Annotated in this window: 52 protein-coding genes and 1 riboswitch (1 of these 53 cut by a window edge); of the genes, 25 read left to right on the forward strand and 27 right to left on the reverse strand. The window is 70.2% G+C overall.

Annotated features, from left to right (window positions below; genetic code table 11):
• Positions 1-192: 192 nt before the first annotated feature.
• Together ABT130_RS16145 and ABT130_RS16150 are read right to left on the reverse strand one after the other, a co-directional pair.
• Positions 193-3,282: an AfsR/SARP family transcriptional regulator gene (locus tag ABT130_RS16145; RefSeq protein WP_350919874.1), complete on the reverse strand. Its 3,090-nt coding sequence runs from the start codon at positions 3,280-3,282 to the stop codon at positions 193-195.
• A gap of 359 nt (positions 3,283-3,641) precedes the next feature.
• Positions 3,642-3,794 carry a hypothetical protein gene (locus ABT130_RS16150; RefSeq protein ID WP_350919877.1) on the reverse strand — a complete coding sequence of 51 codons (153 nt, stop codon included), beginning with the start codon at positions 3,792-3,794 and terminating at the stop codon, positions 3,642-3,644.
• A gap of 254 nt (positions 3,795-4,048) precedes the next feature.
• On the opposite strand from ABT130_RS16150, the gene ABT130_RS16155 reads away from it, so the two are divergent.
• Genes ABT130_RS16155 through ABT130_RS16165 form a run of 3 tightly spaced genes read left to right on the forward strand, consistent with a single transcriptional unit; the run spans position 4,049 to position 5,972 of the window.
• Complete coding sequence (locus ABT130_RS16155) at positions 4,049-4,387, forward strand: hydroxyisourate hydrolase (protein ID WP_326641313.1); 339 nt, start codon at positions 4,049-4,051, stop codon at positions 4,385-4,387.
• A 41-nt stretch (positions 4,388-4,428) separates the two neighbouring features.
• A complete protein-coding gene (locus ABT130_RS16160; RefSeq protein ID WP_350919880.1) occupies positions 4,429-5,262 on the forward strand; it encodes an AfsR/SARP family transcriptional regulator in 834 nt (277 codons plus the stop codon).
• Between the two features lie 23 nt (positions 5,263-5,285).
• Positions 5,286-5,972 (forward strand): hypothetical protein, encoded by a 687-nt coding sequence (locus ABT130_RS16165; RefSeq protein ID WP_350956163.1) that lies wholly within the window; start codon positions 5,286-5,288, stop codon positions 5,970-5,972.
• Between the two features lie 52 nt (positions 5,973-6,024).
• Here ABT130_RS16165 and ABT130_RS16170 read toward each other — a convergent pair whose 3' ends face one another.
• The 13 genes from ABT130_RS16170 to ABT130_RS16230 all read right to left on the reverse strand — a co-directional run bounded on the left by ABT130_RS16170 (position 6,025) and on the right by ABT130_RS16230 (position 19,241).
• A complete protein-coding gene (locus ABT130_RS16170) occupies positions 6,025-7,071 on the reverse strand; it encodes an FAD-dependent oxidoreductase (protein WP_350919886.1) in 1,047 nt (348 codons plus the stop codon).
• Positions 7,072-7,084: 13 nt separating this feature from the next.
• Positions 7,085-8,389, reverse strand: coding sequence for an MFS transporter (locus ABT130_RS16175; protein WP_350956165.1), 1,305 nt, complete (start codon positions 8,387-8,389; stop codon positions 7,085-7,087).
• Entirely contained in the window at positions 8,386-9,624 is a 1,239-nt protein-coding gene (locus tag ABT130_RS16180; protein WP_350919892.1) for an ATP-grasp domain-containing protein, read from the reverse strand. Before ABT130_RS16180 ends, ABT130_RS16175 begins: the two co-directional genes overlap by 4 nt.
• 1 nt (position 9,625) lies before the next feature.
• A complete protein-coding gene (locus tag ABT130_RS16185; protein ID WP_350956167.1) occupies positions 9,626-10,987 on the reverse strand; it encodes a cation:proton antiporter in 1,362 nt (453 codons plus the stop codon).
• A complete protein-coding gene (locus tag ABT130_RS16190) occupies positions 10,980-12,785 on the reverse strand; it encodes an ABC transporter substrate-binding protein (RefSeq protein ID WP_350956169.1) in 1,806 nt (601 codons plus the stop codon). Before ABT130_RS16190 ends, ABT130_RS16185 begins: the two co-directional genes overlap by 8 nt.
• Positions 12,782-13,159 (reverse strand): avidin-fold protein, encoded by a 378-nt coding sequence (locus ABT130_RS16195; RefSeq protein WP_350919901.1) that lies wholly within the window; start codon positions 13,157-13,159, stop codon positions 12,782-12,784. Before ABT130_RS16195 ends, ABT130_RS16190 begins: the two co-directional genes overlap by 4 nt.
• A complete protein-coding gene (gene ddaH, locus ABT130_RS16200) occupies positions 13,156-14,004 on the reverse strand; it encodes a dimethylargininase (protein WP_350956171.1) in 849 nt (282 codons plus the stop codon). The genes ABT130_RS16195 and ddaH overlap by 4 nt, the downstream gene beginning before the upstream one ends.
• Positions 14,001-15,260: an ATP-grasp domain-containing protein gene (locus tag ABT130_RS16205; protein WP_350956173.1), complete on the reverse strand. Its 1,260-nt coding sequence runs from the start codon at positions 15,258-15,260 to the stop codon at positions 14,001-14,003. Before ABT130_RS16205 ends, ddaH begins: the two co-directional genes overlap by 4 nt.
• Positions 15,257-16,792 (reverse strand): class I tRNA ligase family protein, encoded by a 1,536-nt coding sequence (locus ABT130_RS16210; protein WP_350956175.1) that lies wholly within the window; start codon positions 16,790-16,792, stop codon positions 15,257-15,259. Before ABT130_RS16210 ends, ABT130_RS16205 begins: the two co-directional genes overlap by 4 nt.
• Positions 16,789-17,154, reverse strand: a complete 366-nt coding sequence (locus tag ABT130_RS16215; RefSeq protein WP_350919912.1) for a cupin domain-containing protein — start codon at positions 17,152-17,154, stop codon at positions 16,789-16,791. Before ABT130_RS16215 ends, ABT130_RS16210 begins: the two co-directional genes overlap by 4 nt.
• A 40-nt stretch (positions 17,155-17,194) precedes the next feature.
• Entirely contained in the window at positions 17,195-18,493 is a 1,299-nt protein-coding gene (locus ABT130_RS16220; protein ID WP_350956176.1) for a SidA/IucD/PvdA family monooxygenase, read from the reverse strand.
• A gap of 66 nt (positions 18,494-18,559) precedes the next feature.
• Positions 18,560-18,721 carry a hypothetical protein gene (locus ABT130_RS16225; RefSeq protein ID WP_350956178.1) on the reverse strand — a complete coding sequence of 54 codons (162 nt, stop codon included), beginning with the start codon at positions 18,719-18,721 and terminating at the stop codon, positions 18,560-18,562.
• A gap of 151 nt (positions 18,722-18,872) precedes the next feature.
• Positions 18,873-19,241, reverse strand: a complete 369-nt coding sequence (locus ABT130_RS16230) for a hypothetical protein (RefSeq protein WP_350956180.1) — start codon at positions 19,239-19,241, stop codon at positions 18,873-18,875.
• A gap of 256 nt (positions 19,242-19,497) precedes the next feature.
• On the opposite strand from ABT130_RS16230, the gene ABT130_RS16235 reads away from it, so the two are divergent.
• Positions 19,498-20,484 carry a LuxR C-terminal-related transcriptional regulator gene (locus ABT130_RS16235; RefSeq protein WP_350919923.1) on the forward strand — a complete coding sequence of 329 codons (987 nt, stop codon included), beginning with the start codon at positions 19,498-19,500 and terminating at the stop codon, positions 20,482-20,484.
• 30 nt (positions 20,485-20,514) lie between these two features.
• On the opposite strand, the gene ABT130_RS16240 is transcribed toward ABT130_RS16235, so the two are convergent.
• Positions 20,515-21,030, reverse strand: coding sequence for a methyltransferase family protein (locus ABT130_RS16240; RefSeq protein WP_350919924.1), 516 nt, complete (start codon positions 21,028-21,030; stop codon positions 20,515-20,517).
• Positions 21,031-21,401: 371 nt separating this feature from the next.
• On the opposite strand from ABT130_RS16240, the gene ABT130_RS16245 reads away from it, so the two are divergent.
• The 6 genes from ABT130_RS16245 to ABT130_RS16270 all read left to right on the forward strand — a co-directional run bounded on the left by ABT130_RS16245 (position 21,402) and on the right by ABT130_RS16270 (position 29,970).
• The gene (locus ABT130_RS16245) at positions 21,402-25,289 is read left to right on the forward strand and encodes a Pls/PosA family non-ribosomal peptide synthetase (RefSeq protein WP_350956182.1); all 3,888 of its coding nucleotides are present in this window, start codon (positions 21,402-21,404) and stop codon (positions 25,287-25,289) included.
• 32 nt (positions 25,290-25,321) lie between these two features.
• Positions 25,322-26,614 carry a M1 family metallopeptidase gene (locus ABT130_RS16250; protein WP_350919930.1) on the forward strand — a complete coding sequence of 431 codons (1,293 nt, stop codon included), beginning with the start codon at positions 25,322-25,324 and terminating at the stop codon, positions 26,612-26,614.
• Between the two features lie 54 nt (positions 26,615-26,668).
• Positions 26,669-26,983, forward strand: a complete 315-nt coding sequence (locus ABT130_RS16255) for an L-rhamnose mutarotase (RefSeq protein ID WP_350956184.1) — start codon at positions 26,669-26,671, stop codon at positions 26,981-26,983.
• Positions 26,984-27,044: 61 nt separating this feature from the next.
• Positions 27,045-27,446: a ribosomal maturation YjgA family protein gene (locus tag ABT130_RS16260; protein ID WP_350956186.1), complete on the forward strand. Its 402-nt coding sequence runs from the start codon at positions 27,045-27,047 to the stop codon at positions 27,444-27,446.
• Positions 27,447-27,479: 33 nt separating this feature from the next.
• On the forward strand, positions 27,480-28,289 hold the full coding sequence (locus ABT130_RS16265; RefSeq protein ID WP_350956188.1) for an Fpg/Nei family DNA glycosylase: 810 nt from the start codon (positions 27,480-27,482) through the stop codon (positions 28,287-28,289).
• Positions 28,290-28,533: 244 nt separating this feature from the next.
• The gene (locus tag ABT130_RS16270) at positions 28,534-29,970 is read left to right on the forward strand and encodes an FG-GAP-like repeat-containing protein (protein WP_350956190.1); all 1,437 of its coding nucleotides are present in this window, start codon (positions 28,534-28,536) and stop codon (positions 29,968-29,970) included.
• Positions 29,971-30,101: 131 nt separating this feature from the next.
• Here ABT130_RS16270 and ABT130_RS16275 read toward each other — a convergent pair whose 3' ends face one another.
• Entirely contained in the window at positions 30,102-30,956 is an 855-nt protein-coding gene (locus tag ABT130_RS16275; protein ID WP_350919945.1) for a tryptophan 2,3-dioxygenase, read from the reverse strand.
• A 149-nt stretch (positions 30,957-31,105) separates the two neighbouring features.
• Between ABT130_RS16275 and ABT130_RS16280 the strand changes: the two genes are divergently transcribed.
• Positions 31,106-31,531, forward strand: coding sequence for an Lrp/AsnC family transcriptional regulator (locus ABT130_RS16280; protein WP_211263939.1), 426 nt, complete (start codon positions 31,106-31,108; stop codon positions 31,529-31,531).
• Positions 31,532-31,545: 14 nt separating this feature from the next.
• Here ABT130_RS16280 and ABT130_RS16285 read toward each other — a convergent pair whose 3' ends face one another.
• Positions 31,546-32,658, reverse strand: a complete 1,113-nt coding sequence (locus ABT130_RS16285) for an alpha/beta hydrolase (protein ID WP_350956192.1) — start codon at positions 32,656-32,658, stop codon at positions 31,546-31,548.
• Positions 32,659-32,918: 260 nt separating this feature from the next.
• Here ABT130_RS16285 and ABT130_RS16290 point away from each other — a divergent pair, with 260 nt between their 5' ends.
• The 3 genes from ABT130_RS16290 (at position 32,919) to ABT130_RS16300 (ending at position 34,914) form a co-directional block, all read left to right on the forward strand.
• On the forward strand, positions 32,919-33,476 hold the full coding sequence (locus tag ABT130_RS16290; RefSeq protein WP_350919951.1) for a GNAT family N-acetyltransferase: 558 nt from the start codon (positions 32,919-32,921) through the stop codon (positions 33,474-33,476).
• 135 nt (positions 33,477-33,611) lie between these two features.
• Positions 33,612-34,439, forward strand: coding sequence for a sirohydrochlorin chelatase (locus ABT130_RS16295; RefSeq protein ID WP_350956194.1), 828 nt, complete (start codon positions 33,612-33,614; stop codon positions 34,437-34,439).
• A gap of 67 nt (positions 34,440-34,506) precedes the next feature.
• Positions 34,507-34,914, forward strand: a complete 408-nt coding sequence (locus ABT130_RS16300; RefSeq protein ID WP_350919957.1) for a nitroreductase family deazaflavin-dependent oxidoreductase — start codon at positions 34,507-34,509, stop codon at positions 34,912-34,914.
• 89 nt (positions 34,915-35,003) lie between these two features.
• Here the strand turns inward: ABT130_RS16300 and pgeF are convergent, their stop codons facing one another.
• Positions 35,004-35,690 carry a peptidoglycan editing factor PgeF gene (gene pgeF / locus ABT130_RS16305; protein WP_350956250.1) on the reverse strand — a complete coding sequence of 229 codons (687 nt, stop codon included), beginning with the start codon at positions 35,688-35,690 and terminating at the stop codon, positions 35,004-35,006.
• 96 nt (positions 35,691-35,786) lie between these two features.
• On the opposite strand from pgeF, the gene ABT130_RS16310 reads away from it, so the two are divergent.
• On the forward strand, positions 35,787-36,152 hold the full coding sequence (locus ABT130_RS16310; RefSeq protein ID WP_350919960.1) for a PH domain-containing protein: 366 nt from the start codon (positions 35,787-35,789) through the stop codon (positions 36,150-36,152).
• Between the two features lie 8 nt (positions 36,153-36,160).
• On the opposite strand, the gene glgA is transcribed toward ABT130_RS16310, so the two are convergent.
• Complete coding sequence (glgA, locus tag ABT130_RS16315; RefSeq protein ID WP_350956196.1) at positions 36,161-37,360, reverse strand: glycogen synthase; 1,200 nt, start codon at positions 37,358-37,360, stop codon at positions 36,161-36,163.
• 49 nt (positions 37,361-37,409) lie between these two features.
• On the opposite strand from glgA, the gene glgC reads away from it, so the two are divergent.
• The 9 genes from glgC to ABT130_RS16360 all read left to right on the forward strand — a co-directional run bounded on the left by glgC (position 37,410) and on the right by ABT130_RS16360 (position 47,047).
• Positions 37,410-38,636: a glucose-1-phosphate adenylyltransferase gene (glgC, locus tag ABT130_RS16320; RefSeq protein ID WP_350919965.1), complete on the forward strand. Its 1,227-nt coding sequence runs from the start codon at positions 37,410-37,412 to the stop codon at positions 38,634-38,636.
• 232 nt (positions 38,637-38,868) lie between these two features.
• Positions 38,869-39,333 (forward strand): signal peptidase I, encoded by a 465-nt coding sequence (gene lepB, locus ABT130_RS16325; protein ID WP_350956198.1) that lies wholly within the window; start codon positions 38,869-38,871, stop codon positions 39,331-39,333.
• Between the two features lie 50 nt (positions 39,334-39,383).
• Positions 39,384-42,302: an AfsR/SARP family transcriptional regulator gene (locus ABT130_RS16330; protein ID WP_350956200.1), complete on the forward strand. Its 2,919-nt coding sequence runs from the start codon at positions 39,384-39,386 to the stop codon at positions 42,300-42,302.
• A 78-nt stretch (positions 42,303-42,380) separates the two neighbouring features.
• Positions 42,381-42,569, forward strand: a complete 189-nt coding sequence (locus ABT130_RS16335) for a hypothetical protein (RefSeq protein WP_350919974.1) — start codon at positions 42,381-42,383, stop codon at positions 42,567-42,569.
• 96 nt (positions 42,570-42,665) lie between these two features.
• Entirely contained in the window at positions 42,666-43,208 is a 543-nt protein-coding gene (locus tag ABT130_RS16340) for a MauE/DoxX family redox-associated membrane protein (protein ID WP_350956252.1), read from the forward strand.
• Between the two features lie 37 nt (positions 43,209-43,245).
• Entirely contained in the window at positions 43,246-43,761 is a 516-nt protein-coding gene (locus ABT130_RS16345) for a hypothetical protein (protein ID WP_350919980.1), read from the forward strand.
• Positions 43,758-45,629, forward strand: a complete 1,872-nt coding sequence (locus ABT130_RS16350) for an ABC transporter ATP-binding protein (protein ID WP_350956202.1) — start codon at positions 43,758-43,760, stop codon at positions 45,627-45,629. Before ABT130_RS16345 ends, ABT130_RS16350 begins: the two co-directional genes overlap by 4 nt.
• Before the next feature lie 111 nt (positions 45,630-45,740).
• Positions 45,741-46,466: a TetR/AcrR family transcriptional regulator gene (locus ABT130_RS16355; RefSeq protein ID WP_350956204.1), complete on the forward strand. Its 726-nt coding sequence runs from the start codon at positions 45,741-45,743 to the stop codon at positions 46,464-46,466.
• Between the two features lie 209 nt (positions 46,467-46,675).
• A complete protein-coding gene (locus tag ABT130_RS16360; RefSeq protein ID WP_350956206.1) occupies positions 46,676-47,047 on the forward strand; it encodes a VOC family protein in 372 nt (123 codons plus the stop codon).
• On the opposite strand, the gene ABT130_RS16365 is transcribed toward ABT130_RS16360, so the two are convergent.
• The 7 genes from ABT130_RS16365 to ABT130_RS16395 all read right to left on the reverse strand — a co-directional run bounded on the left by ABT130_RS16365 (position 47,026) and on the right by ABT130_RS16395 (position 56,112).
• Positions 47,026-47,826, reverse strand: a complete 801-nt coding sequence (locus ABT130_RS16365) for an enoyl-CoA hydratase/isomerase family protein (RefSeq protein WP_350956208.1) — start codon at positions 47,824-47,826, stop codon at positions 47,026-47,028. The genes ABT130_RS16360 and ABT130_RS16365 overlap by 22 nt on opposite strands.
• A 255-nt stretch (positions 47,827-48,081) precedes the next feature.
• Positions 48,082-49,191 carry a mechanosensitive ion channel family protein gene (locus ABT130_RS16370; RefSeq protein WP_350956210.1) on the reverse strand — a complete coding sequence of 370 codons (1,110 nt, stop codon included), beginning with the start codon at positions 49,189-49,191 and terminating at the stop codon, positions 48,082-48,084.
• A gap of 45 nt (positions 49,192-49,236) precedes the next feature.
• Positions 49,237-50,232, reverse strand: a complete 996-nt coding sequence (locus tag ABT130_RS16375) for a ribonucleotide-diphosphate reductase subunit beta (RefSeq protein ID WP_350956212.1) — start codon at positions 50,230-50,232, stop codon at positions 49,237-49,239.
• Positions 50,233-50,298: 66 nt separating this feature from the next.
• A complete protein-coding gene (locus tag ABT130_RS16380) occupies positions 50,299-52,554 on the reverse strand; it encodes a ribonucleoside-diphosphate reductase subunit alpha (protein WP_350956214.1) in 2,256 nt (751 codons plus the stop codon).
• Between the two features lie 116 nt (positions 52,555-52,670).
• A riboswitch (cobalamin riboswitch) is annotated at positions 52,671-52,872 on the reverse strand.
• A gap of 4 nt (positions 52,873-52,876) precedes the next feature.
• Positions 52,877-53,899, reverse strand: coding sequence for a Bug family tripartite tricarboxylate transporter substrate binding protein (locus ABT130_RS16385; protein ID WP_350956216.1), 1,023 nt, complete (start codon positions 53,897-53,899; stop codon positions 52,877-52,879).
• Between the two features lie 105 nt (positions 53,900-54,004).
• Complete coding sequence (gene glmS / locus ABT130_RS16390) at positions 54,005-55,825, reverse strand: glutamine--fructose-6-phosphate transaminase (isomerizing) (RefSeq protein ID WP_350956217.1); 1,821 nt, start codon at positions 55,823-55,825, stop codon at positions 54,005-54,007.
• Positions 55,826-55,836: 11 nt separating this feature from the next.
• Positions 55,837-56,112 (reverse strand): hypothetical protein, encoded by a 276-nt coding sequence (locus ABT130_RS16395; RefSeq protein ID WP_350920009.1) that lies wholly within the window; start codon positions 56,110-56,112, stop codon positions 55,837-55,839.
• Positions 56,113-56,265: 153 nt separating this feature from the next.
• Here ABT130_RS16395 and ABT130_RS16400 point away from each other — a divergent pair, with 153 nt between their 5' ends.
• Positions 56,266-56,482, forward strand: the beginning of a protein-coding gene (locus ABT130_RS16400) for an N-acetylmuramoyl-L-alanine amidase (RefSeq protein ID WP_350956219.1). It continues 2,030 nt past the right edge of the window; the window shows 217 of its 2,247 coding nt (coding positions 1-217); it begins with the start codon at positions 56,266-56,268; the stop codon falls past the right edge of the window.

Genomic DNA, 56,482 nt, shown 5'->3' on the forward strand with positions numbered 1-56,482 from the left:
GTCCTGCCAGGGCAGACGACCGGCCGCCGGGCGACATCACATGAAGGCCACCGCTGACCGTCCGCACCAGCCCACAACGACAACGGCCACCCGACCGGGGCCGGCGACCGACCCGCCGCACCACACGTCCGCGCCCCGTTCAGGGAGCGCGGCCGCGCCGTCTCCGTCGCCTCTCGCCGGGCACGGCCGAGGTCAGGTGGCGGGAGGATCCGCCAGCTGGGTACGGATTTGGGCGGCGATCGCGGGTGGCATCGTGTCGGCCAGTTCGAGCGCCTCCTCCGAGACGCTCAGCGCCGCCTCGGTCTCGCCGACGGCCGAGTACGCCTCGCTGAGCATGACCAGGACGCGGACCACGTGGAACGGCGCGTCGATCTTGTGAAACAGGCCGAGGGCCTGGTGGAAGCGGCCGATGGCCTGTTCGGTCTGGTCGGTGGCCAGCGCCAGCTCGCCGAGGCCGAGCACGACCCGCGCCTCGGCCAGTTTCTCTCCCATGGTGCTCGCCAGTTCCAGAGCGCGCTGGAGCGTGAGGTCGGCCTCGGCGAAGTCGCCCTGGCGCAGCCGCGCGATGCCCAGGCCGTGCAGGGCGTAGGCCTCTCCGGTCGGGTCCCCGATGTTGCGTACCGTGGTGAGCGTCCGCTCGAAGACCTCGGCCGCCGACGGCAGCTCTCCCGAGCGGAGGTAGGTCTCGCCCAGCCGGTGCAGGACCTGTGCCTCCACGCGCCGGCTGCCGCCGACCCTGCTGAGTTCCAGCGCCTCGCTCAGCAGTCGCTTGGCCGCGTCGAGGTCCTCGCAGTCCAGTCTGATCTGGGCCACGCTGTGCAGCACGTAGGCGGAGGCGACCTGGTCATCGGTCCTGCGGAAGATCGTCAGCGCGCGTTCGTAGCGTTCCACGGCGTCGTCGAGTCGGCCGCTGATCCGGTCCAGGAAGGCGATGTTGCGGATGACGAGGGCCACGCCGAGGTCGTCGCCCGCCTCCTCGAACAGTTCCGCGGCCGCCTCGAAGTCGCGGCGCGCGTCTCCGAACCGCTGCTCGGCGATGTAGAGCGAGCCGATCGAGTAGAGCATCGCCGCCTGCCCCCTGCGGTCCCCCGCCCGCCGGGCGGCGGCCAGCGCGACCTCGTGGGTCTCCCGCCAGTCGTCGAAGTAGATCCTCGACTCGAACAGGGTCACGGCGCTGATCGCGAGATCCCAGCAGAGCTCGACGAACCCGGCCTGCGCCGCCTGGCGGATCCCCGCGACCAGCGTCAGCCGCTCGCGCTCGTACCAGGGCAGGGGGGCCATGACCAGCTTCTCGACCAGCCGGTCGGGCAGCGACCAGCGCGGGGCGTCGCTGTGCACCTGCACGTAGTCGCCGCCGTACTCGCGGCGGTGCGCCTCCCCGGTCAGGAAGAGCAGTCCGCCGAGCACCCTCTCCAGCGCGGCCTTGCGGTCGGCGACCGCCTCCTCGGTGGCGAGGCGCTCGCGGGCGAAGACGCGGATCAGGTCGTGGAAGCGGTACTGGCCGTGCACGCCGTACCCGGTGTCCGTCGCCTCGATCAGCTGGGTGTCGGCCAGGTCGTCGAGCAGGTCCTGGGCGTCCGCGGGGTCGCTGTCGAGCAGCGCGGCGGCGACCCAGCCGGAGAAGTGCCGGAACTCCAGGATGGCCAGGCGCCTGAACAGCCTCCGCGCGTCCTCGCTGACGCTTTCGTAGGTCAGGGAGATGCTCGCCCTGATGCCCAGGTCCCCGTGCTTGAGCTCGTCGAGCCTGCGGGTCTCGTCTTCGAGCCGGCCCACCAGCTGGTCGATCGTCCAGTGCGGGCGGGCCGCGAGCCTGGCGCCCGCGATGCGCAGCGCCAGCGGGAGGTGACCGCAGAGGTCCGCCAGCCGGGCCGCCGCCTCGTGCTCGGCCTGTACCCGTTCGACGCCCGCGATACGGGAGAGCAGGTCGACCGACTGCCGCGAGTCGAAGAGGTCCACGTCGAGGTGGGCGGCACCGGGCAGGCCGGCCAGCCGGGTCCTGCTGGTGATTATCACCGCGGCCTCGGGATTGCCGGGAAGCAGGGGCAGCACCTGGCTCTCGCTCCTGGCGTCGTCCAGGACGATCAGCATCCTGCGTCCGGCGAGCAGCGCGCGGTACATCTCCGCCCGCTCGTCCACCCCGTCGGGGATGGCGGTGCCCGGCACGCCCAGCGCCCGCAGGAAGCGTTCGAGCACCTGCCCGGAACCGAGCGGGCGTGACTCCCCTCCGTGCAGGTCGGCGAAGAGCTGGCCGTCCTCGTAGCGGCCGGCGACGCTGTGCGAGACGTGCACCGCGATCGTGGACTTGCCGATCCCCGGCTTGCCGACCACGGCGATGATGGGCACGGCGAGTCGCTGCCGGTCCTCCGCGGCGAACGTGAGCTGCCTGCGGATGGCCTCGACCAGTTTGATCCGGCCGGTGAAGTCCGCGATGTCGGTGGGAAGCAGCCGGGGCACGGTCCGGTGCGCGACCGGCACCTCGTTCGTCTCCCCGTGACGCTGGAGCTGCTGCGGTTGTTGCTGCTGCCGCTCCGGCGGGTCAAGGCTCTCGTCGGAGGTGAGGATCGCGTACTCGAGTTGCTGCAGGCTCTCGTTGGGCTCGATGCCCAACTCGTCGATCATCGTCTGGCGGGCGCGGCGGTAGACCGTCAACGCCTCCGCCTGGCGCCCGGAGCGGTAGAGCGCGAGCATCAACTGGCCGCGTAGCCGCTCCCTGAGCGGATGTTCCTCGACAAGCTCGCTGAGCTCGCCGACCAGCTCGTGGTGCCTGCCGAGTTCCAGCTCCAGATCGACGCAGTCCTCGTTGGCGTTGATCCGGCGCTCGGTCAGCCTGCTGACCGCCGCCTGCACGAGCCGGCTCTCCTGGCCGTCGAGGGCGGGGCCCCGCCAGAGGGCGAGCGCGTCCCGGTAGTGTCTGACCGCCTCCTCCGGGTTGCGGTTCTCGCGGGCCTGGCGGGCCTGGCTCAGCAGGTTCTCGAAGTTCTGGGAGTCGAGCTGCCCCTCGGTGACCCGCAGGGTGTATCCCTGGGAATGGGTCGCGATGACGTCGAGGTTGCCGTGGGCGGCGAATAATCGCCGGAGTGAGGAAATGCAGATCTGCACCTGCGCGCGCGAGGTACTGGGAAGGTCGTCGCCGTAGATCGCGTCGGTCAGTCGCCCGATGGTGACCATGCGATTGGCCTCCAGCAGAAGGCAGGCGAGAACCACCTGTTGCCGGGGTGCCCCCAGATCCAGGCGCTGGGAACCGGCCACGACTTCCAGAGGACCGAGGATCCGATACTCCACCCGAATCTCCTTACAGAGTCGCGGCCTGTCCAGGAAATCACCGCATGGTTTTGCGTAAGAGAGACGTCAGGCACCTGACCATTAACTTAAACCCAGGGAAAATATACCGAATCCCAACCGTCCATAACCCTGAACACATAACCCAGTGATCACGACGGGTGATTTTATGTGTATGAACCGCTGTCTGCCCGGGATCATACAACGTCGCCGGGTGGAGAACCAGGGGGGTTTGTTAAGGTCTGACCTGACTTGCGACTAACGGGTGGGTTTGAGACGCGAAGAAGCGGCCGGGCCTTGGACGGCTCCGACCGCTCCGGCGGATCCCCGCCGCCGGTGACCACCGGGCGGGGGGGTGCAGTTCAGCCCCAGGGGGTGTTGCTGGCGAGCACCACGGTCTCCGGGGACCCGCCGGCGGCGACCGCGGGGAGGACGGCGGTGAGGCCGAGGCACCCCAGGATGGCGGCGGCGGCGACGATGGACCGGAGAGCGTTGGAGCTAGCGAATTTCCGCATTTTCTGCACCTCTTGTCGTGTCTTTCTGGCTGCTGTTCGCCTGTCTGCTTCAAAACGTAGGCAGCCCCCCTATCCAGCCTTTATCCGATCTCTTCTGATCCGGCATCCGCCCCATTCGCCGGCGAAAGATAGGGAGCGGTAGCCGATGGATAGCGGGCCGAAAGCGGACGGATAACGCTCCGGTGGAACCTGATGGGACCGAGGTCGCGTGATACGGGTCACGCGGCCCCGACCAGAAGATGGGTATCCTCACCATGAGCATCGCCACGCAGGCACTTGACGGCGTCTACGGCCGATCCGCGGCCGGTGTCCGAGCTCGCCTGGAGCGAGCCGTGGGCGCGGACTGGCAGCAGGTCTCCGAGGGAGAGACCGACATCGAGGGAAACGTAAAAGAATGGATGGACGAATTCATGGAGCGCGGGCTCTATCGTCTCGTCCTCGCCACCGACCACTATTTCGCCGGGCTTGGCATGACCACCTCCTATCCGGAGGTCACGGTGATGTTCAGAATGCACGACGAGTGCATGCCCTATCACATCCAGGTCGTGCTGGCACCGCACTCGTACACGACGTATTTCGGCGTCCGCGGTTGACTCCGCGAGCGGCGGAGTCCGTTCTCCTGAGGGAAGCGAACATGCCTGTTCAACAATTGGCGGTACCTGGCCCCCACAACCCCGGAGCCGACGAGGGCACGCCCTCGGTCGTCGCCCGCTGCCTGAGCAACTTCCGTCTGGAGGTCGACGGGCAGGCCGTGTCACACTGGCGCGCCGGCAAGGCCCGGGCCCTGTTCCAGTACCTGCTGGTCAACCGTGATCGGTTCGTCCACCGGGACCGGCTGCACGAGGTGCTGTGGCCGGAAAGAGCGGACCACCACTCCAGTTCGCTCAAGGTGGCCGTGCACGGCGTACGCCGGGTGCTCAACGAGTTCGAGGACAGGGACGGTTTCACCCTGCTCCACCAGAACCACGGCTACCTGCTGCGGACGAACAGCGCGTGGGTGGACATCGAGGAGTTCCAGCGCGCCTTCGACCGGGGCCGGGACGCCTGGGTCGCCAAGGACCACGACACCGCGATCGCGTGGTTCCAGCGCACCGCCGACCTCTACATCGGTGACTTCCTCACCGGCGAGACCGGCGGCTGGATCAACGAGCAGCGGCAGTGGATGCGCGGGACCGCCCTGCGCGCGCTGTCCGCGCTGCGCAGCGAGTCGCTGGAACGAGAGGACTGGCCGGCCGCGATGCACTGGTGCCGCCGGACCCTCGACGTCGACCCCCACCACGAGGCCACCTACCAGACCCTGATGATGATGCACGGCGAGCTCGACGAGCTCGGCCGCGTCCTGAGCTGGTACGAGGTGTGCCGTCACCGGCTCCGCACCGACCTCGGGGTGGAGCCGAACGAGCGCACCGAGCGGCTGCTGGCCGCGCTGATGCGGGGCCGGAGCCGGCCGCCGTTGACCGGACGGTGACCATGACGACTCCGTCGTGGGAGATGGGATCGCGTTCCGCCGTTCCCGGCCCGGGAGGCTCCGTCACGGACGGGGGGCCCGACCTGGAGCGCCTGCGCGCGGCGGTCGGCGAGTTCGCCGGCTACACCGCGGCCGAGCGGTCCTGGGAACGGCTGCTGCTGGCGACCGGGCCGTGGGTCGATCCGGCGCTCGCGGCCCATCGCCGGGCACTGCTGACCTGGTTGAACGCCTGGGGGTGCCGGCTGCGCTACCCGCGCGAGGGCGAGCCGGACGTCTTCTGTGCGGAGACCGGCGCCTGGTGGGAGCGCTGGCGGGATCGCCTTCCCGGCCGGGACGTCGCACTCGCCCAGCTGGGCGACGCCGAGATCGACGCGGTGGGCGAGTGCTACGCGGACCTCGCGGCGATGCGGGCGGCCCCCGGGTCCAGACCCCGCTCGCTGGGGCCGACCGCGGCGACCAAGATGCTGCACGCCCTGCGCCCGCGAGCGCTGATGCCCTGGGACGCCGCCATCGCCGACGCCCTGCACGGTGCCCGTACGGCCGACGCCTACCGCGCGCACCTGCGGCTGGGCCGCCAGTGGGCGCGGCGCCTCCTTTCGGAGGCCGGTCTCGGCGAGGAGGCCTTGGCGGTGCGGCTGGGCCGCCCTGGCCGGCCGCTGGCGAAGATGCTGGACGACTACTGCTATCTGGTGTTCACCGCGACGACCTGACCGGGTGTCGCGGTGACGTTCACCGCGCCCCGGCCAGGCCCTCTTCCCATGGTCAGCGCAGTGACCTGACCAGGCTTCGCGCGGCCGTGCGGCTCGCGGCGAGCACCGTCTTGCCCGCGCCGCCGCTGCCCCCGGTGAAGGTGTAGACGCCCTTCGCCAGGGGGCGCAGCGACAGCCCGCCCGTGGGGTGGTAGCACTCGACCGCGGTGACGGCCCTGACCCCCCCACCTGGCGGGCGGTACCCGATCCTGGACTCGGCGACGTCCAGGATCCTGCTGGTGAGGGCGGGGTCGATCGGCACGGTTCCAGGGGTGATGTCCCATCTGTCGGTGGGCAGCCCGAGCAGGATCCTTCCCTCCGCGTACGTCCTGCCGTACAGGCCGGACGTGTCGTCGACGAACGCGCCGGGGTTCCTCCCGGCCGCGGGCCCGAGCACGTACTGGATCACCTTGGTGCGCAGTCCCGCGTCCGACAGGCCGGTGCGGGCGAGCAGGTCCTGAGTCCAGGCCCCCGCCGCCACCACAACGGCGTCGAACCTGGCCGGGCTGCCCTCTGCGGGGCGAACCTCGGCCTCCGCGGTGATCCCGTCGACCTGCCCGTCGGTGACGAACGCGCCCGACCGGGCGAGTTCGACCAGGAGCCGGTCGCGGAAGCCGTTCGGGGAGAGGTAGCCGGCGCGTTTCTCGACGACGGCCACGCTTCCCTCGGGCAGCTCGCGGAACGTGCCGCGGCTGCTGAGCTCCTCGCCGCCGATCAGGGAGATCGAGCCGGGCAGACGGCTGCGCACCAGTTCCACCAGGCCCTCGGTGCCCGGCCCCAGACCGGGGAGCAGGTACACCGAGCCGGTCTCCCGGTAGGAGGCCCACTGGCGCAGCTCCGGACTCGACTGGAGCTCGGCCAGGCTGTCGGCGGCCTCCAGGCAGAGTGCGGGATCCGGTTCGAACGCCCTGGTCAGGCCGCCTGAGGCGGAGCTGGCGTCGGCCCGCCTGTGCGGCTCTCCGGTGTACAGGTGGACGGCGCTGCCCCTGATGACCTCGCACAGCCGCCAGGCCAGCATGGCCCCCGCGATCCCACCGCCCACAACAGCGATTCTGAGCATCTCATCCCTCCGTTCATGTCGCCGAGGCGGTCGCGGGCCGCGACTCGTCGGCCTTGTGCGGGTCACGCATGCCGATCAGGCCCGCCACGGTCGCGATCGCGGAGACCAGGGCCGCCCACAGCCACACCGAGCGTCCGACCTGGAACCACACCAGGGTTCCGATCACCGGCCCGATCGCGGTGCCGAGCCCGAAGACGCTCTGCATGGCGCCGATGTAGCGGCCGCGGAGCCGTTCGGGGCCGGCCAGGGCGGGGTAGGCGAACGTGGTGGGCCCGCCGATGATCTCCGAGAGCGTCCAGACCAGGGTGCCGATCATGAACCAGATCGGGAGCGGGGATATCGCGTAGATCGCGTAGCCGACCGAGACCAGGCCGAGGCCGAGCAGCGCGGTCAGCCGGATCGGCCACTTCTGCACGACCTTCGTCATCGCCAGCTCGCAGGTGATGACGATGAAGCCGTTCAGCGAGACGGCCGCGCCGTACCACCACAGGCTGATCCCGGCGGCGGAGATGTCCAGCGGCAGGGTGGCCGTGTACTGGCAGTAGACGATGGAGGTGAGCAGCATCGCGAGCAGGTAGACGCTGTAGCGCCAGTCGGCGAACACCGCGAGGTAGCCGGAGCGGCCCCGCGTCGCCGGGTCCGCCTCCGCCGCCACCGCCTCCTGCTCCTTCGCCACGTACGCGGCGTGCGCGGCGCGCTTGGGCAGTGCGAACATCACAGTGACGCCGAAGATCAGCGCCGCGGCGGCCTCGCCCCAGAAGAGCGCGTTGTAGGAGACGGACAGCAGCGCGGCGCCGATCAGCGGGGCGGCGGTCATGCCGAGGTTCAGGCCGAGCCGGTACATCGCCGTGATCATCACGACCCGGTGCCTCGGCGTCAGCTCGGTCAGCATGGTCTGGGCCGCCGGCCGGTAGAACTGGCCGACCGTACTGACCAGGAAGACCGCGGCGAGCAGCAGCGTGTAGGTCGGGGCGTAGAGGATGGACACGATCAGGGCCGCTGAGCCGGCCATGCTGATCAGCGTGACCGTCCGGGCACCGAGACGGTCGGACAGCGATCCGCCGGCGAACGAGCCCACCACCGCACCGGCTCCGTACACGCCCAGCGCCAGCCCGGCCTGGGTGGCGGAGAAGCCCCGGTCGGTCAGGAAGAGCACCAGGTAGATCTGGATGAACGCGGCGAGCCTGCTGATGAAGCCGCCGAAGAGCAGCGCCTTGACGGCGCGCGGGGTCTCCCGCAGGGTGACGAACACCCCGTCGTCCGGCTTGGCCGGGGGCTCAGGAGGCATGTTCTTCTCGTTCTCGATAACGGCGGTCACGCTGTTGCCCTCACCTTCAGGCAGGCCTCGGCGGCGTCCAGCGCCGCCCGGCATTCGTCGACGGTCTCTGACAGCGCGGTGGCGTAGGCGATACGCCCCCACAGGGTGCCCTTGGGCGGTGGTGAGACGGTCGCCCCGGGGGCGACCACCGGGACCGCCCTGTCGATCTCCGGGGGCAGGCCGGTCTCGTCGAACTCGATCGACTCGATCGTGGTGTCGTCCTCGGCGACGTAGAAGAAGCGCACCCCGCCCACGAGCTTGCGCTCGGGGGCGAGTGCGGGGGTGCGGCCGCAGGCCACCGCGGCGGCGGCCAGGCCGGGGTTGATCCCGGTGGTGAGTAGCCCGAGGTAGGGGATCATGTCCCCGCCCAGGCGGGCGTTCACCTCGATGACGCGCAGTCCCCTGGAGGAGAGCTTGATCTCGGTGTGGGTGAACCCGTCGGTGAACCCGAGAGCGGTGTGCGTGTCCTGCAGGACGCGGCAGAACTCCGGGTCCTGCAGGAGCGCGTCCTGGGCGTCGACGAAGTGACCCACCTCCTCGCAGTACGGCTCGTAGCCCAGGACCTTCCTGCCGAGGAAGAGCGGGGTCACCACGCCGCCCTGGACGACGGCGTCCACGCTGACCTCGGGGCCGTCGGCGAACTCCTCGACCAGGACGGGAATCTCGTAGGTCGCCCCGTCGGGGACCGTCAGCTCCCGGACGAAGGCGAACCGCTCCGCCAGCTCCGAGGGGTCCTCGACCCTGATCACACCCAGGCTGCCGCCGAGGCCGCGCGGCTTGAGGATGGCCGGATAGCCGACCTCCTCCGCGGCCCGCAGGGCCTCTTCCAGCGTGGCGACGGCCAGCGACCTGGGCTGCGGCACGCCGAGTGCGTCGAGCGCGACACGGGTGCGGTGCTTGTCGCGGCAGCGGCGCACCATCTCGGGGTCGCCGCCGGGCAGGCCGAGGGCCTCGGAGACGTACGAGGCGGCCAGGATCCTGGCCTCGTCCCAGCAGAGCACCCCGTGCACGGGTTCGCGGGCGGCCAGCTCCAGTGCGACGCCTGCCATCGCGGGGCCGTCGGTCGTGTCGGCGACCACGGTCCAGCCGGTGACGTACTCCTGTTCCCAGCCGGGTTCGGCGGTCACCAGGAGGTGAATGCGGTATTCGGTGGCGATGGAGCGCAGCAGGTACTCGCGGTAGTGCCGCATTCCCGTCGAGACCACCAGGATCAGCGGCCTGGTGTCGGTGGTCATCTCACGCCTCCTTGGCGGTGGTCACGAGCTCCCGGTCGGAGCCCTGCAGTGTGTCGAAGAACTCCTCGCGGACGGACTCGTCCTCGGTGGGGGCGATCCGGGAGGCCGCGTAGCGGAGCAGGGGCGGCGCCATCATCGAGGTCACGACCGCGACCAGGACGATGACCGTGTAGGACGCGGTGGTGAGCACGCCCAGGCGGAGACCGACCATCGCGATGATCACTTCGATCACGCCGCGGGAGTTGAGACCCGCGCCGAGGGCGAGGGCCTCCCAGCGGGTGCGCCTGGCGATGCGCGCCCCGAGGTAGGCGCCGGCGAACTTGGCGGCGATGGCGACGGTCAGCACCACGATCCCCGCCACCAGTACGGGCGGCTTGGCCAGCTCGGTCAGGTCCATCCGCAGGCCCGCCGTGGCGAAGAAGATCGGTGCCAGCACCGCGGCGACGAGCGTCTGCAGGGGGGCCAGTCTGGCGACCTTCAGGTCCGGCGAGGAGCCGACGAGCGCGCCGCAGATGAAGGCGCCGAGGATGGCCTCGAACCCCATCGCCTGGGTGGCCGCGGCCGAGAGCAGGATCATGATCGCCACCGCGGCGATGGTGGTGGCGCTCCCGCCCCGGTCGGCGGCGCGCAGCACCCTGGCGACCACCCGGCGGCCGAGCAGGACGGCCACCAGCACGAGCGCGGCGAGCAGCGCGATCGCGGTCAGCGCGGCCTGCCCGGTGCGTGCCCCGGCGGTGGCGAGCGCGGAGACCACCGAGAGCAGCAGCCAGCCGACCACGTCGTCGACGACCGCGCTGCTCAGGATGAGCTGGCCGATGTCGCGGTGGAGCAGGCGCATCTCCATCAGCACCTTGGCGATGACGGGGATGGCGCTGACGCAGAGCGCGACGCCGAGGAAGAGCGCGAAGACCGTGTGGTCGACGCCCTCGGCGATCATCTCGGCGGGGGCCAGGAAGCCGATCCCGACGCCGAGGACCAGCGGGATGATCAGTCCCATACCGCTGATCCAGGCGGCGGTCCTGCCCTGGCGGCGGATGAAGCCGAGGTCGAGGTGCATGCCGGTCAGGCCCACCAGCAGCAGGACGCCGAGCTGTCCGACTGCGTCGATCATGTGGAATCTGGCCGGGTCGGTGGGGAGCAGCCAGGCGGAGAAGTCGGGGGCGACGTTGGCGAGCAGCGAGGGCCCGATCAGGATGCCCGCGCTGAGCTCACCGAGCAGGGCGGGCAGCCCGAATCTGACGGAGAGGCGGCCCAGGACGGTGGCCAGGCCGAGGAGCAGCCCGAGTTGCAGCAGCAGGATCATGAGGTTCTGCGCGGGGATGACGGCGATGGGTGCCGCGGCGAGGGTCATGGAATCAGCCACCGTTCTCGACGTAGTACCAGTTCTCCGGGCTGATCATCCCGAAGGGGTTGATCGGCTCGAAGCCCCGGAGGTTGTTGGCCACCTCGAACAGCCGCAGCGAGAAGTTCGGGATGAAGATGACCGGGACCTGCTCGGCGATGTAGTCCTGGTACTCGTAGAGCGCGGCCGGGTCGTCGCTGGTCAGGGTGCGGTCGATGAGCTCGTCGGCCTTGGGGTCGGTGTAGTGGCCGAAGTTGCCGCCGGCGTCGGTCCGGAACAGGATCTCGCCGCTCGGGTAGTGGTACACCCAGCCGCCGCCCCAGGTGCTCAGCTCCCACAGGCAGGGGCTGTCGGGTCCGGCGACGCAGGGGGCGTCCTCGGCCACCAGGACCGAGCCGTAGACCTCCTGGAGGCGCAGCTCGATGCCGGCCTTGACGGCGTCGTCGCGGAACTGCTCCATCAGCCGGGTGAGCGCGGGCCGGCCCTCGGCGTACCTGAGGGAGAAGCTGAGTTTGGTACCGCCGGGGATGCCCGCCCCGGCCTGGCCGGGCCCTTCTCCGGGGTTGACGCAGACGGCGGGCGTCACGCTGGTGTCCCAGCCGTTGGCCTCCAGCAGCTCGCGGGCCCGGTCGGGGTCGAAGGGCAGGATCGGCGCGCCCTGCAGGGTGGGCGAGACCAGGTCGCTCACCGGGTAGCGGGGCACCGGGCCGTCCTGCCGGTAGGCGTAGCCGTGGTAGATGTCGCGGGCCGCCCGGTCCTGGTCGAGGGCGTGCTGCATCGCCTGCCTGATGTAGGTCTGGGCGAGCATCTTGCCGGCGACCGTCGGGTTGTTGTAGTTGAGCGGGATGTAGCGGATGCAGAAGGCCGCCTGCGGGACCAGCGTGTAGTTCTCGCCCAGCGGGTTGGGGCCGCCCTTGGTGGGGTCGTCCGTCGGCTCGGCGCTGAAGCTCAGCGGCAGGTAACCGACCTGGATGCCGTCGGGTCCGTCCGGCCCCTCCAGCAGTTTCTGGTACTCCTCCCCGTCGGACATGAAGGGGACCTGCCGGAACTCGTCCAGGTGCGCCTTGTTCGGCCCCGAGTAGTGCTCGTTGGGGACGAAGGTGACGACGCCCTCCATGGTGTAGCTCTTCAGCCGCCACGGGCCGCTGACCACGCTCCACACCGGGCTCGTCGCCCAGTGCACCCGGTCGGAGTTGTCCTCCTCGATGACGCCGCCGTTCTCGCCCATCAGGAAGTCGTAGACCGCGGCCACGTTCTCCAGGCTGTAGGAGGCGTCGGAAGGTCCTTCGGCGGTGCGGTCCCACGCCTTGGGCATCGGGGTGATGGTGCTGAGCTGGTTCATCAGCACCCAGCGCTTGGAGTAGACCTTGTCGAAGGTGAAGTAGACCTTGTCCTCGGCGAGCTTGCCGTAGGAGACCAGGTTGTCGGGGAAGCAGCCGGGGACGTACTCGCCGTAGCGCTCGCCCTTGACCGCCATCATGTTCACCCAGAACAGCACGTTGTCCGCGCAGATCGTCTCGCCGTTGGACCACTTCCAGGGCTTGACGGTGACGGTGACGGTCAGGCCGTCCTCACTCCACTGCGGCGGCTCGCCGATGCTGAGGTCGTAGTCGACCTCGGGGGTGCCGTGCGTGCCGAAGAAGTAGAGCGGCCGGTACATCAGGATCTGGAACTCGAGCAGGTTGCGGGTGCCGAAGCGCTCGGGCGGGGTGAAGGGGAAGATGATGGACGGGGGGAATCCCGGCGCGCAGGCCCAGGTCACGGTGCCGCCCTTGACGGGCTTCTCCAGGTTCGGGCGGGCGATGGTGTTCAGGGTCATGTCCGGCTCTCCGTCGTCTGGTGGTTCTGTGCGAACGTCTTCGGGTCGATCTCCTCGAGCAGGGACACGCCGCTGTCCGCGTGGGCGCCGTAGCGCTCCCACGTCTCGTGGAGCAGCACGCGGCCGTCGGGGAGCAGTTCGGGGGTGCTGCGGCAGTGGCCCGACACGACGGCGCCGTTGTCGAGGACCATGGTGTAGGCGAAGTCGAGGGTGCCGTCGGGGGCGCAGAGCCCGGTGAGGGTCCCCCGGCGGGCGTGCCCGCCGGAGAACTCGCCCCACAGCAGGTCCCCGTCCTGGCGGTACAGGGCGATCGGGTGCTTCTCGGTGGGGGGGACGCCGCCGGTGGTGAAGCGGCGCCCGTCGTAGTCGATCATGACCGGCCCGCCCTGAGTTCGAGGGTGCAGCACTTGGCGCTGCCACCGGACTTCAGCAGCTCGGAGAGCTCGACGCCGATGGGCTCGTAGCCGCGCTCGCGCAGCTCGTCCATCAGGTGGGTGGCCGAGGGCGGCATCAGGACGTGGCGGCCGTCGGAGACGGCGTTCAGCCCGAACACCTCGGCGTCGGCCTCGGTGGCGATGATCGCGTCGGGGTACAGGACGCGCAGGACGCCCTGGCTCTCCTTGGAGAAGGCTCCCGGGTAGTACATGATCTGGTCGTGGTCGAGCACGGCCAGCGCGGTGTCGAGGTGGTAGAAGTGCGGGTCCACCAGGCGCAGCCCCGCCACGGGCATCCCGAAGAACCGCTCCGCCTCGCGGTGCGAGCGGATGTCGGTGCGGAACCCGGTTCCGGCCAGCAGGTACCTGCCGGCGTGCAGGTAGTCGCCCTCGCCCTCGTTGACGTGGACCGCCTCGCGGGTCTCGTAGCCTCTGGCGCGGAACCACTCCAGGTAGGCGGGGCCCTCCGCGGCCCGCTCCTCGTACCGGAAGCGGGCCGACAGCACCTTTCCGTTGATGACCGTCGCGCCGTTGGCGGCAAACACCATGTCGGGGTAGCCGGGCAGCGGCTCGATGAACTCCACCTGGTGGCCCAGCGCCAGGAAGGCGCGGAGCAGACCGTCCCACTGGAGCCTGGCCAGCGCGCCGTCGACCGGCTTGTCCGGGTTCATCCAGGGGTTGATGGAGTAGACGACGTCGAAGTGGGTGGGCGGGCACATCAGGTAGCGGCGGGTGCGCGCCACACGCCGGGTCCGCTGCGGCGCCTCGGCTGCCAGCTGTGTCATGTCAGTTCTCCTTCCTGGATGAAAGTGACGTTGATCTTGGATGCGTAGTCGAGCATCGTCTCCCTCGCGTCCTCCAGGGAGGTGCCGGTGGTGCCGAGGAAGCCGAGGATGCTGTTGCCCTCCGGCGGGCGCCGGATGACGTCCCCGGGCCTGGCGGTGACCTTGAGGAAGAAGACCCGGTCGGACTCGGCGACCTCGGCCGGCACCTCGATCGAGGCGATCTGGCCGGCGTCGCAGAGCAGGCACATCGCGGTGACGTGGACGCCGGTCGGCCGGTAGTGACGCACTCTCGGCGTGGCACCCCGCGCCACGTCCATGACCGCGCGGATCGGGTTGTGCGTGGCGGTGATCCCGGCGATGAGATCCAGTCCCCCGCCGCCGGGCCGGATCGCGATCTCCAGCAGGTACGGTTCGCCCCGGTGGAAGCGGACCTCGGCGTGCAGCACGCTGCGCCGCAGCCCCTGGGCGTGCGCGCCGGCCCTGACCACGCGATGGACCGCGGCCACCTGCTCGGTGGTGAGCGAGGTCGGCGCGTGGTGCACGTCGTCGTCGAAGGTGCCGCCCTCGACGGTGATCCGGTCCACGATGGAGCCGAGGTAGACCTCGTCGTCCCAGGCCACGGCCTCGATGAGGAACTCCTCGCCGTCCAGGAACGACTCGATCAGCAGGCCGTGCGGGCCGAGGTCGAGGCCGTGCGCCTCCATCTCGAACCACGACATCCCCTCGATGCCCTCAAGGGCCTGTGGGAACAGCTCGGCCATCTCCTCGCTGTCGTCGACCTTGAACACGAAGTTGCTCGCGGCGCCCAGCGTGGGCTTGAGGATGACCGGGTAGCCGAAGTCGTCCGCGGCTCCGAGCGCCTCCTCCAGGTCGGTGACGAAGCGGAAGTCCGGATGCGGGGCGCCGTACCTGTGGTGCGCCTCGCGCATCAGCAGCTTGTTACGGCTGGTCCTGGCCGCCTCGACGCCCACGCCCGGCAGGCCGAGCGCCTCCGCGACCGCCGCGACCGTGGTCACGGCCGACTCGGAGAAGGTGATGATCCCGTCGAAGCGCTCCTGCTCGTGCCAGTTCTTGGCCTCGGTGATGAGGTCGTCGATGCGCTGGGAACCCGCGACGCGGTAGCGGTCCTTGGGCCAGAAGTCCGGGGTGCCGATGCCGTTGAGCACGTAGAGCTCGGCACCGAAGTCCTGAACCTGCTGGTAGCGGGACTGGTAGTAGGTGGCGTTCTGTCTGGCTTCAAGGGCGAGGAGTTTCATCGGGGACTCCCGGGCAGTCGCGGTAGTGAGAAGGCGTCGATCGTCTCGGCGGAGGTGTCGAGGGTGAGCTCGACGCCCGCCGCCTCGGCCTCGGCCGCTACGTCGATCAGGATGGGCGCGGCGCAGGCCAGGAAGGCGCGTACCTCCATCAGCAGGTCACCGGTCTCGTCACGCTCGGCGGTCAGCAACCTGCCGAGCTGGGTGACGATGCCGTCCGCCGCCCTGGTCAGGCTGAAGGAGGTGAGGTCGTAGCAGAGCCTGAACCTCTCGACGATCACCGCGGCCCGGCGCCGGCCGGCGGCGGTGACCTTGAGCTCCTCCCCCGGGTCCGTGACAAGGCTGTCGAGACGGTCGGCAAGCGCGTTCCACGGCTCGCGCAGCCGCCTGCCGGTGACCTTGTCGAGTCCCTCCCTGGTGAAGTTGGCCCGCTGGTCCTCGGGGCAGGTGAGTGCGAGGTAGAACCGGACGAGGTCGCGCGGCACCTCGGCGACCAGATCGGCGCCGCGGATCAGGTGGTTACGGCTGGTGGAGAACTTCTCGTTCTCCAGCTCGTAGAACTCGTTGCAGACGTTGGCGTCCGGGGTGATGTAGCGGTCGCCGTGGGCCAGCAGCATGACCAGGTCGACCATGCCCCAGAAGTAGACGTTGTCGAAGCCGTGGAAGTAGACCAGGTGGTTGCCGCTCTCGGCACGCCAGGCGCTGTCGACGGGGCCCTCGGGCCCGCCGGCCGCCTTCCAGGTGCTGTAGATCGAGGCGGGCATCGCCTCGACCCACGGATAGAGGATCTGCCCGGGGGTCTCGGCGAACGGCGCCTCGATGCCCCACCCCGGTGACGGCACCGTGATCGGGATCTCCGGGAGCGGCCGGGCCAGGATCTCGCGGATGAGCTGCCTGCTGTGCCCCCGCCAGGTGCTCGTCCGGGCGGCGTAGTAGGCGGTGAGCTCCTGGCGGTAGTTCTCGATGGGCAGGACCAGGACGGTGACCTCGCGCGAGGTCACCGGGTCGTCGGGGTCCAGCACCGAGCGCGGGTCGCCGAGGTCGTCGAAGTGGTTGGGGTGGCCACAGCCCTCGCACGACCCGCCGCAGCTCTCGGTCAGGCAGGCCGGGCACTCGCCCTTGACCAGCCCGTCGAACAGGTGGGTTCCCGCGTTCTCCGCGTACGGCATGCGCACGGTACGGAGTTCGAAGCGACCCTGGCGGTGCAGGGCGGTGACGAAGTCGAGCACGGTCTGCCGGTAGGCGTCGTCGACGGGCGGCAGCGGGGCCAGTGAGATGCCCATCGCCTCGACCGACCGCTGGATGGCCGCGGTGGAGGTCGCGCACAGCTCGGCGGGCGTGGTGCCGTGCTTGCGGGCGGTCGAGATCATGTAGGACTGGCTGTCGTCGGTGCAGGTGTTGTAGTTGACGGGGCGACCGTCGGCCCGCAGGTAGCGGGCGTAGACGTCACCGGCGATGTAGGGGCCGGCCATGTGGCCGACGTGCAGGTCGCCGTTCGGCGTCGGGGTGGCGGCGATGACGATCGTCCCCGTCATTTCTCCTCCAGGTGCCGGGCTTCGAACGCGCGGGCGAGGTCGTGGTCCCACCAGATGCCGTACATCTCGAAGTCGGCGGTGCCGTCGTTGACCACCTGGTGGTCGGTGCCGGGCGGGAAGTAGGCGACGTCCCCGGCGGCGAAGGGAGCGCGCTCGCCCTCGCTCTCCAGGACCGCCTCGCCGGAGACCGCGATGAAGATCTCATACTCGTGGTGGGCGTGCCGGGTCGAGGCGGTGCCGGGCGCGATGACGCACCAGGCCCCCTCGAACGGGGCGTTCAGCGTCTCCCAGGGCAGCAGCCTCTTGGCGAGCAGGCCGTTGTCCGGGCGCAGGTGGGCAGGGTCATAGGAACGGAGGTCCACGGGGATTCTCCTCAGTGGGTTTCAGGGGGGCTCTGGGGGATCAGGAGGCGACCGGCAGGGCGAACGGTGACAGGAGCTCGGCGGTGGCCTGGCTCTCCTGGATGTCGCCGACGATCTCCTCCGCCCGGTTGGCCAGCGTGCTGAGCAGGGAGTCGGCGATGCCGTGCGTGTCCTCGTTGACGCCCTGCAGGTAACAGGCGGCGCTCGACCCGGCGGGCAGGGTCAGCTTGTAGAAACGGTCGACATCGATCTCGTCAAGGCCGGCCTTGGTGGCCAGGTCGCGGACGAGCGAGGGCATCCGGCGGTCGAAGCCGGTGCCGAGCAGCAGGACGTCGCAGGGCAGTTCGTCGTGACGGCCGCTCTTCCTGTCCGTGAGGGTGAGGACGATCTCGTCGCCCTCGATCCTGGCCTGGGAGATCTCGGCCATCGTGATGACCCGGATCCTCTCCTGTCCGGTGAGGCGCTCCAGGTAGATCTGCCGGTAGAGGCTTTCGAGCAGGCCCGGGGAGAGACCCGCGTAGTTGGTCCGGTGCATCTCGGCGAGAAGCTGGCGGCGGGCATCGGGACGCGATTCGTAGAACTCGTCGACGAAGGAGGGGTAGAAGAGTTCGTTGGTGAACTTGCTGCTCTCGTAGCCGTTGAGGCCGATGGAGCGCATGATCATCGTGCACTCGGCGTTGGGCATGCTCTGGTGGGTGGCCCACAGCATCTCGGCCGCGCTCTGCGCGCCGCCGATGACCGCGACCCGGTGCGGGGCGTCGTGGTCGAGCCCGGCGATCCCCTTGCTGTACTCGGTGCTGTGGATGATCCGCTCGCGAGGAAGCGTCTCGAACACCTCGGGGATGTGCGCATCGCGGCCCGCGCCGACCACCAGGGTGCGGCAGCCGATGGTCGAGCCGTCGGCGAGCCGGACGATCCAGCGCTCGACCCGGCCGTCACCGGACAGGATCGGATTGGCCGCCACACAGCGCCGGCCGTACTCGATGCGCACCTTGGCGAGCGACTCCGCGACCCAGATCAGGTAATTCGAAATCTCCATTCTGTACGGGGTGAAACTGCCCAGATTGACGAATTCATTGAGCCTTCCCACCGAGTGCAGGTGGTTCACGAAGGAGAATCTGCTCTGCGGGTTCCTCAGGGTGACCAGGTCCTTGAGAAAGGAGACCTGGCTCTGCGTCCAGGGCAGCAGCATTCCCCGCTGCCAGGTCACGTCCTCGTGCTGCTCTATGATCAGCGTTCTGGTTGCCAGTTCCGGAGCGAGCTCTTCGAGAGCCACGGCGAGGGCGAGGTTGGACGGCCCTGCGCCGAGAGCGAGTAACTCGACTTCCTGGTGCTTCACGGTGGTCGCCTCCCGGACGACTTCTCGGGCGGGATGCCCGTTACGAATGGGTTTCTCCTGGTCGGCTCACTGCCAGCCGGCTCCACCGGCCAGGATGAGGACCGCGGCCGCCGCGGGGCCCCCGGCCTTCTTCCCGGTCGTGGTCGCGGCCGCCACGGCGGTCGCGAGGATGGCGGTGAGCGAGCGGACGCCGATTACGGGGGCGACTGGACAAACCGCGGCATTCATCGTTCTTCTTCCTTTCGGCCGGTAATCATCGGCGCCCTTTTCACTGTTTTCCGGGTGATCTTCCGGCTTACTTTCACCGGACATTTCCCGTTTTGTTCTGACACTTCGATTCTTGGCTGATATCCGGGTATTCCGGAAGGCCTCGGGGCTGTCAGCGCGCTGCAATGGCAGGACGCTGACAGGCCTGGCCGCCGGGGGCCTCGAAACGGGCGAGAGCGAGGGCGAGGTCGGTGCCGCAGCCCAGCAGCGACCAGCCCGCGAGCTCGGGCACACCGTCCAGACAGCGCTCGCAGAGCCGGGCCGCCGCGCTCTCGGCGGCGTCGAGGGTGCGTCTGCGAATGAAGAGGCCGAGGGCCACGCCGTCGGCGCGCTCCTCGCCGTAGACGTGCTCGAGCCCCTCCTCGGGCTCCGCCAGCACCAGGAGCAGACGTCGGATCTCGCGCGCGGACATCCGGCCGCCGGGTGGGGCCAGGCGGCCTTCGATCTCGGGGGCGCGTAGGCGCACGTTGATGAGATACATGAATCGACAGTGGTCGGCATGTGGCGAATAGAACAGGTATTTCCCCTGGCAGGTCCCTAACGTGGCAGGGTCATGCCAGCGCGGGCCGGCCCGGGAGCAGCTCTCCCGCCACCCGCTGTTCCGGCCCCCGACGTGCCCCGGGGCCGCCGCATAACCCCGTCGTCACTGCGCCTGGCTAGTTTCAGGCTGAGACCATCGTGGGTCCTGCCCGCAGATCGGGTCTTGGTCATGCTCGAACCGTGGAGGAGTCGTGCTCATGCTGCTTGGCATCGGGTCCGCCGAGGAAACCGTCTACCGAACCATCCTGGAGAATCCCTCCTACGGCGTGATGGAACTGAGCCTTGAGCTGGGCTGGCCGGTCCATCAGATCCGCAACACGCTGGACGAGCTGGCCAAGCTGTCGCTCCTGCGCCCCTCCTGGGAGGAGCCGGACGTGCTGCGCCTGGTCCGGCCGGAGGTGGGGCTGGCCGCGCTGCTGGCCCGCGAGGAGGCCGCGCTGCTGGCCAAGCAGCAGGAGATCGAGCGGAGCCGGATGGCCGTCGCCCAGATGATCGCGGCCTACGCCGACCAGAACCCGGCGCGCTCCGGCGAGGACTCCGAGTCACTCGTCGGCATCGACACGATCCGCACCAGGATCGAGGAGCAGGTCGCCGAGTGCCGGCAGGAGTTGCTCGGGTTCGAGCCGAAGAGCGCCCAGACGCCGGACAACATCGCGGCGAGCCGTCCCCTGGACGAGGCGCTGCTCGACCGGGGGGCGGCGATCCGCGTCGTCTACACCGACAGCATCCGCAACGACCAGCCGACCAGCGCGTACGCGGCCTGGCTCACCGACCGCGGCGGCCAGGTGCGCACCACTCCCGGCCTTCCGCTCCGCATGCTCGTCTTCGACCGCCGGGTGGCCCTGCTGCCGATGGACCCCGAGGACAGCGGCGTCGGCGCGGTCCTGCTCCGCGGCGCGGGCGTCGTCACCGCCCTGGTCGCGCTGTTCGAGCAGACCTGGGGTGCCGCCACCCCCCTCGGTGCGGAGCGCAGACGCGACGAGAAGGGCCTCAGCCATCAGGAGCGCGAGGTGCTCCGCCTGCTCTCCGCGGGACTCACCGACGAGGCGGTGGCCCGCAGGCTCGACGTCTCGGTACGCACCCTGCGTCGTGTCACCGCCGACCTGATGGAGCGGCTCGAAGCACGCAGCCGTTTCCAGGCCGGCTACCTCGCGGCCACCAGAGGGTGGCTGCCCCGCCCGTGACGGCGGCTCCGCCTCTCGCCGGACCGGGGATCAGGGGTGATAGGCGCGCGTACGGGGCCACCAGCCGGGCACGGCCGCGTGGTACCTCTCGTAGTCGGTGCCGAACCTGCGGCGCAGACTCGGCTCCTCGTACCAGCGGACGAACGCGACGACGGCCGCGGCCGTGACGGCGCCGTACAGCAGCAGGACGGGCCGGCCCAGGAGCAGCGCCTGCCCGCCGATCGTCGCGAGGACGGCCACGTACATCGGATTCCTGACGTATCTGTACAGACCTCCGATGACCAGGCGCTCGGGCGGTGCGACCGGGGCGGGAGTGCCCAGCCCCTCCACTACGAACCCGACGAATGCCCTGACCAGCACCACGACCCCGGCGACGACGAATGACGCGCCGATGAGGCGTAGCGAGACCGTGCCCCAGGACGGCGCCGCCGGCATCGGGTCCGCCGTCTCCCACCGGGTGATCCACCAGGGTACGAACCCGGCCACGGTGCCCGGCGCCAGCGCGAAGAAGATCGTGCTTCCGAGGGCCGCGGGTGTCCTGCGCACAGCGTCACACTCCCGTGTCACGACCGGCCGCCGACAACACCATCGACAGCACCGCCGACAGCACCGCCGACAGCGCGGCCACCGTTCGCCGCAGAAAATTCACTATGCGTTGAGTTTAAGCTCGTGCCAGAAGGGCGTCAACGGGCGCGACGCGGATCCCTGGCCAATGCCACCGACTCGCGGTCCCGCACCGCATGGACACGGTGCGCACCCCGCTTCGAGCGAGGCCTCCTCCGAGCGGCCGACCAGCCGGAATGTGATCGGAAAGGCGGGGTTCACACGACGTACAACCAGGCACCCGGAATGCGTTAACCCCGTGCGCATAGGCTGTTCCGCGGCCGGAAGGGCCTCACACCACATGGGGGAAGACCGTGAGTCCGTTACCAGCCGACACCGACGTGCCAGCGCGGGCGCTCCTGCCGGGAGGGACCGCGCCGCAGGCCAGGACGCTGCTGGACATCCTCGACCAGACCACGCGGCGCCACCCCCACGCGGCCGCGCTGGACGACGGGCGGACCCGTCTCGACTACACCGGCCTGCGGGCCGAGGCCGGGCGGATGGCCCTGGAGCTGCGGGCCGCCGGGGTCGGGCGCGGCGACCGGGTCGGGGTGCGGATCCCCTCGGGCACCGTCGGTCTGTACGTCGCGATCGTCGCCGTGCTCACCGTGGGCGCCGCCTACGTACCGGTCGACGCCGACGACCCCGACGAGCGGGCCGAGCTGGTCTTCGGCGAGGCGGGAGTCCGCGCCGTCATCGTCGACGGCGGGAAGATCATCCCCTACGACGGCCCCGGCGTCTCCCCTCTCGACGGCGGTCCGGCACACGACCTGACACACAGCCCGGCCGTCCCGTCTCACGGCGACGGTGGGCGGCCCGGCCCCGAGGACGACGCGTGGATCATCTTCACCTCGGGATCCACGGGAAAGCCCAAGGGCGTGGCGGTGACCCATCGCAACGCGGCGGCGTTCGTCGACGCCGAGGCGCGGCTGTTCCTCGCCGGGGAGCCCATCGGGCCCGGTGACCGGGTGCTGGCGGGGCTCTCGGTCGCGTTCGACGCCTCCTGCGAGGAGATGTGGCTGGCCTGGCGGCACGGCGGCTGCCTGGTGGCGGCACCGCGGGCGCTGGTGCGCGCCGGCATGGACCTGGGACCGTGGCTGGTCGACATGGGCATCACGGTCGTGTCGACAGTACCGACCCTGGCCGCGCTCTGGCCGGTCGAGACGCTCGACGACGTACGGCTGCTGATCTTCGGCGGTGAGGCGTGCCCGCCGGAGCTCGCCGAGCGTCTGGCCGTGCCGGGGCGCGAGGTGTGGAACACCTACGGCCCGACCGAGGCGACGGTGGTGGCGTGCGCGGCGCCGCTGACCGGGGAGGGGCCGGTGCGGATCGGGCTGCCGCTGGCGGGCTGGGATCTGGCCGTCGTCGGCAAGGACGGTGAGCCGGTGGCCATGGGCGAGACCGGGGAACTGGTCATCGGCGGGGTCGGGCTCGCCAGATACCTGGACCCGGCCAAGGACGCCGAGAAGTACGCCCCGCTCGGATCGCTCGGCTGGGAGCGCGCCTACCGCAGCGGCGACCTGGTACGGGCCGAGCCGCAGGGACTGCTCTTCGTCGGGCGGGCGGACGAGCAGATCAAGCTCGGCGGCCGCAGAATCGAGCTGGGCGAGGTCGACGCGGCCCTGCGGGCGCTGCCCGGGGTCGCCGGGGCGGCCGCGGCGGTCCGCACGACCGGTGGCGGGCACCAGCTGCTCGTCGGCTATGTCATACCCGGCGAGGAGTTCGACCAGCAGGACGCCAGGGACCGCCTCCGCCACACCCTGCCCGCCGCGCTGCTCCCCCGGATCGCTCTGGTGGACGACCTGCCGACGCGTACCTCCGGGAAGATCGACAGGGATGCCCTGCCCTGGCCGCTGCCCAAGAGGTCCGGCCCGGCCCCTACCGGGGTGCCGGACGTCGACCCGTGGGTGGCCGAGTGCTGGCTGGACATCCTCGGCGGCGTCGAGGGCGACTTCTTCGCCGAGGGCGGCACCAGCCTCGCGGCGGCCAGGCTGGTCTCGGCGCTGCGGACCCGCTACCCCGCAGTCACCGTCGGCGACGTCTACGACAACCCGACGCTGCCCCGGCTCGCCGGGCACCTGTCGGCACTCGACGCGCCGGAGATCGTGACCACCGACCGGATCGTCACGCCGGTGCCGCGCCGTGCCGCGATCGCGCAGACGGTGCTCACCATCCCGCTGCTCACCGTCGGCGCGCTGCGCTGGGTGGTGGCGCTGGCCGCGCTGAACAACCTGGTGGGCCTGCCCTGGGCCCCGGCCGTCTCGTGGTGGTGGGTGCTCGCGGGCGCGCTGCTGTTCGTCAGCCCCGCCGGGCGGATCGCGCTGGCCGCGGGCGGCGCCCGGCTGCTGCTGCGCGGGCTGAAACCCGGCACCTACCCCCGAGGCGGCGGCACGCATCTGCGGCTCTGGTTCGCCGAGCAGCTCGCCGAGCGGCTCGGCGTGGGCGAGGTGTCCAGCGCCCCGTGGCTCACCCACTACGCGCGGGCGCTCGGCGCCCAGGTCGGCGATGACGCGGACCTGCACTCGATGCCGCCGATAACCGGGATGCTCAAGCTGGGCAAGTACGCGGCGGTCGAACCCGAGGTCGACCTGAGCGGCTACTGGATCGACGGCGACCGGGTACGTGTCGGCGAGATCAAGATCGGCGCCTCCGCCACGGTCGGCGCCCGCACCACCCTGTTCCCCGGCGCGAAGATCGGCAAGAACGCCCAGGTCGCGCCCGGCTCGGCGGTGGCGGGTTCGGTGCCGTCCGGGGAGCGCTGGGCGGGCGTGCCCGCGAGCCGGATGGGCAAGGCCCGCCAGCCGTCGGCCGACCGTCCGCCGCGCTCGTGGCGCTGGGTCGCGGTCTACGGGCTGTCCGCGCCGGTCCTAGGCCTCTTCCCGGTGATCGCCATGCTGCCCGGCCTCGCCGTGCTGCTGCGCGGCGGCGCCCCCTCCCTGGCCTCCGTCCTTTCCGGGGTGCCCGTGGCCACCGTCGTCTCCACGGCCACCCTCGTCCTGCTGACCGTTGCCTCGGTGCGGCTGCTCTCGGCCGGCCTGCATGCCGGACAGCACCCGGTGCACAGCCGCCAGGCCTGGCAGGCGTGGGCGACGGGCCTGCTGATGTCGATGGCGCGGGTCTGGCTGTTCCCGCTGTACGCGAGCATGGTCACCCCCGCCTGGCTACGCGCCTTGGGTATGAAAGTCGGCCGGGACGTGGAGCTGTCGACGGTGCTGGCGCTGCCGTCGATGACCTCCGTCGGGGACGGCGCCTTCCTCGCCGACGACACGATGGTGGCGCCGTACGAGCTGGAGGGCGGCCGACTGCGGGTCGACCATGTGCGGATCGGCAAACGCGCGTTCCTCGGCAACTCGGGGATGACCGCGCCGGGGCGCAAGGTGCCCAAGGACGGCCTGGTCGCGGTGCTGTCGGCGGCGCCGAAGAAGGCCAAGGCGGGCTCGTCCTACCTGGGTATGCCACCGGTGGAGCTGCGCAGGGCCACCGAGGAGATCGACCGGAGCCGCACCTACGATCCGCCGCCGAGACTGAAGGTCGCCCGTGCCGCGGTCGAGGTGTGCCGCGTCGTCCCGGTGATGTGCACCGTCGCCGTGGCCGTGCTCGTGGCGGCGGCCCTGGAGTGGCTGGCCAGGGCGTACGGCTTCGCGGCGGCGATCGTCCTGTCGGGCGTGGTGGTGCTGAGCGGCGGGGTGCTCGCCGCGGCGGTCGCCACCGTGGCCAAGTGGGCGCTGGTGGGCCGGATCGCAGTGGGCGACCGGCCGCTGTGGAGCTCGTTCGTGTGGCGCAACGAACTGGCCGACACCTTCGTGGAGGTACTGGCCGCGCCCTGGTTCGCCCAGCGCTGGCTGGGGACGGCCCCGCTGAATGTGTGGCTGCGCTCCCTGGGCGCGCGCGTGGGCCGGGGCGTGTGGTGCGAGACGTACTGGCTGCCCGAGGTCGACCTGGTCAGCCTGGGCGATGGGGTATCGGTGAACCGGGGATGCGTGTTGCAGACTCATCTGTTCCACGACCGCGTGATGAGCATCGATACTGTCGTCATGCGGGATGGATCGACGCTCGGGCCCCACGGGGTGATCCTGCCCGCAGCGGCGATCGGGGAGAACACCACGGTTGGACCGGCCTCCCTGGTGATGCGCGGTGAGTCCGTGCCCGCCGGGACCCGCTGGTTCGGCAACCCGATCGCGGCATGGGCCCAGCGGGGATAGCGCACGAAGAGAGTGGAACAGAGGAAGCCGGTGTGGTTCTGAGCACGCCCTTTACCCCCAAGTTGTACTTCCCCATGCACGGCGACGACAGCTACCGGGTGGAGCACTACGACCTGACCCTCGACTACCGGGTGGGCCCGAACCGCCTGGGTGGCGTCGCCCGGATCTCCGCCGTGGCGCTGCGGCAGCTCACCCGGCTCTCCCTCGATCTGGGTGCCCTGCGTGTGAGCGGAGTGCTGGTCGACGGCGCGCGGGTGCGCTTCACCCATCGCGGAGGCAAGCTCCACCTGTCGCCGGTCGGGCTGCGACCCGGCCCCTTCACCGTCGAGGTCCGCTACGCGGGCAGTCCCCAGCCGGTGACCAGCCACTGGGGCGGGCTCGGCTGGGAACAGCTCACCGACGGCGTCATCGTGGCCAGCCAGCCGATCGGGGCTCCGTCGTGGTTCCCGTGCAACGACCGGCCCGACGACAAGGCCACCTACCGGATCTCGGTCACCACCGCCTCCGCGTACCAGGTGATCGCCAACGGGGAGCTGGTCGCGCGGCGGCGGGCGGCCTCGACGACCACATGGGTGTACGAGCAGATCGAGCCGATGGCCTCCTACCTGGCGAGTGTGCAGATCGGCCGCTACCAGCGGGCCGAACTGGGCCCGGGGATGGAGCTGGTCTTCCCCGCCGGACACGCCTCACGGGTGCGCCACGACTTCGAGCGCCAGGGCCGGATGATGGAGGTCTTCCGCGAGCGGTTCGGCCCCTACCCGTTCGGCTCCTACACCGTGGTGGTCGTGAACGACGAGCTGGAGATCCCGGTCGAGGCACAGGGCATGTCGATCTTCGGGGTGAATCAGGTGGACGGCAGACGGGGCGAGGAGCGGCTGGTCGCCCACGAGCTGGCCCACCAGTGGTTCGGCAACAGCCTGACGGTGACCGACTGGCGCGACATCTGGCTGCACGAGGGGTTCGCCTCTTACGCGGAGTGGATCTGGTCGGAGAACTCCGGCGGCCTGTCATCCGATGACCACGCGCGCCACTGGCACCGTTTGCTCTCCGACCTCCCCCAGGACTTCGTCCTGGCCGACCCCGGTCCCCGTCGCCTGTTCGACGACCGCGTCTACCGGCGCGGCGCGCTCACCCTGCACGCGCTCCGGCGCACCATCGGCGACGATCCCTTCTTCGCGCTGCTGCGGGAGTGGACGGCCGGGCACCGCCACGGGAGCGTCACCACCGAGGCGTTCACCGCGCTGGCCACGCGCCGCACGGTGCGACCGCTGGACAAGCTGTTCGCGGGCTGGCTGCACGACCGCCGCCTGCCATCCCTTCCCTGACCTCCACACATCGGACCACTGCTATAACGGTCCACAACTTTGTGGAGGTACAACATGCGCGTCGCGCTGCACACCCGGGTCAAGCCTGGCAGGGAGTCCGAGTACGACCAGGCGCACCGGGAGGTGCCCGCCGAACTGGTCGAGGCCATCAAGCGGGGCGGCGCGCACGAGTGGACGATCTGGCGCAGCGGCCGGGACCTGTTCCACGTGATCGAGTGCGACGACTACGAGGCGCTGCTCTCGTCGCCGGCCGGCCTGCCGGCGAACATCACCTGGCAGGCTCGGATGGCCGAACTGCTCGAGGTCACGCACGACTACTCCGAGGACGGCGCGGGCAAGGGGCTGCCCGCGGTATGGCGACTGCCCTGAGACCCGCTCCCCTCCGAACGGTGTCCGGCGCGGCCGGGGACGCGATCGCTATCGTGGGTGGATGCCTCCCGCCCTGCGCACCCGTCTGCTCGCCGCGCTCGCCGCGGCCCTGACCATCGCCGCCGGGCTGACCGTCCGCGCGGTCACCGGCGGCTGGTTCGGCAAGTACGCGGGCGACGCCCTCTACACCGTGCTGGTGTACGCGCTGATCGTGCTGGTGTGGCCCCGGATCACGCCGGTGCGGGCCGCGCTCGGCGCGCTGGCGTTCAGCTGGGCGGTCGAGCTCGCCCAGCTGACACCCGTGCCGGCCGCGCTCTCCGAGGTGAGCGTGGTGGCCAGGCTGGTGCTCGGCAGCACGTTCGGCGCGGCCGACCTGGTGGCCTACGCGGCCGGGGCCGCCCTCGTCGCCTCGGCCCACACCCTGCTCAGGCGACGGCGCGAGCCGGTGACCACGCCGCCCTGACCATCACCGGGCGGGCCGTATGATTTCGGGACCATGCCTGAAGGACACACCATTCATCGACTGGCCGAAGAGCACCGGCGGGCGTTCGGCGGCCGCGAGGTCCGCGCGGAAAGCCCCCAGGGGCGGTTCGCCGCCGGGGCGCTGCGGATCGACGGACGGGTGCTCACCGAGGCCGACGCCCACGGCAAGCACCTGCTGCTCGGCTTCGACGACGAGCGATGGCTCCACGTCCACCTGGGCATCTACGGCAAGTACGCCTTCGGCCCGGTTCCCGTGCCCGCGCCGACCGGGATGGTGCGGCTACGCCTGAGCAATACCGGCGAGTACGCGGACCTGCGTGGCCCCAACACCTGCGAACTGCTCGACCCGGCGGGAAAGGCCGCGCTGCACGCCAGACTCGGACCCGACCCGCTGCGCGCGGACGCCGATCCCGAGTCGGCCTGGCGGCGGATCGGCCGCAGCCGCACCTCCGTGGGGGTCCTGCTGATGGACCAGTCGGTCGTCGCGGGCGTGGGGAACATCTACCGGGCCGAGGCACTGTTCCGGCAGGGCGTCGACCCGTCACGGCCCGGCCGCGACCTCACCCGCGAGCAGTGGGAGGCGATCTGGGCGGATCTGGTGCTGCTGATGGCCGACGGTGTCCGGGTGGGCCGCATCGACACGGTCAGGCCCGAGCACACTCCGGAGGCGATGGGCCGTCCGCCCCGCGTCGACGACCACGGTGGCGAGGTCTACGTCTACCGGCGTTCCGGCATGCCCTGCTTCCTCTGCGGCACCGAGGTGCGCACGCAGGTGCTCGCCGGGCGCAACCTCTTCTGGTGCCCGGTCTGCCAGACCGGCTGACGGCGACGCACCGGGCGGCAGCGGGTTCGGGCCGCGAACCTGGGCGAGATCAAACAATCTCCAAGCGGGCACCAAGAACCGGCGGCCCTCCTGTCGTTTCCCCCTCGGCGCTCCCGCCGGGCCGACCCTCCGCGGTCGCCGGCGGCCGGTTCGGCGAGCACATGGGCGACGCCCTCCGCACCGTGCCGGTGTGGCCTAGTCATTCTTAAGTAACCGACAAGTGCTCCGGGTCACGCTGCCGATCATGAGTGCTAAAAGGATCATGGGTTCCGCGGCGTTACTCGCCCTGGCGGCGAGCCTGACCGTCTCGACCGGCACCGGCACCGCCACGGCCGCGGCCTCGACGGCCCCGAAGAACTTCGACTTCAACGGCGACGGCTACAACGACATGGCCGTCGGCCTGCCGCAGCAGGCCGCCCCCGCCGGCAGTGCCAACACGGGCATGGTCGCCGTCCTGTACGGCGGGCCGAATGGGTTCACCGGCCAGAAGCTCCTCCGCCCCCCTACTGACTGCTCGGTCCCGACCTCCTCCGGGTCGTCCTCCGCCTGCAACTCCTGGGGGGAGCAGCTGGCGGCCGGCGACATCACCAAGGACGGCAGAACCGACCTCGTCGCAGGCAGCCGTTGGTACTCCATCGTCAACTCGTGGTCGTCCGCGGGGGTCGCCCAGAACAGGCACTACTTCACCTCCAGTCTCTACAACGGCTGGGAGAACAAGGGGCTGCTGCGGGTCGGTCAGTTCGACAACCAGCCCGGAGCCGACATCGTCAAGCCGATGCGCGCGTACTACTTCTCCGGCGACGGCATGATCGGGTGGTACAACGGAGCCGCGGAGGCCACCTACCAGGCCCTTCCCCCCGTCGCGAACCCGACCAGCGCGTCCGTCGTGGCGAGCGCCTCCGGTGACGTCAACGGCGACGGGAAGACGGAACTGGTGTACGTCAACGCCGGCGACACCGTCGACCTGGACGTCATGTCCCCCCCGCACACCTCCCCGCTGCAGAACGTCGTCCTCGCCTCGGCGACGCCCTCCAGCCAGAGCGTCCCGCAGAAGAGCTCCCGCCTCGAGATGGGCGACGTCAACGGCGACGGCAACGACGACGTGATCCTGGTCACCCCGAGCCTCGGCTCCCTGCAGGTCTGGTACGGCTCGCCCACCGGCCTGGCCACCACCCCGGGTTTCTCCACCAACCAGCTGACCTGGCTGAACACCGGAAGCCTCGGCAGCGACCGCGGCCTGTCCGTCGGTGACGTCAACGGCGACGGCGCCGCCGACATCGCCATCGGCGTCGCCGACGCCACCGTCTCCGGCAAGGCCGGCGCCGGCATGGTCGCGGTGATCCCCGGCTCCGCCAACGGCCCGGTGCTCACCGGCACGCAGTACATCACCCAGGACAGCCTCGGCTCCACCCCGGCCCCCACTCCCCCGCTCGTCGACCCCGTCGGCGAGCAGTCCAAGGCGGGCGACGGCTTCGGCTACAACGTCTCGATCATCGACGTGACCGGCGACGGCAAGGGCGAGGTCATCGTCGGCACCCCCGGCAAGAACGGCAACGTCGGCATGCTGGCCGTCCTGCGCGGCTCGGCCACCGGCGTCTCCGCCACCAACGCCCAGGTCGTCCACCCCGGCGGCGTCGGCATCACCTCCGCGACCCGCTTCGGCGTGTTCCTCCTGCGCTGAGACCGGCGCACCTCCTGACCCCGAAGAACGGCCGACGGGGGCCGCGAAGACATCTCGCGGACCCCTGAGGCGCCGCCCCGCGAACCGAGGACGGCCACCGAAGAGAACTCACCGGCTCTGGCCGGGCGCGCTCACATCAGGGTGCGGGCCGTCCAGAGTTCGGGGAAGACCTCCCGCCGCATGCTCCGCTCCAGCCAGCTCAGGCCGCTGGATCCGCCGGAGCCGGGCTTGGCGCCCATCGAGCGGCGTACCGCCATCAGGTGCCGGTAGCGCCAGTCGGAGAACTGCTCGGCCAGGTCGGTCAGCGTCTCGGCCAGCGGGGCGAGCGGCCCGGCGTAGACCTCGACCCAGACCGCCTCGACCTCGGCGCTTGGCTCGTACTCCGCGGCGAGGTCGCGTTCGAGCACCGAGGTGGGGATCGCGTGGCCCGCGCGGGCGAGCATGGCGAGCACCGAGTCGTAGAGGCTCGGCCGGTGCAGCGCCTCCACCAGCTCCCGGTGCGCCTCGGGGTTGCGGCGGTGCGGCCTGATGAGCGCCTCGGACTTGTTGCCGAGCAGGAACTCCACATGGCGGTAGAGCGCGGACTGGAAACCCGATCCCTCGCCGAGGGCGTCACGGAAGGTGTTGAACTGCGCCGGGGTCAGCCAGCTCAGCGCGGCCCAGGCGGCGTTGAGCGCCTCGAAGTGCCGTACCGTGCGCCTGATCGTCCACGTCGCGGCGTTGACGTCGTCCTCGTCGAGCTGCCGCTGGGCCAGACGCCACTCCGAGCGGAGCAGCCCGAAGTAGAGCTCCATCACCTGTGTGGTGACCAGGAACGCCAGTTCCTCCGGGGCGTCGGTGACGGTGTGCTGAAGATCATGAAGGGCGGCGGTGCCCACGTATTCGTCGTAGGGCGTGCCGGCTTCGAAGCCCAGCGTCGGCAGCCCGTCGTTGGCCTCCGCACGCGCCTTGCGGTCCTGCTCCGTGAGCTGCTTGATAGCGGTCATCGCTCCTCCTACGCCTGTACACCCCCATAGTGCTCCGTATCGGTCTGTACGAAAATAATGCAGGAAAGGTGATTATTGGGTTGTGCCTTCGGAACGGAAGGCATCAAGCAGATCAACTTACGGCATGACGGAGCGTGATCGTGGACGCGATGGACTGGGCACTGCTGGCCGAGTTGCAGCAGGACGCGCGACTGTCCTACAGCGAGCTCTCCCGGCGGGTGCACCTGTCCGCCCCGGCGGTGGCGGAGCGGGTACGGCGGCTGGAGGAGACCGGGGTGATCACCGGTTACCACGCCCGGGTCGACGCGTCACGGGCCGGGCGCGGGGTGGCCGCCCTGATCAGGATGTCGTGTTACGGCCCCCGCTGCGTGCTCCGCGACGAGCAGGCACTGGCCTGGCCGGAGATCCTTGAGGTGCACCGGGTGACCGGTGACGCCTGCTGCCTGCTGCGGGTCGTCACCTCCTCGATGACGACATTCGAGGAGATGATCGACCGGCTCGCTCCGTACGGTCACCCGTCGAGCATGATGGTGCTGTCCAGCCCCGTCCCCTGGCGCCCCCTGTCGTCCGGCTGAGACCCACCGCCGCGTCAGGTGACCTTGCCGTGCTCGGCGATCGCCCCGGCGGTGGCCCGCCAGATCGGCGACGCGGGGTCGATGACGTCGAAATGATCACCCGACATTTCGAGATATATCACCTGATCGTCTGACTCCTGAGCGGCTCGCGCGTAGCGACGGCTGAAGTCGACCAGGTCCAGGTCGTCCCCACCCCCCTGCACGATGAGCTGGGGCACTCCCAGCGGAAGTCGCTCCAGCGGCCCCGACCGCAGGTAGGTCTCGGGCACCTCGGCGGCGGATCCGCCGAGCGCCGCGGCGACCGCGCCGGAACTCATGTGCCTGCGGTCCCCCTCGGCCAGGTCGAGCACCCCCGCCAGGGAGACCGCCAGGGTGATCCGATGGTCGTCGGCGGCGGCGCGGAGGGCGAGCTGCCCGCCCGCGGAGTGGCCGATCACCACGAGCGGGCCGCGGGCGCCCTGTGCCGCGAGAGCGATGCCCCGGGCGACGTCCGCGGTGGTCGCGTCCCAGCCGTGCAGGTCGGGGCGGCGGTATTCGAGATTCCAGGCGGCGAACCCGCGCTCGGCGAGGTCGATGGCGAGCGCGTCCATCAGGTCCGCGCCCCAGATCGAGCGCCAGAAACCGCCGTGCAGCAGCACCGCGACGGGTGTCTGTCCGTCGGCCTCGGGCGAGGGCGCCTGCCCCGGGGTCCCGTACGGCGGCCGTATCTCCGCCCACTGGTCGGGGTGGTCACCGTAGGCGACCCGGTGCGCCGGTCGGCGCAGCCGGTGTACGGCGTGCCTGATCGCCCAGGTCAGCCCCCAGATCCCCCGCCCGTGCAGGTGGGTGCCCGACGCGCCGTCCGCCGCCCCGGGGAGCGGGGCCTCGGACTTCGTCAGGTCGAGCCAGACCGCCTCGGGATACTCGGCGAACAGGCCGCGGGCCCCCGGATCCGGACCCGGCATGACGACCAGGGCGCCGGGAGACTCCAGCGCCGCCCGGAAGCCCGGCAGGTCGGAGGTCATCGACACCGTCCCGCCGACCCCGAGGGCCGCGAACTCACGGTCGGCCACCTCGGTGAGCAGGCGGAGGTCCGCGACCAGGCCGGGGCCGGCGACCACGAGCACATGCAGATTCGAAGGAATCATCCGCCTATTCTGCCGCATTACTCCGTGATTACGGTCTGCGGATATACACCCGTATCAGCAGCTCCTCGGCGTCGCCCAGGCAGAGCTCCGCGGGGACCGCCGAGGCCGGGGCGAAGGCGGCGCAGGCCGACGCCGGAGTCACATGGCATCCTGGGCCTGGGCAGGCGCGAAGCGGTGCATATAAGATCATTAAATGATGGTATGTCCGCTTATTGGAATGATCTCTAGTCCTGGAACTCCCGAGAGGTTAGCGTCTGCGCATGCGCCACGTTGAGATCTCGGGCAAGAGACTCCGGTTGAGGGAAGTCACCATCGCGGACGTGGACGCCCTGCACGCGGTATACGGCGACCCCACTGCCACCGAGCACCTGCCGTTCGACCCCCGCACCCGCGAGGAGGTCGAAGAGTCGATCATCGAGGCGATGAAGTCCTCGGAGACCGAGCCCCGGCGTCTCTACGTACTGGCGGTGACCGACCTCGACGGCTGCGAGGCCTTCGGCGTCGCCAGGCTGCACATCGAGGCCGACCACCCGCACAGCGCGGAGATCGGCCTCGGGCTCCGCCCCGACCACTGGGGCCGGGGCATCGGCACCGACCTGATCCGGCTGATCCTCGCGTTCGGCTTCCGCGATCTGCGCCTGCACCGCATCTGGGGTGCCCGCTCCCCGGCCAACACCGCCGCCCAGCTGGCGATGCTGGTCGCCGGAATGGTCGAGGAGGGCCGGATCAGGCACCACGTCCGGGCCCGCGGAGCCTGGCGCGACTCCATCGTGCACTCGGCCCTGGAGGACGAATGGGAAGGTCACCGCGATGTCTGACCTCGGAGGATCCTCCGGTCGCGCACCGAAGGGAGACACCGATGATCCCGCGCACCCCACCTTTCATAATGTTGTGACGGAAATGCCGCCGTTTCCGGTCACGGGAAGAGTCAAATGGCCCTAGAGTCCGCGCATGTGAGTGAGAGTCCCATCCTCCCCGTACGAGGGCGCCCGGTACGGCCCTCCGGCAGGCACCGCAGGCCCGTGCCTTCCCAGCTCCCGCCCGAGGCGCCGGCACTGGTGCTGGCCACGCTCGGCGACGCCTCCGGCACCGCCGCGGAGCTCGCGGCCCTCATCCGGGTGGACAACCCGCAGATCCAGGTCAGACTGGCCGGGCTCGGCGAGGACGCCAAGGAGCTGACCTCCGAGCTGGAGTCAGCTGCCAGGGAACGGCCCGAGGACGCCACGGCCGCCATCGTGGTACCGCTGCTGACCGGCCCGCACCCGGTCGCGGACCGGCTGATCTCCATGGCTGTCGCGGCCAGCGGCGTGCCGGTGACGGTCACCGACCCGCTGGGGCCGCACCCGCTGCTCGCCGAGGCACTGCACATCCGGCTGTCGGAGAAGAGCCTGGCCCGGGCCGACCGGATGCGGCTGCTCAACGTCTCCAATCCGGTCGACACCCCGGTCGACGGGGTCATCCTCGCCACCGTCGGCGGAGAGAACGCGGTGGCGGAGGCACAGCCGACGGCCGTGCTGCTGGCCTCTCGGCTGACGCTGCCCGTCCTGGTCGCCTCGCTGGACAGCGCACCCACCGTAGCCGACGCCGCCGGGCGGCTCCGCGGCATCGGCGCCCAGCGGATCGCCCTGGCCCCGTGCGTCCTGGGTCCCGAGGCGGCCCCGGGGCTCGCGAGCGCGGCGGCCGAGGAGATCGGGGCCGAGTGCGCCGACCTCCTCGGCTCCCACGACCTGATCGCGGATCTGGCCGCCCGCGCCTACGGAAGCATCCTGTCGGCGGACTGAGCGACCCTAGGTGACGGATCCCCTCTGACGGGTAATGACCTGCGTAAGTTGTCAGAGGGGACAGATCATGCTGTACGGAAAAGAACATGTTGCGCGGTACCAGGCGACCGATGGTGCAGAAGGACACGAGTGGCAGGGCACCACCACCCTGATCCTTACCACCACCGGTCGCAGGAGCGGCGAACGGCACGACACGCCGCTCATCTACCAGCGCCACGGCGACGACTTCCTCGTGGTGGCCTCCAAGGGCGGCGCCGACAACCCTCCGCTGTGGTACCTCAATCTCCAGGCCGACCCCGAGGTCGGGGTCCAGGTACTGGGCGACCGCTTCACGGCCAGGGCGCGCACCGCCACCCCGGAGGAGAAGCCCGAACTCTGGCAGATCATGACGGCGGCCTGGCCCGCCTACGACGAGTACCAGACGAAGACCGGCCGGGAGATTCCGGTGGTCGTGCTGGAACGCGTCACCGCATGACCGGCGTTACGGCGACCGGCCGGGTTCCACCACGTTCGGTCGTGCCGACGCGCATCGCCCTGTGAGCTGGGACCGGGGTGAGAACCGGGTCAGGGCTCCAGCCAGACGTAACCCGCGAACCTGCCGGTCGTGCCCTCCCTGCGGTGCGAGAACAGGTCGGCGGTCTCGATGGTGCAGCGGGTGTCGTGGATGATCTCTCCGACACCCGCCCTGCCGAGCTGCGAGGTGATCGCGGCCCGCAGGTCCAGTGCCGGGGTGTCCCTGGAGGTGATCGACCACGCCTCGGGGAGGTGCACCGCGACCTCCTCGCGCAGCTCGGCCGGAACCTCGTAGCAGGTACCGCAGGCCATCGGGCCGATCAGGGCGGTCATCCTCGCCGGGTCCGCACCGCGCTTGGCCATCTCCTCGACCAGGGCCGTGACCACGCCGGACACGGTGCCGACCCTTCCTGAGTGCGCGGCCCCTACCAGGCCCGCCCGTGGCTCGGCCAGCAGGACGGGCGCGCAGTCGGCGCAGAGCGCGGCCAGGCCGAGACCCGGCACGTCGGTGCAGATCCCGTCCAGCGGCGGCGGATCGTCACCGAACGGCTCGCTGACGTAACGGACGTCGGCGCTGTGAACCTGCCGCATGAACACGACCCGTTCCAGGCCGAACTCGGCGGCCGTCCTGGCCCTGTTCGCCGCGACCGCGCCCGGTTCGTCACCGCACAGCCCTCCGAGGTTGCGGCTGCTGTACGGCTCGACGCTGACGCCACCATGACGATCGGTGATCCTCATCTGAAAGTTCACGGCCCGACCTTACTCGCCCAGGAACCTCGTTCCCCGGACGTTCGTTTCACAGGAACACAGATCCCCCGAGAGATTGCGAGCGTCATGGCGGAGGTTGTGTACGACCGCAAGGAGCAGTACCAGCAGATCGCGAGCGGTCTCATGCCCGGCGAGCAGATCATCGCGGTCTACGACGCCATCGGCACGGGCACCGGCTTCCTGGGGCTCACCGACAAGCGTGTGATCGTGCAGGACAAGTCGTTCGTCGGCAAGAGGATCGCCATCACCAGCATTCCCTACTCCAGGGTCTCAGCGGTGAGCGTGGTGAGCAACAAGTCGCTCGCCGGCTCCTTCTTCTCCTCCGGTGCCATCGCCATCCACGTGGGCACCCACACCTACGAGGTGGAGTTCCGGGGCGACAACAAGGCGCACCACGTGCACAACGTGATTCTGCACTTCATCGCCGCCTGAGGAATCCCTCACCTCCCGGCGGAAGCCGTCGTCCGGCCGTCCGCGACCCGCCGGTAGAGCTCCATGGTCCGCTCGGCGATGCGCTCCCAGGAGAAGTGCTCCACCGCGCGGAGGCGCCCGGCCTCGCCCATCCGGGCCGCGAGGGCCGGGTCGGCCAGCAGCCGGTTGACCCGCTCGGCGAGGTCGGCGGCGAAGACGCCGGGATCGTGCGAGGTGCCGTCGGCCGCCTGGTCGATCGGGACCAGCAGGCCGGTGGAGCCGTCGGCCACCACCTCGGGGATGCCACCGGTGGCGGTGGCCACGACCGCGGTCTCGCAGGCCATGGCCTCCAGGTTGACGATGCCCATCGGCTCGTAGACCGAGGGGCAGACGAACACCGTCGCGTGGGTGAGAATCTGGATCACTTCGGGGCGGGGCAGCATCTCCGAGATCCAGACGACGCCCTCACGATCGAGCCCGCGCACCAGTTCGGTCACCTCGGCGGCGATCTCCGGGGTGTCGGGCGCGCCCGCGCACAGCACCAGCTGAGCGTCGGGGTTGAAGTCACGGGCCGCGTGGAGCAGGTGGACGAGGCCCTTCTGCCGGGTGATGCGCCCGACGAAGACGACGTACGGCCGGCTCGGGTCGATGCCGTGCCGGACCAGGGCGTCGGTGCCGCGGTCGGGGGCGTACTCCCCGGTGTCGATCCCGTTGTGGATCACCGTGACCCTCTCCGGCGGGATCTCGGGGTAACTCGCCAGCACGTCGCGGCGCATCCCCTCCGAGACCGCGATGATCGCGTCGGCGCCTGCCAGCGCGCCGCGTTCGGCCCACGACGACAGCGTGTAACCACCGCCCAGTTGCTCGGCCTTCCACGGCCGCAGCGGCTCCAGGCTGTGCGTGGTCACCACGTGGGGCGTTCCGTACAGCATCTTGGCCACGTGGCCGGCGAAGTTGGCGTACCAGGTGTGGCTGTGGACCAGGTCCGCGCCCTCGCATCCGGCGGCCATCTCCAGGTCGACACCGAGCACCTGGAGCGCGGCGTTGGCCGCCTCCAGGCCGCCGGGCACCCGGTAGGCCGCGACGCCCTCCTCCTGCCGTGACGCTCCGAAGCAACGGACCCGGGTGTCGGCGAGCCTGCGCAGCTCCCGGGCGAGGTACTCAACGTGGACTCCCGCACCTCCGTACACGTCGGGGGGATATTCACGGGTCAGTAGATCCACTCGCATACGATTAGCCTAGTGTTTTCATCCCTGTTCATCAGGTTAAGGTCCACACATGAGAGTCCTCGCGATCGTGCTCGCCGGCGGAGAAGGTAAGAGGCTCATGCCTCTGACAGCTGATCGAGCGAAGCCCGCGGTGCCTTTCGGGGGGATATACAGGCTCGTCGACTTCGTACTGTCCAACCTGGCCAACGGTCACTACCTTCAGATCGTCGTGCTGACGCAGTACAAGAACCACAGTCTCGACCGGCATATCTCCCGAACCTGGCGCCTGTCGGCGATGCTCGGCAACTACGTCACCCCGGTCCCCGCCCAGCAGCGTCTCGGGCCACACTGGTTCTCCGGCTCCGCCGACGCGCTGTTCCAGAACCTGAACCTGATCTACGACGAGATGCCGGACCACGTCATCGTGTTCGGCGCCGACCACATCTACCGTATGGACCCGCGGCAGATGGTGGAGCAGCACATCGAGACCGGGGCCGACGTGACCGTGGCCGCGATCCGGCAGCCGCTCTCCCTGGCCGACCAGTTCGGGGTCATCGAGGCGGACCCGGCGGGGCGGCGGATCGTCGCGTTCCGCGAGAAGCCGAAGGACGCGGTGGGCCTGCCGGACGCGCCCGACCAGGTCTACGCGTCGATGGGCAACTACGTCTTCAAGACCCAGGCGATGATCGACGCACTCAGGGAGGACGCGCTCGACCCGACGAGCAAGCACGACCTGGGCGGCAACATCATCCCGATGATGGTGAAGTCGGGCAGCGCGGAGGTCTACGACTTCGCCGACAACATCGTGCCCGGCTCCACCGAGCGCGACCGGGGCTACTGGAGGGACGTCGGAACGCTCGACGCCTACTACGAGGCCCACATGGACCTCATCTCCGCGCATCCGGTCTTCAACCTCTACAACAATCACTGGCCCATCTACACCGGTCACGATCCGCTTCCCCCGGCCAAGTTCGTGCACAACGACGGCGACCGGGTGGGCCGGGCGATCGACTCCCTGGTCTCCTCGGGCGTGATCGTCTCCGGTGGGCTGGCGGAGCGCTCGATCCTCTCCCCCGGCGTGGTGCTGCACTCCCACTCCCAGGTCGAGGACTCGGTCCTGATGGGCAACGTGAAGGTGGGCCGGGGCGCCATCATCCGCAAGGCCATCATCGACAAGAACGTGATCATCCCGGACGGCGCCAGGATCGGCTTCGATCTCGAGTACGACCGCAGCCGGTTCGCGGTGACCAGGGGCGGCGTCGTCGTCATCGGCAAGAACGAGATCGTCGAACGCTGACCCGGCCCCGCCCGGTTCGGACGACGTCGACGGTCGGGCCAGGACGCGATCCCCACCATCCACGACCTCGGCCCTGACCCGGATCCGGGAGCGCCACAAGCCGTCGCCGACCGCTGGCGGCCTCACCACACCTGGACCGCGCCGGAGCCGCAGGTTGACAAGTCCCACCGCAACGGAGATCGTTTCCCCGGAATGGATCGGCCCTTCCTCGGGCCGGCAGCGGAAAGGTACGGTGACGTTGATCATCGGTGTGCCGCTCTTCGGTGTTCTCCTCCTGGCCGCAGGTGTTTTCTGGGCCCGCCGAAGCTATGTGGTGATCACCGTTGACGGAACGAGCATGACGCCGACCCTGACCGACGGCGACCGCGTCCTGGTGCGGCGGCGACGGCTCGATCAGGTGGGCCGGGGCGATGTCGTCGTGCTTGAGCCTCCGCTGGATCCTTCCGGTCGATACATGCCCGGGCCGTCCGGTCCGGACGGCCGACGCTGGAACATCAAACGGGTCACCGCGTTGCCCGGTGATCCGGTGCCGGCGGGGATCGCGGCCAATGCCGGCGTGGCTCAGGTGCCTTCCGGGGCGATGGTGGTTCTCGGTGACAACCCGGCGGGCAGTGTCGACTCCCGGCAACGTGGGTTCTTTCCCGCGGACCAGGTGCTCGGTGTCGCGCTGCGCCGGTTGGGGGGACCAGCCCTGTAGCCGACGCCGGCAAGGAAGGAATGACCTTGAGGTTTCGACTCCTTGGGCCGATGCGAATCGAGGTCGACGGTTCACCCGTACAGATCGCGGCACCGAAACAACGCACCGTCCTCGCCATGCTGCTCGCACATGCCGGGCACGTCGTCCCGGTCCGTTCACTGGTGGCGGAGGTGTGGGACGAACGACCACCCCACTCGGCGGTGGCGAACCTGCGCACCTACCTCATGCAGTTGCGCAGGCTGGTGACCCCCGCCGATGATCCGGCCGACGAGCAGCTGGTCACCACGGAGGCCGGCTACCTGCTGCGGGTCGAGCCGACCGAGTTCGATCTCTCCCAGTTCGAGGCGCTGTCCGCGCACGGTCGCCAGGCGCTGACCCGCCGGGACCTCGGCACCGCGCAGGACGCGTACGCCCGAGCCCTCGCACTGTGGCGAGGGACGGCGGCCGAGGACGTGCCGCTGGGGCCGACCATGCGGGAGGTGGTCGCCCGCCTCAGCGACCAGTATCTGAGCGCGGTGGAGGAGCACACGGAGATCCAGCTCATGCTGGGCGGGCACGCGACAGTGGTCAGGCGACTGCGCGAGCTGATCAGGCGACATCCGCTGCGGGAGCGGCTGTACAGCCAGCTGATGGTGGCGTTGTACCGGTGCGGCGACGTGGTCGGCGCGCTGGACGTGTTCGGGATGGCTCGCCGGACCCTGGCCGAGGAACTCGGGCTCGACCCCGGACCGGACCTGCGCCGGCTACACCAGGCGGTCCTGCGCAGGGACCCGGATCTGATGTCGCCGAGCAGGCCACCGACCGGCGGGAACCCGGCCAGACCTCCGACAGTCGCGGACGGGCGCCCCCGGCCACGTCAGCTGCCGCGGGAGCCGACGATGTTCGTCGGCCGGTCGGCCGAACTCGCCCGGATGCTCACCGTGCTGCGCGGCCACCCGGAGGCGGGTACCGCACCGCCGGTCCTGACGCTGCACGGCCCCGGCGGAGTCGGCAAGTCGACGCTGGCGCTGCGGGCGGCGTACGCCATGGCCGACCGCTACGCCGACGGCCAGCTCTACGTCGACCTGCAGGGATCGAGTCCAGGCCTGCCGCCATTGCAGCCCGCCGAGGTGCTCGGCCGTTTCCTACGGGCCCTGGGAGTGCCGCACGGCGACATCCCCGCGGCGCCGGCGGAAGCGGCCACCCATTACCAGTCTCTGCTGGCCGACCGGCGAGTCCTGATCGTTCTTGACAACGCCGTCGACGCCGCCCAGGTCGCGCCGTTGGTGCCGGCGGGCGGCGGCTGCGCGGCGCTGGTCACCAGCCGGGCGGCGCTGACCACCATGGAGGCCGTGCAGGTCGCCGTCGAGGTGCTCGACGAGGCGGACTCGGTGCGGATGCTCGCGCAGCTGGCGGGTCAGTCGCGAGTGACCGCCGAGGCCGAGGCGGCGGCCGGCATCACCCGCCGGTGCGGCTATCACCCACTCGCGTTGCGCATCGCCGGCGCCCGTCTGGCCGCCCGCCCCGATTGGTCGCTTGAGCGGTTCGGCGAGCGGCTGCGGAACCGGCAGCGTCGCCTGGACGAGTTGCAGGCCGCTGACCTGGCCATCCGATCCTGCTTTGAGATCAGCTACGAAACGCTGAGGAGCGGCGTGAGCGCGGCGGCGCGCGCCTTCCGGCTGTTCGGAGTGCTCGATGTGCCGGAGGTCAGCCTTGAGCTCGCCGCCGCGCTGCTCGACGTCGAGCTGAAGGTGGCCGAGGCGGCGCTCGACGAGCTGACGGAGGTTCGCCTGCTGGAGCCGGTCGGCGACGGGCGATTTCGCATGCACGACCTCCTCAGGCTGTTCGCCGCCGAGCTGGCCGTGGCCGAGGATCTGCCGGCTGATCGGGTACGGGCCGTCCGGCGCGCACTGGACTGGTACCTCGATCTGTGCCGGCAGGTGAGCGACCTGGTGGAACCGCACCTGCGGCCAAAAGCGGGCCCGCCGGACGGACGGGACACAGGCGTGGCCTTCCGGAGCCCTGCGGAGGCGGTGCAGTGGTTCGAAACCGAGGTGCCGTGCCTGGTCGCGGCCGTCACCCAGGCGACGACCGGGGAGCCCGAAGTCGCTCGCTTCGTCACCGATCTGATGCCGCTGGTCAGAGCTCGGGCGACGAAGTGCGGTCACTGGCGGGAGCTTGAGACCATGGCCCGGCTCGCCATCGAGGTGGCGCGGCGGCATGGTGACACGACCGGTGAGGCGTTCACACTGACGACGCTGGGGGTGGTGGAGTGGCGCACCGGCCGGATCGACGCCGCTCGCGACTGCCTGCACCGCGCCCTCGAACTCCGGCGCGACCTGGGCGACCAGGAGGCCGAAGGGCTGGCGCTGCACAACCTCGGCTGGCTGAGCATGCGCACCGGTGATCTCGATGACGCCCTCGACCACATCACCGCGGGGCTGCGGCTGATCGAGGCACATGGGTCGAACCGGGCCGGCATGGTCAGGCACAACCTGGGCGAAGTCCTGCTCCAGCTCGGCCGTTCGACAGAGGCAGCCGATTGCTTCGAACGGTGCCTGTCCGTCCGGAGGGCGGACCGTGACCTGTACGGGGAGAGCATCACCCTGGCCGCGCTCGGCCGTGCCTACTGCCTGCTCGATCGTCGCGGCGAGGCACTGGCCACGTTCGAGGACGCGCTGAGCCGCTGCCGGGAGACCGGTAACCGGGAGGACGAGTGGGAAGTGCTGCTCAGCAGGTCCGAGATCTGGCTACGGCACGGTGATCCCGCCGCGGCTGTGGCCGACCTGGCCCAGACGCTGGAGCTGACCGCTCAGGTCGGTGACACCTACGGCCAGGCCGCCGCCACTCGCCAGTTCGCCAGGGCGCGTGCCGCGCTGGGCGACTCGCATGCGGCAGCGGAGGACGCCCGCAGGGCCGAGGTCCTCTTCGCGATGCCCGGGATGCGGCGCGATCCGGTGCTGGAGATGCTGCTCACCGCCCGGTTATAGCTCGGCTGTATCGGCGGCTGTACGTCCCCAAAATAGCGTTTCGGCTGCCCACATCGCTCGATGAAGGACTGAATCCACATGAACGTTCTGGGAAAGCTCGGCGACCACCTCCTCGGAAAGCTGGTGCCGAAGGCGACCGCGAAGGCTGACGCCTCCTTCTGGCAGACCTGCTACTGCTACGGGACGACCAGATACGCCAAGCTCTGCTACGTCGTCGGCGGTACGACCGGCTGCGTGCAGGGCTGCGAGAAGCACGGAAAGTGCTGACCGAGCCGAACTTGTAGTCCGAGCATGTTTCGCGGATCCTCACCACACGGGGATCCGCGAAACACGCCGGACAGTACGACTCGTGAGACGGTGAAGATGCTCTATCTGATGATCGCATGCCAGGCGTTGCTGGCCGGCGTCTTCGTGATCGCGCTGGCGGGCAAGGTGCGCGGGCGGGCGGCGCTCGACGAGTACGTGGCCTCGATCGTGGCCCTCGGGATGTTCCCGCGCGCGAGGTCCGTGGCGGCGGCGTACGCCGTGCTGGGGGCGGAGGCCGTGGTGATCCTCGCACTCGTGCTGCCGTACACCCTGCTTTTGGGCTTCGCGGCGGCGACGGCGTTGCTCATCGTCCTGACCGTCGGTATCTCGGTCGCCCTGCGACGGGGGCGGCACACGCCGTGCCGGTGCTTCGGCGCTTCCGTCACCCCGCTGGGCCGGACACACGTGGTGCGCAATCTCGTTCTGACGGCGATCGGCTGCGTCGGACTGGCGGCCGGTGCCGCCGTCGGCGGCACCGGGCCCGCGGCGCACCCGGCCGGTGTCGCACTCGCGCTGGCCGCCGCCGCCGTGGGCGTCCTGATCGTGGTGCGCCTCGACGACCTGATGGGCCTGTTCACCACTTCCGGCTCGCCGCACTGATGTGCCTGCGCCTGACGTCCCTAAGTGAGGTTGTCCGATGACTTTCCTGATCGCCGCCGTCGTGCTGGTCGGCGTGCTCTGCGTCTTCGACCTGCTGCTCACCTTCGCGGTGCTGCGCCGCCTTCGCGAGCACACCGCCGAGCTGGCGCGCCTCGCCGGAGGGACGCGGTTCGCTCCTTACGACCCGGGAGTCCTGGTCGGACGTACCCTGCCCTGGACCGACACCGACACCGACGGTGTCGACCGGCCGCGACTCGTGGCGTTCTTCGACGTCAACTGCGACGCGTGCCACGAGCACGCGCCACAGTTCGCCGTCACGGCCCGCGCCCAGGCTGCCATGGCGGTCATCTCCGGTGCCGGTCCGAGGGCCGACGACCTTGTCCAGATGGTTGCCGACGTGTCGAGCGTCATCACGGCCGAACGCGCCGACAGCCTGGTGAAGGCGGTCGGCGTCGAAGCCTTCCCGACGTTCTTGCGCGTCGGCCCGGACGGCACGATCGTGGCGGCGCAGACGGAACTCACGACCCTCGCCGAGATGGCGTCGGCGAAATGACGGCATCCCTGGCCTCCGACGCGAAGCCAGGTGAGGGCCGGCTGCGGCGGCTGCTGCGAGCTGTCGGCACGGTGACGTCACTGTGCTGGCGGGCCGGACCCGGTCTGGCGGCGTCCCAGTTGGCGGTCACCGTCGTCGGCGGCCTGCTGCCCGTGGGGACCGTGTGGATGACGAAGCTTCTCATCGACGAGCTGGCGACCGGTCGCCCCGACCACGTACTGCTGCCGGTCAGCGGCCTCACCGCCATCGGGCTGGTCTCCGGTGTGCTGCCGCAGCTCATCATGTACCTGCGGGCCGAGTCGGAGCGCAGGCTGGATCGCCTGATGCAGGACCGCCTGTACACGGCGGTAAACGGATTCCAGGGCCTGTCGAGGTTCGAGAATCCGGCGTTTCTGGACGGGCTGCGCCTGGCCACCCAGGCTTCGGGAAGCACGTTGGCGCCCATCACCTCGGGTCTGTTCGACATCGGGCGCAATGCCATCACGCTGGTCAGTCTCTTGGCCGCCCTGGCCGTGCTGAGCCCGCTCATGGCGGGACTGGTGGCGCTGGCGGCGATTCCCGCCCTGGTCGCCCGGATGTCGCTGGAGAAGCGGCGGATGATGATGATCGCCGGGCAGTCCACGTCGATCCGGCGGCAGCTCTTCTACTCCTCCATGATCACCGACGTGCAGGCCGCGAAAGAGGTCCGGCTCTTCGGGCTGGGCGGCTTCCTCAAGGATCGGATGTTCGGAGAGCTGGCCACCGTCCAGGCCGGTGAGCGGCGGCTGGACCGGCGGGAGGCGCTCACCCAGTCGCTGCTCGCGACGCTCTCCGCCGCGGTCAGCGGCGTGGGGTTGATCTGGGCGGTGTACGCGGCGGTGGACGGCCGGTTGAGCCTCGGCGACGTGACCGCGTTCGCCGCCTCCGTGGCCGGAACGCAGGGTGCACTGATCTCGGTGGTGGAGAACGTGGCCAACGCCCGTCAGGCGCTGTCCCTGTTCGGTTACCACGAGCAGGTGACATCGCTGCCCGACGACCTGCCGCCGCCGCGTCGCTCCACGGAGGGGTCGGCCACCACGCTGCCCGCGCTGCGGCGGGGCATCGAACTGCGCGATGTGTGGTTTCGATACGACGAGAGCCACCCATGGGTGCTGAGGGGAGTCGACCTGACGATCCCGCACGGCACGTCGGTCGCGCTGGTAGGGCTCAACGGGGCCGGCAAGAGCACTTTGATCAAGCTGTTGTGCCGGTTCTACGATCCGTCCCGGGGATCGATCCTCTGGGACGGCGTGGACCTGCGCGCCGTACCACCTGCCGAACTGCGCGCCAGGATGGGCGTGCTCTTCCAGGACTACATGAGCTACGACCTGACCGCGGCGGAGAACATCGGGGTGGGGGAGATCGAGGCTCTGTCCGACCGCGCCAGGATCCAGGCCGCCGCCGGGATGGCGGACGTCCACGACATCGTCGAGGCGCTGCCCCGAGGCTACGACACGCTGCTGAGCCGGATTTTCTTCGGGGACGAGGAGGAGGACACGCAGACCGGGGTGCTGCTCTCCGGAGGCCAGTGGCAACGTCTGGCCCTGGCCCGCACGATGGTGCGCGAGCAGCGCGACCTGCTCATCCTCGACGAACCCAGCTCGGTTCTGGACGCGCAGGCCGAGTACGAGATGCACCGGCGGCTGCGCGAGCATCGCATGGGGCGCACCAGCCTGCTCGTGTCGCACCGGCTCGGTTCTGTCCGCGACGCGGACCTGATCGTCGTACTCGGCGACGGCCGGATCGTCGAGCGGGGAACGCACGACGACCTCATGGCCGCGGGCGGAGGATACTCCCAGCTGTTCGAGGTGCAGGCCAGGGGCTATCGCGAGGATGCCGGCGTTCAGTGACCGGCCCCCCCGAATGGCTCGCCAAGCAGATCACCCGCATGGGCGTTCCGACCATCGCCGCCGGGTCAGGAGTCATTGACGGAGTGAGTACTCACTCCGAATACTAGGTGCATGGAAACCACCGCCGCCCGGCGGCGCGCGCCGGGAATGAACCCGGAGCGGCGCCGCCAGATGATCGTGGCCGTCGCCCTCCCCCTGGTCGCCGAGTACGGCGCCGCGGTGACCACCGCCCAGATCGCCAGGGCCGCCGGAATCGGCGAGGCCACGATCTTCCGGGCGTTCACCGACAAGGACGAGTTGCTCGACGCCTGCATGGCCGAGGCGCTCCGCCCGGACCACGTGCTGGAACAGCTCGCCGCGATCCCGCTCGACCAACCGCTGGCCGGGCGTCTCGTCGAGGCCGCCGACGCGATGCGGGCGCACATGGCCCGGATCGGCACCGTCATCGCCGCCCTGCACGCCTCAGGGCGCCGCCCTCGCGACCGCCCCGGTGTGCGGCTTCCCTCTCGAGGCCCCGAGGCGGCGTCCCGGGCCCCTGCGGGCGCGCCCTCTCCGCCAAAGCAGGAGGCCGGAACGCCCGCCCCGAGCCGAGGGGAGGGAGATCCGTCACCGGAGCGCGAGGATGCGGCCCGGCTTGACCGGGAGTCCTCGTTCAGGGAGACCCACACGGCGCTGGCCGAGTTGTTCGAGCCCGAGCGCGACTCCCTCCGGCTGCCCCCGGAACGCCTGGCCGCGCTCTTCCTCGCCATGGTGTTCTCCAGCGCCCGCCAGCCGGAGGGCGCCCCCGAGCTGAGTGCCGACCTCGTCGACGTGTTCGTCCACGGCGCCCTGACCTGAGCCGACTCGCCGTGGGCCGGCCCGGTCCCGCTCGGCCTCATCCGCCCGGCCGACCCCCGGGGCCGCCGCTTCGGAGCGTCACGGCCGAAGGAGGGCGTCGCGGCCTACCGGGTGCCCGGCGGCCCCCCTGCCCACCCCGATCTCACCTGACCGCACCCCTCTGCCCCGTCCTCGGACGATCTCCGAAGACCCCACAGAAAGGCCCCGCAATGACGATCACGTTGAACCACACCATCGTGCCCGCGCTCGACAGGCAGGAGGCGGCCGACTTCTTCGCAGGCATCATGAACCTGGAGTGCCTGCCGCCCGCCGGGGCACACGGTCACTTCGCCCCGGTCCGGGTGAACGGGTCTCTCACCCTCGACTTCATGACCGTGGCAGACCCCGAAGGGCACCACCTGGCCTTCGACGTCGACCCGGCCACCTTCGACGGGATCCTCGCCCGGCTCAAGGACCGGGGCGTGCCGTACGGCAACCACCCCGCCCACCACGACAATGGGCGGATCGACCATCCACTCCGCCCGCGCGGCCTGTTCTTCGCGGACGAGACGGGCAACCTCTACGAGGTCATGTCCGACTGACCGCCACGCCCCGGGCCGGTCCAGGTGAAGCGGGGCGGACGACGTTCGAGGAAGGCCGCGACGCCCTCGGCGACCTCCTCACGCGCCTCCTTCTGCCACAGCAGGAAGCGCGCCTCGTCGGCGCGGCCGTCCACGATCTCCTTCGCGGCGGCCACCGTCAGCTGGGAGCGGCCGGCCAGGGTGCGGGCGAGGCCGTACACGCGCTCGGACAGCTCCGCTGCCGGCAGGACCTCGTCCACCAGGCCGGTGCGCAGGGCGCGGTCGGCACCGATGAGCTCCGCGGAGAAGAGCAGGAACTTGGCGGTGGACGGGCCGACGGCGGCGGTGAGGCGGCGGGTGGAGCTCGGCGGGTAGACGATGCCGAGCTTGGCGGGAGTGATGCCGAAACGGGCTCCCTCGGCGGCCAGGCGCAGGTCACAGGCGAGGGCGAGCTGGCAGCCGCCGCCCACGCAGAAGCCCTCGATCATCGCGATCACCGGTTTGGGGAACTCCGCCAGCGCCCGCTCCGCGGCGACTGTCGCCCCCGTGTCATCGCCGCTCTCGTCACCGTTGCCGGCGAGTTCGGCGATCTCCGAGATGTCGGCCCCGGAGCAGAAGGTACCTGCCGCCCCGGTGAGCACCAGCACCCGCACGGCCGGATCGTCCGCCAGCGGCGCGAGCAGCGCGGGCAGGGCCCGCCACATGGCCGCGCTCAGCGCGTTGCGCTTCTCTGGGCGGTTGATCCTCAACGTGGCGACATGCTGGTCGACGGACAGTTCAAAGCCTTCGGAGATCTGCACGGGATAGATTCTCCCGGTACGCTTCATGATCTTGTCGTCAGACCACCCCAAAGCATGAGAAACCACACGTTCGGCATCATTTGCCCCTTGCAGTGAGCACTCCTGTGCGCCACCGCGCCCGAACGGCCGCGGTGGCCGCGACGGGTGCCGCCGCGACCTCGGTATCCGAGACATCCGGAGGACTCTGCCCACCGGACATCGCGGGACGCCTCCGGACCGCACTCCCGACGCGGCCGGCCCAGGAAACCGGCCGCCTCAGGACGGAGCCGGCCGACCACCATCCTCATCGCCGGAACGTGCCGGCGCCGTCAGGCCGGTGAGCGTCCCGGGAAGGGTGGCGGGCAGGGGCGGATTCTCGACCCGGAAACGAGGCAGAGCCTGGGGGTACTTCTCGCGGACGAAGGCCACCAGGTGCTCGCGGATGTCGCACTTGAGGTCCCAGGCACTGGCGGAGTCGGCGGCGCTCATCAGGGCGCGCAACTCCAGCAGCCCGTTGGGAAGGGTGTCGGTGACCTGGAGGGTCCAGTCCTTCTGGTCCCAGAGCGGGTGCACGCGCAGGGCGTGGTAGAGCTCGGTGCGCAGTTCCTCGACCGGCACCGACCAGTCGACCCGGATGAACACGTGGCCGATCACCCTGCTGCTGTGCCGGGTCCAGTTCTCGAACGGGTTGGTCGTGAAGTAGGAGACGGGCAGGACCAGCCGGCGCTCGTCCCACAGCCGCAGCACCACGTAGGTCAGGCTGAGCTCCTCGATGCGGCCCCACTCGCCCTTCACCACGACGACGTCGTCCAGGCGGAGCGCGTCGCTGAAGGCCAGCTGAAGGCCGGCGAGCAGGTTGCCCAGTGTCGACTGGGCGGCGATGCCGACGACGACGCCGGCGATCCCGGCCGAGGCCAGCAGACCGGCGCCGAGCGCCCGCACCTGGGGGAAGGTGAAGAGCATCGCGCCCAGCGCCACCACGATGATCACCGCCGAGGCGACCCTGCGGACCAGGGTGATCTGGGTACGGATGCGGCGCGCCCTGCGGTTGCCCTCGCCCTGGACCGTGACCAGGCGGTCCAGGACCACGTCGGTGACGGCGTAGGCGGCCTGGATGACCAGCCAGGTAGCGCACCCGATCATCGCCACGCTGAGGCCGCGGTCGATCACCTGGCTGACTGAGCCCTCCGCCATACCGGGCTCGTAGGCGGTGTAGGCGGTCGCCACGGCGGCCATGGCGAACCCCGGCCAGGTGCAGCGGCTCACGACCGGACCGGCGAGCGCCCACTTCTCACCGATCAGCCGTGAGCGCAGCACCCTGCGCACCACCTCGACCGCCACGACTGCGGCGGCCACGGAAATGATCATGATGATCCAGCTGGACACTGACGACTGCCCCTTCGTCGCTCTCTTCCCCGGACCATCAGCCAATCAGAAGGACTCGTCGAAAGCGACATTCCCCTCGACGGCTATCTGGTAGGCCGAAACCCGCCGCTCGAAGAAGTTGGCCAGCTCCTGCACGTCCTGCAACTCCATGAACGCGAACGGGTTGGCCGTGCCGTACCGGACGGGCATCTGGAGCCTGACCAGCCGCTGGTCGGCCACGTACTCAAGGTAGCGCCGCATCTGCTCCACCCCCATTCCCGGCAGACCGTCGCCGCACAGGTCGGCCGCGAAGGCCAGTTCGGCCGCCACCGCCTCCTCGATCATCTGGGTGACCTGCTCGGTGAGCTTGTCGTCGAACAGGCCGGGCTCCTCGGCCCGCACGGTCTCCACGACGCCGAAGGCGAACTCCATGTGCATGGACTCATCACGGAAGACCCAGTTCGTCCCGGTGGCCAGGCCGCTGAGCAGCCCTCTGGCGCGGAACCAGTAGACGTAGGCGAAGGCCCCGTAGAAGAACAGACCCTCGATGCACGCCGCGAAGCAGATCAGGTTGAGCAGGAACGTCCGCCGGTCCTCCCTGGTCTCCAGCCGGGTCAGCCCGCCGAGCGAGTCGATCCAGCGGAAGCAGAACTCCGCCTTGTCGCGGATCGAGGGGATGTGCTCGACTGCGGCGAACGCCTTGACCCGCTCGTCGTGGTCGGGCAGGTAGGTGTCCAGCAGGGTCAGGTAGAACTGGACGTGCACCGCCTCCTCGAACAGCTGCCTGCTGAGATAGAGACGCGCCTCGGGGGCGTTGAGGTGCTGGTAGAGGTTGAGGACGAGGTTGTTGGCCACGATCGAGTCGCCGGTGGCGAAGAACGCCACGAGGCGGTTGATCAGGTGACGCTCCTCGGGCGTCATCCTCGCCAGGTCCGCCAGGTCGGAGGCGAGATCCACCTCCTCGACGGTCCAGGTGTTGCGGATCGCGGCCCGGTAGCGCTCGTAGAACTCGGGGTAGCGCATCGGCCGCAGGGTGAGATCCATGCCGGGGTCGAGCAACATCGGGAAAATGCCTTTCGGAGTGGCTGAGGGGTGACGGGGTGCCCTCGGGACGGGCCGCCGGCAGGCCTACTGGCAGGCGTCGCAGTACTCGGGGTTCTCCAGGGAGCAGGCGACGGCCTGGGGGTCGAGGACGGGGACGGGGACCTCCCCGGCCACCGGTGCCGCCACGGTGGCCTGCGCGATCCGGGTGGCCGGGCGCGAGCGCAGGTAGTAGGTGGTCTTCAGGCCCGACTTCCAGGCGTAGGCGTACATCGAGGAGAGCTTGCCGATGGTCGGCGTGGCCATGAACAGGTTCAGCGACTGCGACTGGTCGATGTACGGGGTGCGTGCGGCGGCCAGGTCGATCAGCGCCTTCTGCGGCAGCTCCCAGGCGGTCCGGTAGAGCAGCTTCAGGTCGGCGGGGATCTCGGGAATGTCCTGGACGGAGCCGTCGGCGCGCTTGATCGCGTCACGGATCCGCGAGGTCCACAGCCCCCGGGCCCGTAGGTCGGCGACGAGATAGCGGTTGACCTGGAGGAACTCACCCGAGAGGGTCTCGCGCTTGAAGATGTTGGAGACCTGCGGCTCGATGCACTCGTAGCAACCGGCGATGGAGGCGATCGTGGCCGTGGGCGCGATCGCGATCATCAGCGAGTTACGCAGCCCCGTTCCGGCGATCCGCTCCCTGAGCTCCGTCCACGCGGCCGACGTCGCGGCCCCGTAGTGGTCGGGGTGGAGCACCCCGGCGGCGGCCCTGGTCTCCCGGTACGAGGGGTGGCGGCCCCGCTCCACGGCCAGGTCCGAGGAGGTCCGGTAGGCGGCCAGCGCGATCTCCTCGGAGATCCGGGTGGACAGCTTCAGCGCCCGCGGCGAGTCGAACGGCAGCCGCAGCGTGAACAGCACGTCGGCCAGGCCCATCACGCCGAGCCCGATCGGGCGCCACCTCTGGTTGGCGGCCCGGGCCTCGGGGGTCGGGTAGAAGCCCAGGTCGATGGTGCGGTCGAGGAACCGCACGGCGGTGCGGACCGTCGCGCGCAGCCGCGCCCAGTCGATGCCCTCTCCGGAGTCCCCGGACAGGTGGGCGGCCAGGTTGATCGAGCCGAGGTTGCAGACCGCGGTCTCGGCGTCGCTGGTGACCTCGAGGATCTCGGTGCAGAGGTTCGACAGATGGATGACGTTTTCCGGCCTGGCCGTCTGGTTGGAGGTCCGGTTGGCCGCGTCCTTGAAGGTCATCCAGCCGTTGCCGGTCTGGGCGAGCGTGCGCATCATCCGGCCGTACAGGGTGCGGGCGGGGAGCTGCGCGGTGAACCGGCCCTCGGCCTCGGCGGCCCGGTAGGCGTCGTCGAACGCGGCGCCGTACAGGTCGGTGAGGTGCGGGACCTCCTTGGGGTCGAACAGTGACCACACGCCGTCGGCCTCGACCCGGCGCATGAACTCGTCGGGGATCCAGTTGGCCAGGTTCAGGTTGTGCGTGCGGCGGGCCTCCTCGCCGGTGTTGTCGCGCAGTTCGAGGAACTCCTCGATGTCGGCGTGCCAGGGCTCCAGGTAGACGCAGGCCGCGCCCTTGCGGCGGCCGCCCTGGTTGACCGCGGCGACGCTTGCGTCCAGGGTGCGCAGCCAGGGCACGATGCCGTTGGAATGGCCGTTGGTACCGCGGATCAGCGAGCCCCGCGAGCGGATCCGGCTCCAGGCGATCCCGATGCCCCCGGCGTACTTCGACAGCCGCGCGACCTGCCCGTAGCGCTCGTAGATGGCCTCCAGCTCGTCGCGGGGCGAGTCGAGCAGGAAGCACGAGGAGAGCTGGGGCCTGCGCGAGCCGGAGTTGAACAGCGTGGGCGAACTGGGCAGGTAGGACAGGGTGGCCATGAGCGCGTACAACTCGGCGGCCTCCTCGACGGTCTCGGACAGGCCGCAGGCCACCCGGAGGAAGAAGTGCTGCGGGCGCTCCAGCACCTTGCGGGTGCGCGGGTGACGCAGCAGGTAGCGGTCGTAGACGGTACGCAGCCCGAAGTACTCGAATCTGGCGTCGGCGTCCGGCTCGATGAGCGCGTCCAGGACCCCGGCGTGGGCGGCCACGAACTCCGCGAGCCCGTCGGCGATCAGCCCCGCCTCGTGCGTCGCGGCGACCGACTCGGAGAAGTCGCGGACGCCGTGCTCGGCGGCCTCGTCGGCGATCAGCTCGGCCAGCAGCGCGGCGGCGACCCTGGAGTTCTCGGGGTCGGTGATCACCCGGGCCGCCGCCTCGTCGATGGCCAGCCTGCGATCGACCGGCGCGTTCCCGGCGTTCTCCGCCGCGGTTCCCGCCGCGATCCCTGCTGCGGTCTCTGCCAAGGCCTGTGTCACGTGGTGTTCCTCGCTCGCTCTGACTTCCCCGTACGGCTCCGCCGGAGGGGCACGCGTCCGCGAGCGATCCCGGGCACGCCGGACCGCCTCGTTCCGCGGGCCCTCCCACGAGGCCCTGGACAATCACGTCACCGGCAGGTCTTCGGACTCACGGGCGCCCTGCGCATGCCTACCGGCCGTCGCTTCCCGGGCATGGTTCACCCAGTGCTCACATGACGGCTTTCGTTCCCGTTCACCGCTGCGGGGCAGTCCCGGAATCTCACCGGGTTCCCTCTTGCCTCGCCCCTCCCGGGGCGAACCAGCAACGAGCAGGATCCTACATCTAGGGGCGTCTGACGCAACTACCCCAACAAGTTGTGTCGGAGGACTTCAGTAGCCCGAGCTCGTGAAGCACCCCGCGGGTGCGGGCCGTCTCGGTGAAGAGCCACTGGCGGAAGTCGTCGCCGCTGAGGTAGACCCGGCTCCATCCATTGGCCGCGCACAGGGCGCGCCAGCGCGGCGCGGCGTCGATCCTGTCACACAGGGCGATCGCGGCGTCCCGATCCGTCTGGCTCATGCCCTTGGGTCCCAGCAGGCCGCACCAGTCGCTGTACTCCAGCCGGACCTCGACCTCCAGGAGCGTCGGCGCGTCGATCCCGTCGAGCCGACTGCCCGAGGAGACCACCAGGGGACGCAGGCGGCCCGCGGTGATCTCGGGCCGCAGGGCGCGGGCCGACCCCAGCAGGGCCGCCACCCGTCCGACCTGGAGCGCCTCGGCGGCATCCTCGGCGCCGAGGAACCCCGCGTACTCCAGCAACCGGGCGTCCACCCCGAGGCACTTGCCGATCATGCCGTAGAGCACGTGGTCGGAACCGCCCTCCGGCCGGCCGCCGACCGTCAGCACCGCCGGGTTGCGGCGCAGCTCCGCGGCGAAGTCCTCGAAGGTGCGCAGGCGGGAGTCCGAGGGGACGACCAGGACCGTCCAGTCGCCGACCAGGCGGGCGAGAGGGGTGGCGGCGTCCACCACCGCGGCGGTGTTGGCGATCTCCGCGGCCGTCACCATCGGCATCGCGGTGACGAGCAGCGTGCCCTCGTGCGTGAACGAGCCGCGTACGGCGCCGAACGCGTCACGCGGGATGGAACCCAGGGCTCCCGGCCGCTCGACGGCCATGGCGGAGCGCGCCAGTCCCGACAGGACCAGGACGGAGGCGAGCCTGCCCGCGATGCCGTCCCAGCCGTGGCCGTCGGCGGTGGGTTCGAGGATGCTCAGGCGGCCCACGGCCGAGTCGGCGGAGTCACCGTTCAGGTCGCAGCCCGCGACGACCATGGCACCCGCCACCAGCGCGAAAAACCTCCTACGGCGCATAAGCGCCCCTTCCCCCAAGAACCCCCTATACCATAGGTTACCCTCTTATCACTATCTGTTACAGGCCGGGGACGGCCACCACCGGCGGCCGCCCCGGGAGCCGTCTCACTCCACCGTGACGCTCTTGGCCAGGTTGCGGGGCTTGTCGACGTCCCGCCCCAGTGCCACGGCGGCATGGTAGGCGAAGAGCTGAAGCGGGATCGACAGCAGGATCGGGTCCAGCTCGGTCTCGTTCCTGGGCACCACGACGCAGTCGTCGGCCAGCTTGGGGTCGGCCGTGCGGTGACCGACCATGAGCACCCGGCCGCCCCGGGCGCGGATCTCACCCAGCGTGGTGAGGTTCTTGTCCAGCAGCTCGTCGTCGGGGACGATCGCCACGGTCGGCATGTCCGGGCCGATCAGCGCCAGCGGCCCGTGCTTGAGCTCGCTGGCCGGGTACGCCTCGGCGTGCACGTAGGAGATCTCCTTGAGCTTCTGCGCGCCCTCGCGGGCCACCGGATATCCCCGGACCCGGCCCACGAACATCATGCTCGGCGCCTCGGCGTACTTCTGCGCCAGCTCCTTGAGCCGCGGCTCCAGCGTCAGGATCTCCTTGATCTGGTCCGGCAGCCTCCGCAGGCCCTCGCAGATCCGGCGGCCGTCGGCGGGGGACAGGTCACGCACCCGGCCGAGGTGCAGCGCGAGCAGCGCGAAGGCCACGGCGGTCGAGGTGAACGCCTTCGTGCTCGCCACCGAGACCTCGGGACCCGCGTGCAGGTAGACGCCGCCGTCGCACTCACGGGCGATCGCGCTGCCCACGGTGTTGACGATGCCGAGCACCCGGCCACCCTTGCGCTTGAGCTCCTGGACGGCGGCGAGGGTGTCGTAGGTCTCCCCCGACTGGCTGATCGCCACATACAGGGTGTCCGCCTCCACCACCGGGCTGCGGTAACGGAACTCGCTGGCCGGCTCCGCGTCGGCCGGGATGCGCGCCAGCTCCTCGATGAGCTGCGCGCCGATCTGGCCCGAGTAGTACGCGGAACCACAGCCGATGATCTTCACCCGGCGGAACGAACGGGTCTCCCGCGCGTCCATGTTGAGGCCGCCCAGGTGGGCGATGTGGAAGCGGTCGTCCAGACGCCCGCGAAGCGTCCTGGCCACGGTGTCGGGCTGCTCGGAGATCTCCTTGAGCAGGTAGTGCTCGTAACCGCCCGTGTCGTAGTGCCCCGCCTCCCAGTCGACGGTCAGCGTCTCCTTGGCCGTCTCCCGCGCGTCGCTGGCGAAGGTGTTGAACCCGTCCGCCTTGAGCACGGCGATCTCGCCGTCCTCCAGGTGGACCACCTGGCGGGTGTAGCGGACCAGCGCGGCGACGTCCGACGCGGCGAACATCTCCTTCTCACCGATGCCCAGCACGATGGGGCTTCCGTTGCGGGCCACCACCACCTCGCCGGGGCGCTCGGAGTCGATCACCGCGATGCCGTACGTGCCGACGACCCGCTTGAGGGCGGTCCTGACGGCCTCCTCCAGGGAGTCGGCCTCCTTGACCGTACGGGCGATCAGGTGCGAGAGCACCTCGGTGTCGGTCTCCGACAGGAAGATCGCGCCGTCGGCCTCCAGCTTGGCGCGCAGCTCGTCGGCGTTCTCGATGATGCCGTTGTGCACGACGGCGATGCGCTCGTCGGTGGACAGATGAGGGTGGGCGTTGACGTCACTGGGCGCGCCGTGGGTGGCCCAGCGGGTATGGCCGATGCCCAGTCCGCCCTTGAACCGCGCGGGCACGACCGCCGCCAGGTCGGCCACCCGGCCCTTGACCTTGCGCATCTTCAGACCCTTGTTGGAGACCACCACCCCGGCCGAGTCGTAGCCCCGGTACTCAAGACGCTGCAGACCCTCCAGCAGGATGGGGGCCGCGTCCTTGGGCCCTACATAGGCCACGATTCCACACATGTAACCGTTCCTTATCCATAGACGATCCGGCGCAGCTGGCGCAGGGAGAGTTCGGGTGCCGCGACACGGCGTACCGCCAGCTCGGCGGCCAGCCTGGGGAAGATCTCGTCATTGACCAGCCCTCTCCCCTTGAGCTCCCCGTGACGCCGCCTGACGAACTCCTCAAGGGGTTCGGAGAAGTAGGCCAGCACGTCGGCGACGACTCGCGCCGCTTCGCCCGGGCCGAGGGCGCTCGTCCGGGTCAGGTGGGTGATCAGATCCTCATACGGATGCCGTGTCGTGGGCACAGAGCAGGACCATACGCATCCGGGAGAGAGCACACCAAGTTTCCTGCCCGATTTCGGGCAAAGAATCTCCACAATGCCGCAACCCCGCCACAACGCGCGACAATCGGCAATCTCTGATAACTCTAAGTAGCCATCAGAGGGGGAGGAACCATCATGCGCCGCCTACCGGGGATCACCGTCGTCGCCGCTCTCGCCGTACTGGTCTCGGCCGTCCCAGCACAGGCGGCACACCCGGGGGATCAGGTGACACGGCCTCGGAAGCGCCCGGCATCCACCACGACCGAGACCTCCCCCGGCGCTGTCGCCGGCACGCCGCCATCGGCGGGAACGGGTGCGCGGTCCGGCAGGCAGGCCGCCTTCGCGAAGGCGG

The organism is Streptosporangium sp. NPDC001681 (genome assembly GCF_040298085.1).
Classification (GTDB): Bacteria; Actinomycetota; Actinomycetes; order Streptosporangiales; family Streptosporangiaceae; genus Streptosporangium.

What these genes read in the sequence shown, in the direction of transcription:
- ABT130_RS16150 (WP_350919877.1), bottom strand. Translation starts at nt 3,794, where the DNA reads ATGCGGAAATTCGCTAGCTCCAACGCTCTCCGGTCCATCGTCGCCGCC.
- ABT130_RS16155 (WP_326641313.1), top strand. Translation starts at nt 4,049, where the DNA reads ATGAGCATCGCCACGCAGGCACTTGACGGCGTCTACGGCCGATCCGCG.
- ABT130_RS16160 (WP_350919880.1), top strand. Translation starts at nt 4,429, where the DNA reads ATGCCTGTTCAACAATTGGCGGTACCTGGCCCCCACAACCCCGGAGCC.
- ABT130_RS16165 (WP_350956163.1), top strand. Translation starts at nt 5,286, where the DNA reads ATGGGATCGCGTTCCGCCGTTCCCGGCCCGGGAGGCTCCGTCACGGAC.
- ABT130_RS16170 (WP_350919886.1), bottom strand. Translation starts at nt 7,071, where the DNA reads ATGCTCAGAATCGCTGTTGTGGGCGGTGGGATCGCGGGGGCCATGCTG.
- ABT130_RS16180 (WP_350919892.1), bottom strand. Translation starts at nt 9,624, where the DNA reads ATGACCACCGACACCAGGCCGCTGATCCTGGTGGTCTCGACGGGAATG.
- ABT130_RS16190 (WP_350956169.1), bottom strand. Translation starts at nt 12,785, where the DNA reads ATGACCCTGAACACCATCGCCCGCCCGAACCTGGAGAAGCCCGTCAAG.
- ABT130_RS16195 (WP_350919901.1), bottom strand. Translation starts at nt 13,159, where the DNA reads ATGATCGACTACGACGGGCGCCGCTTCACCACCGGCGGCGTCCCCCCC.
- ddaH (WP_350956171.1), bottom strand. Translation starts at nt 14,004, where the DNA reads ATGACACAGCTGGCAGCCGAGGCGCCGCAGCGGACCCGGCGTGTGGCG.
- ABT130_RS16205 (WP_350956173.1), bottom strand. Translation starts at nt 15,260, where the DNA reads ATGAAACTCCTCGCCCTTGAAGCCAGACAGAACGCCACCTACTACCAG.
- ABT130_RS16210 (WP_350956175.1), bottom strand. Translation starts at nt 16,792, where the DNA reads ATGACGGGGACGATCGTCATCGCCGCCACCCCGACGCCGAACGGCGAC.
- ABT130_RS16225 (WP_350956178.1), bottom strand. Translation starts at nt 18,721, where the DNA reads ATGAATGCCGCGGTTTGTCCAGTCGCCCCCGTAATCGGCGTCCGCTCG.
- ABT130_RS16230 (WP_350956180.1), bottom strand. Translation starts at nt 19,241, where the DNA reads ATGTATCTCATCAACGTGCGCCTACGCGCCCCCGAGATCGAAGGCCGC.
- ABT130_RS16235 (WP_350919923.1), top strand. Translation starts at nt 19,498, where the DNA reads ATGCTGCTTGGCATCGGGTCCGCCGAGGAAACCGTCTACCGAACCATC.
- ABT130_RS16255 (WP_350956184.1), top strand. Translation starts at nt 26,669, where the DNA reads ATGCGCGTCGCGCTGCACACCCGGGTCAAGCCTGGCAGGGAGTCCGAG.
- ABT130_RS16260 (WP_350956186.1), top strand. Translation starts at nt 27,045, where the DNA reads ATGCCTCCCGCCCTGCGCACCCGTCTGCTCGCCGCGCTCGCCGCGGCC.
- ABT130_RS16265 (WP_350956188.1), top strand. Translation starts at nt 27,480, where the DNA reads ATGCCTGAAGGACACACCATTCATCGACTGGCCGAAGAGCACCGGCGG.
- ABT130_RS16270 (WP_350956190.1), top strand. Translation starts at nt 28,534, where the DNA reads ATGAGTGCTAAAAGGATCATGGGTTCCGCGGCGTTACTCGCCCTGGCG.
- ABT130_RS16275 (WP_350919945.1), bottom strand. Translation starts at nt 30,956, where the DNA reads ATGACCGCTATCAAGCAGCTCACGGAGCAGGACCGCAAGGCGCGTGCG.
- ABT130_RS16280 (WP_211263939.1), top strand. Translation starts at nt 31,106, where the DNA reads ATGGACTGGGCACTGCTGGCCGAGTTGCAGCAGGACGCGCGACTGTCC.
- ABT130_RS16285 (WP_350956192.1), bottom strand. Translation starts at nt 32,658, where the DNA reads ATGATTCCTTCGAATCTGCATGTGCTCGTGGTCGCCGGCCCCGGCCTG.
- ABT130_RS16290 (WP_350919951.1), top strand. Translation starts at nt 32,919, where the DNA reads ATGCGCCACGTTGAGATCTCGGGCAAGAGACTCCGGTTGAGGGAAGTC.
- ABT130_RS16300 (WP_350919957.1), top strand. Translation starts at nt 34,507, where the DNA reads ATGCTGTACGGAAAAGAACATGTTGCGCGGTACCAGGCGACCGATGGT.
- pgeF (WP_350956250.1), bottom strand. Translation starts at nt 35,690, where the DNA reads ATGAGGATCACCGATCGTCATGGTGGCGTCAGCGTCGAGCCGTACAGC.
- ABT130_RS16310 (WP_350919960.1), top strand. Translation starts at nt 35,787, where the DNA reads ATGGCGGAGGTTGTGTACGACCGCAAGGAGCAGTACCAGCAGATCGCG.
- glgA (WP_350956196.1), bottom strand. Translation starts at nt 37,360, where the DNA reads ATGCGAGTGGATCTACTGACCCGTGAATATCCCCCCGACGTGTACGGA.
- glgC (WP_350919965.1), top strand. Translation starts at nt 37,410, where the DNA reads ATGAGAGTCCTCGCGATCGTGCTCGCCGGCGGAGAAGGTAAGAGGCTC.
- ABT130_RS16330 (WP_350956200.1), top strand. Translation starts at nt 39,384, where the DNA reads ATGCGAATCGAGGTCGACGGTTCACCCGTACAGATCGCGGCACCGAAA.
- ABT130_RS16335 (WP_350919974.1), top strand. Translation starts at nt 42,381, where the DNA reads ATGAACGTTCTGGGAAAGCTCGGCGACCACCTCCTCGGAAAGCTGGTG.
- ABT130_RS16340 (WP_350956252.1), top strand. Translation starts at nt 42,666, where the DNA reads ATGCTCTATCTGATGATCGCATGCCAGGCGTTGCTGGCCGGCGTCTTC.
- ABT130_RS16345 (WP_350919980.1), top strand. Translation starts at nt 43,246, where the DNA reads ATGACTTTCCTGATCGCCGCCGTCGTGCTGGTCGGCGTGCTCTGCGTC.
- ABT130_RS16350 (WP_350956202.1), top strand. Translation starts at nt 43,758, where the DNA reads ATGACGGCATCCCTGGCCTCCGACGCGAAGCCAGGTGAGGGCCGGCTG.
- ABT130_RS16355 (WP_350956204.1), top strand. Translation starts at nt 45,741, where the DNA reads ATGGAAACCACCGCCGCCCGGCGGCGCGCGCCGGGAATGAACCCGGAG.
- ABT130_RS16360 (WP_350956206.1), top strand. Translation starts at nt 46,676, where the DNA reads ATGACGATCACGTTGAACCACACCATCGTGCCCGCGCTCGACAGGCAG.
- ABT130_RS16375 (WP_350956212.1), bottom strand. Translation starts at nt 50,232, where the DNA reads ATGTTGCTCGACCCCGGCATGGATCTCACCCTGCGGCCGATGCGCTAC.
- ABT130_RS16385 (WP_350956216.1), bottom strand. Translation starts at nt 53,899, where the DNA reads ATGCGCCGTAGGAGGTTTTTCGCGCTGGTGGCGGGTGCCATGGTCGTC.
- glmS (WP_350956217.1), bottom strand. Translation starts at nt 55,825, where the DNA reads ATGTGTGGAATCGTGGCCTATGTAGGGCCCAAGGACGCGGCCCCCATC.